The organism is Methanothrix sp. (assembly GCF_016706325.1).
Taxonomy (GTDB): Archaea; Halobacteriota; Methanosarcinia; order Methanotrichales; family Methanotrichaceae; genus Methanothrix.
On sequence record NZ_JADJJX010000003.1, the window covers coordinates 1 to 55,241 of the forward strand.

Sequence of the window (55,241 nt, forward strand, 5' to 3'; positions counted from 1 at the left end):
CACCTGCCAGCGGGGGACTCTTGACCTGGGGTCTATGCCGTCCTGATCCCTGATGGTGTGACTGTGTCTTTCATGGTCTCATAGTCCACAGTGACCTCGCAGGTGCCGATTCATCATTACGCCGGTGTAGCGGCGGCCTATGGAGCCAGAGGTATCGTAATCAGTGCGCATGCCACGGGAGCGCAACTCTGAATCTCTTCGCCGGGCCCATGTTGCTTCATCCATTAAAGGCAGCACCGCCACCGATCGGCAAGTATCTGGGGTTTGGAGCCTGAGAACTGCCCTCTTCTCGCCATCGATCTCATCTCATAATAGAGGAGTCCAGAATGGAGTAGAGTATCCTGTCGATGCCAAAGGAGGGCTTCAATCACATGGGGTACCCTCCTCTCCCCGCACCTCCTCCACCTCCTCAAAGGAGACCAAAGCCGGGTCGATATCCATCCTCTCCCCATCCACGGATACCTGATCTTCTCACCGGCCAGCTCCTCGGGCGCAGGGAGCGAAGGGTTTCGCCCACTTTTGCTTTGGCCCTTGACTTGAACATCGGCCCCAAGGCCTTGGGGTCCGGTTTGCCCACTTATCTTCTTCTTTGCGGCTGGTCATAATGGACAAAGACGGAGAGGTTCACCTTGCTGATGGCGGTATGGGCTTCCGAGGTCGTAGTCGGTCCTGTCCGCCACCCCCCACCAGCTCTATCCAGCCCAACCGATCCAGCAGGACCTCTGCATCCCAGCAGTCGGCAGCACACCGCCATCTCATCGGCCTTATGCTGGCGGAAGCGCAGCCTCTGCGGATCTGTGCCCACCTCCAGGAGTACCGATAGGTCCTGGCCACATAATAGCCAGGATCTGGGGGGCAACCACCCCTCTCTCCACTGCCTGGCCAAAGCTCCATCTCTCCTCCTCCTCACCCCTCTCCTGTGCCTCCTGAGAGTAGAACTTCATTCTGATATCCTGGATATCTGAGAACCGGGGGTGGCTCTTGTCGCGGGGGTCGATGAAGATCTCCGCCTCGGCCTGGGTGAACTCCCTCAACCTGATCACCCCCTGACGGGGAGAGATCTCTCATTTCGATAGGGACTTGCCGATCTGCACTGCTGCAAAGGGCAGGCCCCCGGAAGTAGCGCAGGAGACGGGGAAGTTGATGAACATGCCCTGGGCGGTCTCCGGCCTCAGATAGCCTGCCATCTTGTTCTCAGGCCGATCATGGTCTTGAACATGAGATTGAACTCATAGACAGTGGAGAGCTCGCCGCCGCACTCCGGGCAGACGATCTCGTTCTCCCGCATACACTGGAAGATCTCCTCATTGCTCCAGGGCATCGGGAACCTCCACGATATGCTTGATCAGGTGATCTGCTCGGTAGACCTCGCCTCCTTGTAGCCGGTGAGTGGATCGAGAAACCGCTCAGATGGCCTGAAGCCGGGAAAGATCCCCTCCACCCCGATGGTTGGGGCCTCGATCTCTGCGAAGTCCTCAGAGATGACGAAGTACTGCCGCCAGATATTTCAATTCTCCTCTTGAGGGTGCCCCAGAGGGCCGTAATCATAAAATCCCGCTGCTCCGCCGTAGAGCTCGGAAAGGGCTATAGAAAGCCCCGCCTACGGGCAAGCTCATTTACCAACTCATTCCTGTCCATTTCCCAATCCTCGGTATGGCTTCTGAGTATCGGAGGTGATTTAATCTTTGTTATGAAAAAGAGAGCTATGCAGATCTCAAGAGCAGATCTTCCTCCCCTCTGCCGCCCTTGATCTCAGCAGGCGGCAGAGAACGCCAAGAGCATGATGAAGGCAGCCATAACAGTGCACAGCAGGATCACATCCCCATATTTGCCCTGAATGAGCCGCCCCAGTCCTAGAATTATGCCTTCTGTCCACCCTCATAATCCGCCTCCGCTCCTGACGCCATATCTCACCCATCTGCTGCATGTGATCCACAATGCATGGGATGATTAAGTAACTGTTTTCATATCGGCTTTTATCAGATCATAATGGCTCGATTTCGATCATAGGAGTTTCCATGGCCTTTATCTAGGCAGAATATGCAAAAAATGCATGATCTTTCATCAGTTAAGGATACCATGCCCTCATGAAGCTACAACTGCATGAGGCATTGCCATACTGGATTGAGGATGAGCTGAGCTGAAGAGAATTTATCAATGAGCTATCAAGAAAAGCAGACCAGGTCCAGAGACAAACACCCTCCCCGGAGGCCTCTTACAGCCTCGTCCGATTTCTCATCTTCTGAATGTATCCTGATGTATAGTGGGGTGATGGTGGGGTGGATGGCGGAGTGGATGGCGGGGTGGATGGTGTGAGTGGATGGCGGGGTGGATGGTGGAGTGGACGGCGGGGGTGGATGGCGGAGTGGATGATAGGATGGATCCAGTTCCATCCTTCAATCGCCATTCGATCGTCACTCAGCCACCTTCGATCCATCCAGTCGATCTGCTTTAATCGAGCTCCTGGTCGATCCACCTAGTCGATCTGCACCTCCTTTCCTTTCTCTTCTGCTTCTTGTCCAGCTCCAATGTCAATATGCCGTTCTTATAGGATGCCTTGGCGCTGTCTGGATCGGCAGGAGTGTCCAGATATATCATCTTGTAAAACTCTCCTCATCATCGGTCTTGATCTGCACGCTATCATCTGTCACGTCCAGCTTCACCTTATCCTTTCACCTCCAGGAAGTCGACGAATATCTTGAACTTGTCCTCCTCGCTCATGACGTCGACCAATGGCTCCCTGCCCTGGCTAAACTCATTTCCCCCGATAAGAGGGCTTGATGTTGCCAAACTCCCGAACACGGGCTCTTTTCCGGCTCTGCAGTGTAGCTGAAGCCATAGACGAAAGGGCCATAGCAGTGGATACGCCGGAGGTCTTCTCCTCGAACGAGATCTTGAACTCAGAGGGCATTGATTCCTCAAACCTCTGGAACCATGTGCTCTCGAAGGGCTCTTTGAACCAATCATCCTGAATCTCTCCTTCCTCTCAAAGGGGAAGCCCCTGAAACTCTCGAATATATCAAACATGGATGGATATTTCTTGTCCCACATATCTATTCACTCACAATTACCTATGCATACTAACCTTAAGATAGTGATGGGATATAATTTTTTTCCTGCCGCGATAGAAGGGACTCTCAGAAGAACCGGCCTGGCAGTTGAGATCAAGGCTGATGAGCGCCGGCTCCAGAAGTGGAAGTGAGCTATAACCAATACAACTCCATCATCCTGCCCTCGACCAATTCCAGGCTAAAATCTCTTTGCTCGTATAAGTCCATATGATCCTCCAACCCCTCCCTGCCCGGAGAGGGGAACAATAAGCTTCAAGAGGAAGGAGATGCTAATTAACAATAGCTATTGGCACGCAGCCATGCCAGGCCGATCAGCAGCTGGGCCAATCAGCAGCCGGTAGCAGGGGACGGCTGATGGAACAGAGCATACAGCCAAACACAGCCAATGCAAAGGGATGTGAGATCTATTGAGAGATGGCTTGGTTCAGTTTGGAGGCAGAGATTCAGAGCCTGAATCAGATCCGATCAAGGGTGATCTGCGCAGAATCCAATAGCCCTGGATCGAGGGAGATTGGAAGACCTCATGGTCCACTTCACCTATGCCAGTTGATGGCATATAACCTTGGCTATATACTGTCGATAGCCCTCTCCAGCAAAGAGGAAGACATGGGCAGAGGGTATCGGAGATGATGACCAGAATGATCTCCTCGATGGGAGCAATCCAGCTAGCAGAGATCAGGCTAACCCTGAAGGACATGGAAGAGCTGAAGAGAGACCGCCTTGAGCCCTGAGACTCGAGCAGCCTTGAAGGAGATCCGAAGGGAGGTTGATGGCAGCCGGATCGACTGGCTGGATGTTTTCTCTTTTTCCCTTGACATCCCCTCCCTCGCCTGGCCGTTTCGCGGGCCGATTCCCTTCAGATCGAATCAAAAGGCAAAAGGAGAGAAATGAGGAAAAGAGAGAATGGAAGAAAGGGGGAATGGATAAAAAGGAAAAGCAGAAAAGTAGCCTGCCAGGATTCGAACCTGGGTAAGGAGGTCCAGAGCCTCCTGTGATTGACCGTTACACTACCGGGCTTCGCCACCAACCTTGCAACAGGTGGTTATTAATCTCATCGATCCCCGCCCCTGAATGCAGCACATGGCAGCAGCCGGAAGAGCCCGCTCTTGCTTAGGGCTATTCGATCCTGGCATCCACCACGGAGTGGAGAACTCCCGGCGAGTACTTCACCCGATGCATCTCAGGATCTGAGATCCTCTGCCCAAAGCTCGCTGCCTCCGCGATGTCGCGGACTGCCTGTTCCGGATAGGCTCGGGAGGCACTGTCTGATGATAATGAAGCACCCCACCGGGACGCAGGCCTGATCCCCCCTGAAGATATCGATCCGTTACCTGGACCATGCCCATCACCACTCTGTCTGCCACCCCCTCTGGAGTGGTCGCGCAGCCAAAAACCAGTATGGGCTTACTACACTCTCCACCCTGTTTTCTTTGATGTTCAAGCAGAGATAGTGGTAAGCATTGGGGTTCAGCTCAATGGCCAGGATCCTCCAAGGGGAGTGGACGGCCATGGGAAGGAAAAATAGCCAATACCGGCGAACATGTCCACCACATACTCCCCCGGCCCAGATTGCCCATGCATCCTCTCTCTCAGATTGCCCGCCGAGAACATCACCTTCCTGGCATCAAGATGAAAGATGACACCATTCTCTCTCGATGAACCGTCTCCGTCACTGTGCCTGCAATGATCTCCCGGACCGGCTCTCTGAAGGGCCCTCATGCCATAATCGCGCAGGACGCTCCGGCAGCGGGGATAGCAGTCCAGCAGCGCCCGTCCTATGCGGGCCTGGTGAGGCTCAAGGCGCGGATGGATCTTGACCACTATCACATTCCCAGGATATACCATCCCGAGGCAGAAGCTCTATCTCCTCTGGCAGCAGCTGGCCTCTTAGAGATCCGTCACCCCCGCCCCCCCCCCCCCCGCGCGCCAGACCCCTGCAGTGCCTTTCGATAGTAAAGAGAGCATCCTGAGATATAATCCCGAAAGCCAGGCGCTGGCTGTGACAGGTATCTCCTGTATAGACTCCCTCTCCACCACCTTGCGGCTGCGATCAGCAATCCCTGAGCAGTGATGCTCCTGAGAGCAGCAAATGTATCTCCTCTTAGCCCGCACCGCCAGAAAAGAGAGATCAAGATTTTTGGTAGCTCTGCTCAAACTTCACGCCATCCCCAGTCAGATTCAGATTTAAGATCCAGGGTATCGTTCTTGCGCGTGACATAGTAATCCTGGCCATGAACCTGCAGGCCGGTATCATGGTTCTCAATGCTCCTGCAAAGCTGAGGGTCAGGGAACCTCAGTCCAGTTATTGAGAAGATATATCTTCACGCTGGCATCGGTGCTGCTGTTCATCTTCTACAGGGTGTGGTCCCCATGGGTGATGGTCACTATTCCCCTGGGGCACTGATGCTCTGATCGATATTCGGAGGAAGCCTCATCTCAATCTCATTGGGCATTCCCGGGGATTGATTATGTCCGGAATAGCTCATTGCTGAAATTTTACTAAAGAGGCAGTGTAATCAACAAATATCAAGGGCTTACAGAACTACCCGGCGACCTGGCCATCTGTTGTGAAGCCGCTTAGAGAATAGATATGCCCCCACAGCAAAAAGAATCATCAATCCTGCCAGCCCGCAATCAACACTCTTCACCAGCCCTTCTCTCGCAGGGGGCACTGGTGGCTCTTTATCCGAGAATGGGTGTGGCTGGAGCGGGTTCGGCGATCCTGGACGGTGCCATCCCCCCTTCGCTATAGGCTGCTCGACGATGCCCGGCCTCATTCTCCGTCCGGGTTGCTCTCTCCTCCTCGGAAGAGATGGGGAAGGGGTTTTGGCTTGGCTCGCCCGCGGACTTCTCATCCGGCTCCGCTGCCAGTTCAGCATCATCCCTCCTGGCTCGAAGGTGACAGCTTCCTCTTCATCGGAGGGAGAGCAGCAGGCCCACCGAGGAGGGGGTCTTTCCTGCGTGTAGGCAAGACCAACGCCCCTTCATCGAAGTTCAGTATCAGATCAGTATATGCCCGTGGAATCCACAAATTTCAGGGCCGCGGAACCAGGTAGGAGACGCCGGATATCTTGACCTCCTCGAAGAACTCAGGTGTTCTTCATCAGTCGATCTTTGAATGCATAGACAGCGCCGCTCTCCATCTGCATCGATCTCGCTGAGGCTGGGAAACGGATCCTCCTGCGCAGCCAGTTTTGGTGGCGACGACATAAGCCTCTGAAGAAGACCCGGCTCCATTCGATTGAGGCCTGTTGGTGTATCGCGCCTATCGAAGAGAAGAGGAGAAGCTATCCCCTTGAGCTTTCGAAGCCTCTTCGCGCGAATGCCGTGAGCAGAGAAAGAGACGTCCATCAGATATGCATATATCTTCAAGTAAATAAGTATTTTATGTAGGGCAAGAGAAGCTCACCCTCTCTTATTCGATAGAATCATTATCGATATGGCAAGAGATCTCATATAAATCTCGTATGACAGCTATCTTTAAATCTCGCCGGGGAAAGGAAGCTCGATGGAAACATTTGGGATTGGTGTGGGTTCTTTTTGCTCCTCGGAGGTGCCTCATGTGGTCGGCCGTAGCAACAACTGACCGCCTATCAGAGCGTGCCTCCAGCGTTAAATGTAGGCGAGAATGCTGTGGTAACAGTTTCGCTGACCTATTACGGAAGCGACGCCACTCGAAGGCGATTATCACACCCGAACTCCCTCCGGGCGTACGAGACCAGCAATCCGGAAGGTCAGACAGCACAACTGTATCCCCGGCACAACGCGCCCGCATCAGATTATCCATAAGACAGGCCGCAAAGCGGCATTATACTTATGGCCTCTCAGGTAGAGCAAGCAGAAGAGATGGGGTCCTGGAGAAACTGGCCCTAAGGTCCACCTCATGGGTCATGGGCCAGACATGGCCACTATGCAGCCCGGTCAGACTTTATCCCGGGGCATCTCACCCCACAGTCAGAAGAGGGCCCCCAAGGGATAAACGGATCGAACCCCACCCGCCGGGCTATGCTCCCTGAATCAGAGCCAGTTGATGTGGAAACAGCACCATACCAAAGTCCAGATGGCTATAGAGCGCCTCCCACCCAAAGGATGCCCCGCACTCCAGATGGTCTGAATCCAGAACGAACAGACCGGCAACCGGTTGCAAAGGGGCTGGAAGAGGCTCCGGGTGGGAGGCCTGCCCAGATGGGAGTATGCGGAAGGTCAGCTCAAGCTAATTTGCTTTTTGGTCTATCCAATCCCAGATCTGCGAGATTATAGAGCGCCTGCAGGTGGAATCCGCGCTCCTCGATGGCCCCACCTCCTCGGCGGTCTAGTACTGGCGGCAGGGCGCCTGCACTCACCACTTAGGCCGGCAGCGGCAATCCTTCAATGGCCCTCAGCAGGCTGAGGCTCCGGAGGTGACAACATCCTCCACCACCGCCACTTTTGCCCCTCCTTCCAGCATCGGACCGTACACAGCTCAGGTGCGGCACCGGGCTCCTTTCCCGCTCCAACCCTGCCAGCCCCTGCCCTGCAGATGGCCCAGGACGATATGGCCGATACAATGGGGTCCGCCCCCCAAAGTCAGCCGCACATTGGCCGAGGCCCAGGGATGGACCCATCCTCCAGCATCAGCCTGGCAGTGAATAGGCCCCTTCCGGGCTCAATGTGACCCTCTTGCAGTCTGTGTAGTCGCTCTTCCCGCCGGAGGAGAGGAGTGACCGGCCTTATCTCCAGCGACCTCTCAATCAGCAGCCTCAGCAGTCGATCTTTATCATTCACATCAAATCCCTCTTATCCTGATGCATAGCTGAGGGAGAGCAGATAATCCCTTGCTCTGCCGTCAGATCGACCCCCTCCAGAGGCCTTTATCTCCGCCAAGAGGCCAGATCGGTGCCATCCAGCAGATAGAGGCGCGCGCGTTCCATAGCTGGCCATCGCCAGGACGGGACCACGCATATCCTCTGCCGGCTCATTGAGAGCCAGTCCCCAAAGAGGGGTTGAAGGCCAGGCATGATGATGATCTCCCCAGAAGAGACGAAACCGTAATGCTCCTCTACTACCTCCGGTTGTATGGGCGCTCTGGCCCAGACGGGATGGGTCTGGAAGTTGCCCAGGGATCTTGAGCCTTACTGCAGGATGAAGAAGGAGCCGCAACCAATAAGCCCGAACGCACCACCTCTCCTCCGGCCAGGTATGACCATGAAAGTAGCCCCTGCCCTCCCGCACATCCAGTGAGGGATGGACTCGACCCCAGGGGAGCCATGTCTGCCAGGTTGCTGTCATGGTTTCCCGAGACGATATCCACCTTTGTCACCCGGGCAGATAGCTGGTTGGAGGAAATCAGGATCTCCCTTCTCTCCTGCCAGCTCGTCTTGGGCACATTGTGCTTCAGGTCCCCCAAAATCAGCAGCCTATCAGGCATAATCATGTCCAGGTACCCTTTCAGGAGAGCGAGGATCTTTCTGGTCTGGCTGGGTATGGACACCCCTCCCAGCCAGAGCTCATGCCCAGGCCCAGGTGGAGGTCGGGCTGATGAGAAGCTTTCCTTTCCCTCTGCCAGAGGAGAGGGGCGCCAAGAGGGCTGGGGAAGCCGGGGGGCGAGTGAGGAAGAGGAGGGGAGGAGAGGTGCCAGGAGCCGGCAGTCAGCGGTCAATCCAGCAGCCCTCTAGCTCAGAATAGAGTTCCTGATGTTTGAGGATATGCTCAGGCAGAGAACTCGATCATCAAGTTGATCCGGGATGGTTCAGACCCCCTGCATTCCTGATATCCGTTTCTTATCCCCAGAACCCTCTTCTCCTGATGGAAGAATCGGCCGATCTCCAAGAGGGTGCCATCCACCTGGGGCCCGTCCAGGATGGCCACCATCAGATCGCAGCGGTCCAGAGCCCTCAGGTTCTCCCTGGAAGATCTCCTTCGGCCCAATTGGTTTGTTGAGAGCCCATAGGCCAAATGATCCGACCTGAACACCGGCCTCTGCAAGCCATTCGCGGAGGGAGGCAGTGAGCTCTCTTGCCCAGGCGATCTCCCCGCAGAGAGAAGATGGGGACCAGCGAGATAGATCCTATGAGGCAGCCCCATCCGACGCATCTCCCTCAGTCCGGGGATCCGGCTGCCTCTTCTAGCCTGGACCTGACAAAATCCCTGTCCAGGCTGGCCAGGAACCAGCCACTTAGGCCCCTTGCCTGGTCCCCAGGAATGTCAGGTATACCGCCTGGAAGAACTTCTTGAGTCCAGGTTCATCTCCTTGGCCACGACTAGACCCAGGTCGTGGATCTCGGCGGGCGGTCTTCTCATCTATTCTCTGAGCAAGAAGGCCCAGAGGGCCTGCCGTTCGGCGGGAGAGAGGTTGTTCACCTCAGCAGGGAGCTTCTCCTTGTAGCTGGAACTTGACATATAGGGAGCATACTTCTCCAGCCAGACCTGCACTTCCTGGCCCGGGCCAGGATCTCCTCCTCTTCTGGATATCACATCATAGCCGGACCTCTCAGGGCGACGAAGAGCTGCTCCTCATCTCCGCGAGCGATCTGGACAGCAGTGACCATATGTCTGAATGGTATCCCAAAGGTCCGCTCTTGCTGACGTTGGAGAGCTCTGATGGCCCTCTCATCCCCTTTTCCTCTGGTCATACTCGTCCACCAGGCTCAACAGGGGCAGGCCGGGGTCGAACTCGATGTGCTTTCCCGGCTTGTTCCGGATGATCAGGTAACGCAAGACCTCGGGCGGACGACATCCAGCATCTCCTGGATGGTGACACAATCCCGGTGGAGCTGTGCATGGCCCCCACTCCCTTGAGATGGATCCATTCGTAGACCATGGGAAAGGAGCGGGGTAACTGTAGATCTCTCGCTGATCCTCTTGCCGGTATCGTATGAGCCCCCTGCAGTAGCATGATCCTTGCCGAAGGGCTCAACTGTCACCTGGAATATGGGCCAGCGGGCCGGCCAGTCCACCCGCCAGACCAGCTTCCCCCCGCCAGCCATGGGAACTGTGCCCTGGCTGCCGCAGGAGCAGACATAGTCCACCGTCTCGGCATCCAGGTCGAATCCGGTAACGTGAGTGGTGTTCGTCCCGCCGCAGGCCTGGCAGATGGCATCAAACGGCTCCAGCCCTCGGGGACGGCGGGCCGAGACCTCTTTCAGTATACGGGCGATCTCGTCCTTTCGGGAGAAGGCAGTCTTGATGGCATCGTCCCGTATCTGCCTCCTTGTAGAGGACATCCGCCCGGTAGATCTCGGGCTTGATGCCCAGCCGCTCCATGTCTCTCCAGGAAGGAGTGATTGGAAATGGTCTGCATAGCTTATGCAGCAGCCTCAGGGGCAGGGATCTCCGAAGGGGCTTGCTGATGCTCCTGAAGCTCTCCGGCAGGAAGGGGGAGCCTGCGCAAGGGTCGAAGGTTATCGGCGATGTAGATCAGACGCGCTTCCACCCCTCTGTCCAGGAGAGCGATAGACCGCCTCTGCGGTCGTGACCTCGCGCATATTGCCGATGTGAACCGGTCCGGAGGTGATGCCTGTAGCGATGGTATGGGGCCAGAGCCTTCCAGCCTCTCGGCGATGACATCCGCCCAGTGAATAGACATGTTGCGCAATCGATGCAAAGAGGAGATATTAAGCTTCCGTTGTCACCCTGGGAGGGCCAGAAGTCTCCCAGAGAGCTTATTAAGTAAAGAGGGCAGCTATCCAGGATGATGCCTCGATTGAACGTCCCGGCCTGGATGAGTACTTTATGGAGATCGCCATAGTGGTGGCTGCGTTCCACCTGTCTTGCGCAACCAGGTGGGGGGCCTCCTTGTGAAGAACAAGAGGATCCTGACCACGGGTACAACGGCGCGCCTGCGGGTCTCGAGCACGGCGATGCAGTGGGCTGCGCCCGGAGAATGTTCAGAGCGGCACTCGCCACGAATTATGCCGGCGGTGCATGCCGAGCAGAACGCCATCATCCAGGCGGCGATGCCGGCATCTCCATCGAGGGAGCGACGCTGCACTGCACCCACCAGCCCTGCATCCTCTGCGCCAAGATGATGATCAAGTCCGGGTGGTGAGAAGGTGGTCTATCCTGCACTGCTATCCCGACCAGACGGCCTGATTTCCTAGGCAGGCGGAATTGAGGTGGTGAGGGTGAAAGGATGGCCTTGGAGGCCGGGCCTGCAAGCCAAGCACGATAGAAATTATGAGGATCTGCTCTATTCTCCAGAGCCTACATCTTTCCTGAAAATGGCGATATTTCTTGAATCCTGCAAGAGATTACCGTCGTGCAGATCCATCCACGGACGAACGAGCTGGTGCCGTCGCCAAGTCAAGAATTCTGAACCCTGCAGTTTAGTGATCTGCTTTAAACCCGGGCCTCGTGTAATCTAATATCAATGATCTTTGATTTGCAGTAGAGAGCAAGTCAACCAGTATTTGTGTTGCTACCCTTACTACTACTGCTTTTTTTGTCCATATGCAGGGGCCATCATCCATTGTGCGGCATATTAATGCCAATTGAAGTTTTTTTCATCCGAAAATCGTGGATTCTAGGATTATAGAGCCCCTTGTATCCTTTGCTTGCTCGCGGTCCTGGCAAGAGGGATATTTCCCTTCAGGTGCCTCTTCAGACTCGAGGATCGTCTAGATTTGTATATTTTGCTTTTGAAAGCGCTAAGGGAGGCCTCTATGCAATCTAAGTTTCCATTGTACAGCCAAGATAAGTAATCCCCTCTAGTTCTCTTTGTCCTGGATCAAAACAAAGAGTAACGGAAAGCTCTCTCTATCAACCCTTGTAGAATAATAATTATTTGGAAGAGGAATTTCATAAAATCCATAGAGAATCCAACTTATTGGTAGATTCATCGGTAAAGACATGGTTTAGATCCGATGAACCTGCCCGAATAATGGCCGTCCATCCAGATGGCGTTCAGCTTTTCCCCGCATCAAAATGCCAGCGATAGCATAGAGGCGAAGAGAACACTCAAAAGTAGTTTGTCCATCCCTAGGAGAGAATTTTCCAAGATGAGAACAAGAAGATATTATGAGTGCCCTGATAATTTGCAGACGTCAAGCGAAATTGATTCCGGAATTTGGCTATAGATCTGGCGCGTTAAAAGCTGTTTTTCTCTAGGGAGCTAAACTGGTGCTCTCCCCAATTGATGGTCTTCACTCCCGGATACTTTGTCACCGCCCTGCATATTCGGATCCCAAGATGTTCCCCAGTCCGTCCAGTTCGTGGAACGGTGACGGAAACCGGAGTCTTTGCTTGAAGCAGTACGACTCAATCGATTTCGGACACCCGGACTAGCCACGGTCAAATGCTAATGTTGAAGGATTGATCACTTCGATTCATCATTGAATAAACAATGAGGTATAGTCATTATATTCTGACCGAAAGGCCGGTCGTGAATCTACAATCGGCTGTTATTTATATAACCTATTCCTATATGCCATGGGGTGTAGCAAAATGGGCAAAAGAGGTCCAAAGCCTCGATTCTTGGATGTAGCATGCCCGAATGAGCAGTGCAATCTATTTGGAATTGCTGGGAAAGGAAACGTCACTGTGTACGGAACTTACAAGATAAGCTCCGGCAAGGTCAGGAAATATATTTGCCACACATGTGGTACCAGATTCTGTGATAGAACTAACACTGCATTCTATGACACAAGAACAAACGAAGAAAAGATCAAGCTGGCTCTAAAATGGCCATGCGTGGAATGAGTGTCTTAGGAATAGCTGAGATCCTTGAGTCAAAACCATCTACTGTAAGCACTTGGATCTCGAAAGCAGCAAAGCATAGTGAAAAGTCAATGAAGTTGTCTTGAAGGATGTAGAGACCCCAAAGGTAGAGATGGACGAGGCATGGACTTTTGTGGGGAAAAACACTACCCAGAGAAGGTGAATACGAAGATAAAGGAACTTGGATCTGGATAAGCATGGCTGCAAATTGCAGGTTGGTGCTTACATGTTATCGGTGAGCGATCTCAGGAAAATGCAGATCAGCTCATTTCAAATACTGCCAAAAGACTCAGATCAATGCCGCTCTTTGTGACAGATGGATTAAGACTATATGCAGCAGCTCTTCGAAAGCAATATGGAAAACTACAGCCGTTCGCACCAACAGGCAAGCGAGGGCGACCTCGAAGTCCTAAATTAATCGTAGATGAACTATTACAATATGCTCAAGTCATTAAAATGAGGGTCAACGGTAGACTAAAAAAAGTGGTCAAGAGAATCATATTTGGCAAAGATATAGACCACAAAATGATATCTACCAGCTACATTGAACGGCAAAACCTGACATGCAGACAAGATAATAACCGCATATCAAGGAAAACCATAGGTTTCTCTAAGGAGACTGCAGAATTGAATAACCAAATGACCCTATATTTCGCGCACTTCAACTACTGCCGAAAGCATCGTGCTCTAAAATATAGAAATGAGATGGGCATAACGAAGTTCAATAGTCCCGCGAAGCAAGCTGGCTTAATCGATCATGTCTGGAGCTTGCAGGAACTCTTGACTTTTCCATATTACAAAACTCAAACCCATTAGAGGCTCACGACCATAAATTCAAGCGATAGATAAATTCAAGCGATAGATAAATAAAAAAATATAAAGCTTTCAGTTCTACCTAGCAGTCAATACCCTCGCAGGGTGGATGTATGTCCCTTTCGGGCACAGGATTCTCATGGAACTTGATGAGCTTCTCGGCCTCGAATGTTCCTGTGAACATCTCGTGGGCCTTTATGTCCTTGTAGAATATCCTATGCCATGTGGCATCCGTTCCCCATGTACCATTGAAGCTGTTCTTGGTCTCAAGGCCGATCAGATGGGCTGGATCATAGATGCCGCTGGCAGAGGTCATGAGCTCTTCCACCTTATTTGTGTCTCTCCCAGCATCTTTGAGCTTGCTGATCAGATCCTCAGGGCTGGTGTTGCACTTGGGCTGGTATGGTGTGGTGGAGACGAAGAAAGCAGTCTCATCCTTCTCCATCTCATTCACTGAGAACATCTCCTGGACATCAGCACCGATGCCTCCGTAGAAGGCTTTGGAGTTCATATACTTGCCACCGGTCAAGGGGGTAGCACCCTGGTAAGTCATCTTTGTGGTCTCAAATAGATTGAAGGCCGACTTGTTGCCTCCATTGACCGAGGAGACATTCCTCTTAAGCTTCTCTGCATTCTGCGAGTAGGCATGCTCGGAGTCAAGCTCCAGATCACCGTCCCCGGCCATGGTGTTGTAATACTCCAGGGCTATCTTCTTATCGATTATAGATGTACTGACATCGATTATTCCCGATCCAGAGACCTTCTGACTCTCACAAAACTGCTCATACTGCACAGGTGGTATCAGTGGCGGATTGGCGAGCACTATGCTGCAACCAGCCATAAGGGCAATCGCCAATGCTACTATTACTACTCCCTTCATATCTTTTTTTCGCCCCCTATTCTTAAAGCTTTTAATTTGATTCTATTCAGCCAAATAAGTAATTTTGGCTCAAATGAGATATCTAACTTTTATATTATATAAATTTAACCTTCAAACACTAAGGCTTTTCCAGCAAGCACTTGGTCCAGGGTGGATTGAGGATGATGTGCTCCGATCTCGCGGCACAGAATGTAATTCCTGTAAAAAATTGAATAAAATCATATCTAATATTTATATGTAACATAATAATTAGCAATACAATAATATCTAATACAATGACATTGAATAAGGCTGCATATGTCCTCTTACCTGGAGCATCCGCTCATCAAGCCACAGACAGTGGAAAAGAGGCTCTTTCAACTGGATCTGGCCGCCAGTGCCCTCAAATCCTCTAGCTTGATTGTGGTCCCCACGGGCCTTGGCAAGACGGTGATTGCTCTTATGGTTCTTCTCGCCCGGCTTAATAGAGGCCGGATCCTGTTCCTGGCCCCCACTAAACCCCTGGTAGAGCAGCATGCTGCCTTCCTGCGCCGGGTGCTGAAAGAGAGCGGAATGGTGGTCATGATGACAGGGGAGATGCCACCAGAGAAGAGGAAGGTCGCCTGGGAGGATGCGCGAATAGTGGTCTGCACCCCCCAGGTGATAGAAAATGACCTGCTATCCCACAGAATCGGGCTTGAGGATGTCTCCCTGATAATATTCGATGAAGCTCACCGGGCAGTGGGAAACTATGCTTATGTCTATATTGCAGAGCGCTATCTCCGCGAGGCCAAAGATCCACTGGTTCTGGGAATCACCGCCAGTCCGGGAAGCGAAAAGGAGAAGATCGCCGAGATCTGCGCCAACCTCTCCATAGAGAATATTCAGACCCGAACCGAGAGGGACTCGGATGTAGCCCCGTTTATTCACTCAAGAGAGATAGAATGGGTGAAGCTGACCGTCCCCAAGGAGCTTCTCGATATCAGAACAGCAATTGAGGAGGTGCTGCGAGATCGGATAGATGATCTCAACCGGCTGGGCATAAGCCCAGCAAAGATCGACCCCAGGGCCACTAAAAAGGAGCTCCTTGGCCTTCAGGCCATGCTGGTCTCCTCTGCCAGGAGGCAGGCCAACCAGGCCACCTTCAAGGGCATCTCCATCCTGGCCGAGATCCTCAAGCTCTATCATGCTGTGGAGCTGGCTGAGACCCAGGGCACAGAGGCGCTTTTGAAATATTTCCATAGGCTGCAGGGCGAGGCCACCTCAAGAAGTGGCTCGAAGGCCTCCCGGAGGATAATGGAGGACCCGAAATTCCGCCAGGCCATCCAGGCCCTTGAGCAGTTGAAGGTGGAGCATCCCAAGCCGGCCATGGTCAGGAGGATATTGAGAGAGCAGATCGAGGCCAAGCCCGAGTCCCGGATCATGGTCTTCACCAATTACCGGGATACAGCATCGGCCCTCCTCCGATCACTGAAAGGCGATCCGGTGATCAGAGCGGTCCGGTTCGTCGGGCAGTCCAGCCGGGCAGATGATGAGGGGCTCAGCCAGAAAAAGCAGACCGAGATCTTGCAGAGGTTCAGGGCAGGAGAGTATAATGTCCTCATCGCCACCTCAGTAGGGGAGGAGGGGATCGATATTCCGGCCACAGATATGGTTCTATTCTATGAGCCGGTTCCATCTGAGATTCGCAGCATTCAACGCAAAGGGAGGACGGGCAGGGCGAGGAGCGGAAGGGTAGTGGTCCTTATAGCCAAAGGCACCAGGGATGAGGCCTACTACTGGATATCCGACCGCAAGGAGAAGAGCATGAACAGGGAGATCCGCAGCCTGAGCGGTCAGGTCTCAGAGTCTCTATCGCGAGAGTTCTCCTCCCGCCAGCTGGAGGTCGCAGAAAAGCGCCCTGAGGAGCGCCTGGATAGCTGGGCGGAGGGGAAGAATGAGAGGAGAGAGGGCGGCAGGATATATGTCGATCCCAGGGAGCGGGGAATGGCTAAGCTCCTGGAGAGCAGAGGGCTGGAGGTCATCTTGAAGAGTCTGGAGGTGGGTGATTATGTGATAAGCGATCGGGTGGCGATCGAGCGCAAGACCGCCCAGGATTTTGTGGCCTCGATCATCGATCCGAAGAGAAACCTCTTCCGCCAGATAGCAGATCTATCCCGGAGCTATGAGCGCCCGGTATTGATCCTGGAGGGAAGAGATCTGTACTCCCGCCAGGTGAGCCCAAGCTCCATTCAGGGTGCTCTGGCTTCAGTAGCAGTGGATTATGGTGTGCCCATCATCCCCACAGAGGACCAGGAGGATACGGCATCGCTCATCCGTTTGCTCGCCTCTAGAGAGGGGAGAGAGGGGCGCGAGCCCAAGCTGCACGGCCATAAGACCGCCCGAACACTGAAAGAGCAGCAGGAATATCTCATATCCGCCATCCCCAGCGTGGGTCCATCGGTGGCAAAGAACCTCCTCCGTCATTTTGGATCGATTGAGAGGGTGATTACTGCCAGCATGGAGGAGCTGCAAGAGGTGGATATGGTAGGGCCTAAGATCGCTGAGCGCATACGTGAGTTGGTTGGCGGAGAGTATAAAGGCTGAGATAGTATTAAGGATGAGATGGGATTTATCCTCCCTCCAATTAACCAACAAGTATATAAGCAAACTGGACCTCCCTACAGACGCTGCATAAGCGTCGCTTCAATTGAGTTTGATGGGATGTTTTGTAGTATGTAGGATCGATTCATCGAATCGATGCCAAAGGTAAGTGAGTATAAATGGAAAGATACGGAAGCGGAAGCAGAGGCGGCTACAGCAGCGGCCCGAGAGAGATGCACGATGCCACTTGCGCAGAGTGCGGAAAGGCATGTCAGGTTCCCTTCAAGCCCGATGGCTCCAGGCCAGTATATTGCAGCGACTGCTACCAGAAGCATAGGCCAGCTAGACCACCCAGAAGATACTGAACTGGGTAATCATCCCTTTTTGGGAATGTTATAGAAGCGGGGCTGTTTTTTTTTAGACCCTGCAAGGCAAATTTTTTTAGTATATTTATTGTTTCACATCTATCATTTCACATCTATCATTTCACATCTATCATTTCGCATCTATCATTTCGCATCTATCATTTCGCATCTAGCACGTTAAATCCATCATTTATATTCATCGATTTACATCTATCATTTCGCACTTTTATTACAACTGTTTCAGATATGCAGTATCAAACCGTCCTTCGCCACGATTATATCCTGATAATCAACCACCGACGCTATTGCATCCATGCGCTCCTGCATGCTCTGGTATCGGCTGGCATCGAAATGGGTCAAGGCCAGCCTTTTGGCTCCTGCCCGCCGGGCGATATCGACTGCATCCTGGGGATTGAGGTGGGGCCAGGCTGGACTCGACTCTCCTGGCTTATGGGAGCACTCAGTTATCAGGAGGTCAGCCCCCTCTGCCAGATGAACTACACTCTCGCAGACGCCTGTATCTAGGCAGTAGGCGATGATCTTTCCATCCAGATCGAGGCGATATCCCAGGGTGGGAGAAGAATGGAGCAGAAACTCGCACTCCAGGGCAAAGGGCAGTTTGTAGGGACCAGGGAGAAGCTCGTTCACCTCTACAGGATAGGGAAGCTTCTGCAGAGGAACTGTAAACGGCTCGTTTATGATTGTATCCAGGATCGCCCTCGTCCCCTTCTGCCCGAATATCTTCAGCCCCTGGGCGAATCTGAACTTATTCAACACATGCAGCCCTCCTATATGGTCCAGATGAAAATGGCTCAAGAAGAGGTACACGGGCAGATCATCATGGATATGCTGGTCGATCTTGCTTATACCATTTCCCGCATCGAGAATTATGTGATATCTGTCCGAGTTGATCAGAGTACATACAGTATTGCCGGTATCGCTATCATACCAGCCATTAGTGCCAAGAAATATTATCTCCATTGTATTTGCCTCAATTTGATAATGGATCGGAATTGCTTAATGCAGATATCTCTCCCCTTTGGAGACGGCCAACCATCCGGAGGTGGCTGATCATCCTGAGACAGCCAATCATCCTGAGACAGCCAATCATCCTGAGACTGCTAATCATCCGGCTATTCAACAGGAGCCCCCTTCCTCCAGAGAGCTTCCTCTTGATAAAAGATGCCTCTTAAGCGGTGAATGGGTATGAACTTCGTCTCAAGGTCAGAGCTTATCTCTACGAAGCCCTGCTCGATCTTGATGATCTCCTCCCCAGAGAATGCTGATCTGTCGCCGGGAGCCCCTCGGTCCAGGTACTCGACTCTGACTGCTGAGAGATCGTACTGGGGATCGTGGATGAGGCGGAGCAGGAGGGCATGGCTGGTTCTCATCATCGATCACAATCCGTTAGCGTTGCTCAATCCTGGCTCCAGATGCCTATACGCACTGCAATGCTCTTCTGTTAGCCCGTCCGCCAGGCACCATCCTTCAGATCGGGATGGGGCATCCTGCCCTCGAAGCCGCACATCTGGCAGCAGATCTTCACCGTCAATCCGTCTATGCTCTGGGCATTGGCCACATATCCGCACCTGGGGCAGTTGGTTAGAAAATGAGTTCCTGGCATTGCACCTCCTCTTCCATGCTGGCGTTCGAAGTTTTCATTCATCCTCCTCGCCACCGGCTTTGATGCCCGCCCCGGCAAGCTCCGCTGAAATCAGCTCGTTTAAGAGGCCGGCACGGGTCTGCTGAGCATAGTTCCACAGATCAGGCCCGCATTTGCCGCAGTCCTTGGAAGCCTCCTCCAGGATTCTGACCAGATCGAGCAGGGAGCGATACATCAAAGGAGCAGCATCCTGGAGCTTGTGCTCAAAGGGGCTCAGGATTCCAGATCTCAAGATCAGTCTGCAGTCCTCCTGTCTCCAGGCCATGCAGCCCTCTTGCAAGCATTGCCTGTCTACAAATGGGCAGGCTCTTTTATTGGCGGCCAATTGGAATCACCTCACCGGGGGATATTTTAATGGACTGAGATACGAATTCAGGGTGATGGCTCTATTTTGACTTTCAACAAGTTATCTCTTTCCCCGGCATCTCCAGCCGCCAGGCTGAGCAGGAAAGGTTAATAGCTCAGGAGCAGTGACTACCTCACATATGGACTCGTAGGGTAGTGGACATCCTAGCGGGCTTCGGTGACTCTTGTCGAGGATACCCGCTGACCTGGGTTCGAGTCCCAGCGAGTCCGTCATCTCTTTTTTCCCTGTTGATGCTGGCGGGAAATATAAATTCCCGTACAGAAATATGTATCTGGATGAGGCCTCTGTCCTCTTCGAGAAAGGCAGGAGGAAGGGTGAGAAGAGATGGGATGGGGTGAGAATTGGTCGACCTTTTCGGCAGGAAGAAGCTGGAAGAACGCATAAGCGAGCTGGAGGAGGCTTTAGCCGCACAGGCGAAGGAGACGGATGAGCTGCGGCGCACACTGGAGAAGAGGGAAGAGAGGATCAAAAGGCTTGCCAGTGCCAATCAGGAGGCAAACCTGGCTCTGAAGGCCATGGAACAGAGGGCAGCACTGAAATCTGTCCCGTCCGGTGATATAGAGAGGAAGGAACTGATAACAAGGCCTTCTGGAGCCTGGAAGCCGGGAAAGAGGGAGTTTGATATCCTCATTGAGAGGCTCAAAGCAGTTCGCTCCCCTCGGGAAGATCTGCTGGTGGCTGCCTTTACTGATTCCGTGCCCGAGGATGCTGCCCTTCCGCCGCAGATACGGGAATCGGCGATGGCAGTCAAATCCAGACGGGGCAGAATAATCATCTACTCCCCCCAGCTCTTCGCCCTGCAGCTAATTCCACCCTTTCCCATCAAGGAGAGGGCATCCTGGGAGGGAGGCGCCTTTCAGCTTGGACTCATTGAGGAGATGCTCTATACACCGGTGCTGGTTGTATCCGTCCATGCCGGCAGCAGCCTCCTGGGGATGGCCCTGGGCGCAGGAGCCTTTGAGATAAAGGAGCTGGTGGAAAGCCAGGTGAAAGAGAAGCACTCCAAGGGGGGGTGGAGCCAGAAGAGGTTCGAGAGGCTGCGCGAGGAGGACATCAAAAATCATATCGATGCTGTTGTTGACGGTCTGGCCCGAATGGAGGCCAGTTACGGGGGGATAGCCAATTATGCTGTTCTGGGCGGAGAGGAGAGCCTGGTCAGGCAGATCAAGAGCTCCATCCACCTGCCCTTGGTGGAGAGAAAGCTGGAGAAGCATGATGAGAAGGATATCGATTCCCTTCTGGAAGAGGTCTATGGATTCTTATGCTACCGGATTGAGATATAGGCAGTAAGGGATAAGAGTGCATTGATGGAAGAAAAAGTGCAGTTGATGGAAGAAAAAGTGCAGTTGATGGAAAAAGTGCATTGACAATGATATCTGAGAAGGCTGTGGACAGAAAGGAGGCAACTGAAGATCCAGAAGAGCTTGCCCGCTCCTGGGACTGGCATGTGAGACGAAAGCTGGCCTGGAATCCGGATACCCCGGAGGATATCCTGAGCTCTCTCGCCCGGGATGCAGTGCAATGGGTGAGAGAGGCAGTGGCCGGCAATGCCCGCACCCCGATCTCGACCCTGGCCCGGCTGGCCGAGGACAGCTCGGGGTTTGTGAGAGCGGCTGTGGCCCTGAACTGCAATGCCACAAGCGAGATGCTGGAGACTTTAGCCGGGGACGAGATGAGCGACTACGACTGCACCCTGGGAAAGAACCGCTATCTGGTGAAGGAAGCAGTGGCAAAAAGCCCCAATATCAATTCCCAGACCCTGGAATTTCTCGCCCGGGACTCAGATGAGCATGTCCGCGCCGCAGCCGCCAGCAATCCCCTGCTCACAATAGAGCTGATGAAAAAGATGGTCCGGGATGTGAGCTGGCTGGTGAGAAACAATATCGCCCGAAATCCATCCACTCCAGGGGAGCTCTTGGCCTATCTATCTGCTGACAGGATCATGGATGTCCGGGCTACGACAGCACAGAACCCCCGCACCCCGGCAGAGGCGCTGGACGCTTTAGCCAGGGATAGGAGCTGGGAGATAAGAGAGGCCGCAGCCCGCAATCCCAGGCTTGATGGAAGGATCCTGGATGGGCTGGCAGGCCATTGGTCCTGGGTGGTGAGGGAGGCGGTGGCAAAAAATCCCAATACGCCCTCAGAGACTCTGAAGAGGCTGGCCGCGGATCCCGATCAGAGCGTGCAGAAGGCGGCCCGGGCTCGAGCAAGGTGATCGTTTGCGGCTCTTCGGCATTTTCTGCAGATAGCCTGTGGTCACAATCTCTCATCCGTCTCTGTGCCCCTGCCTCTCTGTAGTGAAACCGGGATATTTAGGCCTCGCCACAATGGAATGAAAGCATAACGGAAAATCCTCTGCACACATCCTCACATAGCGTTGAGCCTCAGTCAAATCCTCTCATACAGCGTCGTCCTCTGCACCGCCTTCCGTCCGCAGCTCTCGATCAGCTCCTCCATCTCCTGCGCCGATATGCCCGGCTGCTCCTGAGAATTGCGGGCGATCTTCTCGTCCATGAGGGTTCCTCCCAGGTCGTTTGCCCCCCACATGATGGCCGCCCTTGCCGCCTCCCGCCCCAGCTTGGTCCAGCTCGCCTGGATATTGCTGATGGCGGGATAAAGGGCCACCCTGGCCAGGGCATGCATCTTCAGCCGGTCGAGCAGGTCCGCTCCCCGGACGGCCTTCCCCAGGGGATTGTTCTCCGGGATGAAGGGGAGGAGGACCATCTCTGTGAAGCCTCCGGTCTGCTCTTGAATCCCCTTCAGGATCTTCAGGTGCTCCAGCCGGTCTTCCATCCTCTCCACATGGCCGAAGAGGATGGTGGAGGTGGAGGGGATCTTGAGGTGATGAGCAGTGGTGATGATCTCCTTCCACTCTTCGGTCTTCAGCTTCTCCGGGCAGATCACCTGGCGGATGGAGTCGACCAGGATCTCCGCCGCTGTGCCGGGCATGGACCCAAGGCCGCTTCTCTTCAGCTCCTTAAGACAGTCTTCCACCGCCAGGTCGGAGTTGCGGGACATATGCAGCACCTCCATGGGGGAGTAGGCATGAAGATGCAGCCGGGGATGGCTGCGGTGGATGGTCTCCAGGATGCTGCAGTAGTCCTCCAGGAGCATTCCGGGCGCAAGTCCTCCCTGCAGACAGATCTCTGTCGCCCCCCGCTCCTCCGCCTCATCCGCCCGGCTGAGTATCTCCTGGTCTGAGAGGCGGAATTTTTTGCTGTGTTTAAAGGAGCAGAACCTGCAGCTTCCAATGCACTGGTTGGTGAAGTTGATGTTTCGATTTATCACAAAAGAGACCTCATCCTTGCCGCTCTTCTGGCGCAGCAGATTGGCCAGGCGGTGCAGCTTCACCGGCTCTGACCATAGACCCTTCAGCAGGTCATGATCATTGCCGGTGCTATCTGGAGAGGGGCATATCCCTTCCATCTCCAAGAGATCTGAGGCAATCAAAGATTCTCACACTTCCTAAGGGCAATATTTGCAGAGAACTGCAGGGCGATCTATATGGAATTGTCGCCTATCGAGCAGCATCTGGATGTAGCACACCGCTGGCCCAATTCAGCGAAGAGATCGATTCTCCCTGTGCTCTGCGCTCGCCAATCTCCGCTCTTTTGGAATCTGACTTGCCAGCACTCCGCGCGAGTACAGACCACATCCAAGCACCTCTCCTCCATAAAACACCACCACATAACCAGACTTTGCATCCGATTCAACTGCCAGGGTCCTGCCCTCCATGAAGGCCCTGGCATCAGTTGAATCCAGGTGGATGATGTTCTTTGTGGCATACTGGCCGAAGAGCTGCAGGGCGCTGGTGGTGGGCTTCCACGGCCGATCCTTCAGGTTCATAATGCGCATTCCAATTGCCTCGTAGCTCAGCCTTGGGAGGATGGACTTGTTGGCCGCCCAGACGCTATTTGCCTTCCTGAAGAAGACATATCCAGAGAAGGCTGACGGGGAAATGCCAAACCGCTCGCCCCAAAGGTCTGCCACGAAGGAGCAGTCCAAAGGCTCAAAGATGTTCCTGCTTCTTGACGAGTCTGGCGACATAGAATCCTCCTGTATCGTTTAGATGAGGGTAATAACGGGCCGTCTTGCACAGCTCACGGTTCAGGTCTTTGCCGCTCCACCCGGTTATCCCCGGACAGGCGGCTAAACCTGGAATCGATATCCTCTCCAGCCGGGCCAGGTCGAGGACTTTTTCGATCACCAGCTCGTTCTCCTCTGGAGCATAGGTGCAGGTGGAGTAAACCACTATCCCTCCGGGCTTGACCAGACGGATGGCACTCCTGAGCAGGTCGACCTGCAGCCTGTGCAGATCCATCGACCTCTTGCTGCTGCTCTTGCACAGCACTCCAGGCCCCCTCCTCTCCCGGCCCTCACAGGAGCAGGGAGCGTCCACCAGGACCCGGTCGAACTGGACGGGGCGGGAGGGGAACCTGCGCCCGTCATAGCGGGTGATGGCAACATTCATGACCCCCAAACGATCACAGTTCGAACGCAGTGGAGCCACCCTTCCCAGAGATGGCTCATTGGCGATCACCCTTCCCTGGTTCTTCATCATCTGAGATATCTGGCAGGTCTTGCTGCCCGGAGAGGCGCAAAGGTCCAATATCAGCTCGCCGGGCTGGGGGTCGAGCAGCAGGGGCGGGAGCATTGATAGCTCCTCTTGGATATGGATGTAGCCTAAGAGGTTCTCGACAAGCTTTCCCGCGCCTTCCAGGTTCAGCTTCAGGCCCAGGGGATACCAGGCGAAGCTCTGATAATCAATCCCGGACTCGCAAAATCGGTCTAGCAGGGAGCGCTTATCGATCTTCAGGGTGTTGATCCGGCAGGTGCTGGGGAGAGCCTGGCTCTGCACCTCCCGGAAGCCCTCGAAGTCCGGTATCATATCCCTGTACCTTTCCAGCCATTCCATATTTTTTAAGGAATGCATTATAACAGAGAATACATTATAGCAGAAAAAGATTGGCCTAATTGAGCAAAAGAATTTAATAGCGGGATGTCCAGGCCAAGACCAACGCAAAACAGTTTCCTTGTTTTCGCGAAGGATGATGATGCAATTGGCAGGTTATGATAGAGATCGGTCCTCTATGAGCCCTCCTGCTCCAGTAGAGGTGGATGGAGAGTATGATGTCAAGATCGAGGACATAGCTCGCGAAGGCGACGGCATTGCCAGAGTGGAGGGATTTGTGATCTTCGTGGCCGATACCAAAGTAGGCGACGCTGTCAAAATCCAGATCGACAAGGTGATGAGGCGTTTTGCCATAGGGCATAAGATTTAGATGAAATATATATATAAATAAAAATTAAAATTAGTTGAGCAGGATCCCACATCTCGCACTGTTTGCTCTTTCAAATGAGGATATACAGCCTTGATAGGGCTTAAATACGATCCGGGTTAATTGATAATAGATGCTGATGGATCCGATTTTAGCTCAGACCGGCACAGATGTCTTCAACTCCCTGCTCAGCAATGCCTGGTTCATAATATTCATACTGCTCTTTTTGGTTCCGATGCTGCAGAAAAACTATCTGCAGGCGGAAAGAAAGCGCGTCCTGGCCCGGCTGGGCAAATCCAGGGGCACCCAGGTTATAACCCTCATCCACCGCCAGGAGACGATCAGCTTCCTTGGCATTCCCCTTGCCCGGTATATCGATATCGAGGACAGCGAGAAGGTCCTGAGAGCCATCCGCCGGGCGCAGAAGGATGTGCCCATTGACATCATCCTTCATACCCCCGGGGGCCTGGCCCTGGCCGCCACCCAGATCGCCATGGCTCTGAAGTCCCACCCCGCCAGAAAAACGGTGATCGTGCCCCATTATGCCATGAGCGGGGGAACGCTGATCGCCTTTGCTGCCGATAAGATCGTCATGGACCCCCATGCCGCCCTCGGGCCGGTCGATCCTCAACTGGGCGATGCCCAGGGCAGCTACCCGGCCACATCCCTCCTGGCGGTGGCAGAGAAGAAGAAGATCGATGAGATGGATGATAAGACTCTGGTCTACGTCGAGGAGGCGAGAAAGGCCCTGGCCCAGATGAGAGAGCTCCTGCAAAAGATTCTGGACGGTAAATTCAATGATGCCGCCAGCCGGGACAGGATTATAGAGGAGTTTGTCTCAGGAAAGTATACCCATGACCACCCCTTCATGGCGGAGGATGCCCGAGATCTGCTGGGGGAGTGCGTAGAGATCAATGTACCAGAGGAGGTCTACTCCCTGATGGAGCTGTATCGTATGGAGATGGGCAGGAGCCGACCAGGGGTGGAGTATGTGCCGCTGATGAGAGACCGGCACTGAAAATGAGCGGCGATGGGCATAGATGGCCCATCATTTTTCTGATAATCCTCCAGTTCCTGGCGGCCCTCCAGCCCCTGATGCTCCTCCAGTCCCTGATAGTCCTCCGGTTCCCGATGGCCCTCAAGCTATCTGCTTTCCTGCAGCCGGCCCCCACATGGCATTATAGATCTCAGTGATCTTGACCATGACACAGGCCTTGGCCGGTAGCTTGTTGTTGACCCCGTGCACCCAGGCCCTCATGGCATCAAAGTCCGCCCCATCCTTGCAGACGGTGACATTGCCCTTGATCTGGAAGGACTTCTTGCTCTCGCTATTATAGCAGAGGATGGATATCTTGGGGTTCTCCTCCAGGTTCTGCGCTGTCTTGTAGAAGAAATTGTCCGCGATCATCAGTGTCTCATCATCTATGATCTTGAGCAGCCCTACAAATACTACATTCGGGATCCCCGACCTGCTGGCAGTGGCAATGGGCACGGGCTTTTGCTTCTCCAGGGTTTCTTTTACATCGGCTGGCATTTTCACCATGATAATTCACCTTGATGCTAATAGATGTCTGCATTAAATAAATACCTGAGCGTCAAGTGCACATCGGCCCGGCCTCAATCACATCTATCCGGCCTCATCAACTCCCGCAGGAGATCGCATCCGCTCAGCCTCATTTATTCCCGTAATGGGTCACTGCCGCAGGTCCCGGCAGGCACGGAGGAAGTGGGCTGGAAAGCCACGATATGATGCACTGTGAATATGAGAGTAGCTGGCCAGCAGATTTCCCGTTTGAATGCCATCCCAGCCATTGGTGATCCCCGTGCCCCTCTCCAGCCGGATGGCATACTGCACATCTGCCCCCTGGTCGATCTGCATCTCTGAATGGTGAAACTCATGGCCCATGATATACTCGCCCTCCTCCCCCAGGATCGAGTCTCTCGCCAGATGGCCGTGCACATAACTGACTATTCGCTTGCTTCCTCTTTTTGCCCTTCCAGGAATCAGGCCCGCCATCTGATTAGACTCGCCATCCCACTCGATCTCCTCACTCAGGTACAGCATCCCCCCGCACTCCCCAAAGATGGGAATATCCCTTTGGTGCGCCCTCTGCAATGAATGCAGGAAGCTTTTGTTCTCGGAGAGCTCGCGAGCATAGATCTCTGGATAGCCTCCACCGATGTAGATCCCATCCACATCGGGCAGAGAGCGGTCATGCACCGGGCTGAAGGGAACGACCCTTGCTCCTGCCAGCTCCATCAGCTCCAGGTTGTCCCGGTAATAGAAGTTGAAGGCCTCATCCTGGGCCACTCCTATGGAAAGGCCCTGTCCGGAATCGTTTTTCAGGTAGAGCTCCGGCTCGATCTCGGGAAGGGGCTCAGCCTCTCGAGCTATCTCCTGTATTCTATCCAGGGCCAGCCCCTCCTCTACAATCTGCCTGATCCTGTCCACCCTCTCCTTGAAGCCCTCATGGCGGGTCTTCCCCTCCAGCACCGGCACCAACCCCATATGGCGCATGGCCAGGTACATCTCCTCATTGCGCCGGATGGTGCCCACCACCTCCACCTTTGCATAGCGCTCGATCTCTTTTATCGCCTTATCAGCATGCCTGGCCGAGCCCACCTTGTTCAGTATCACCCCCCGGAGATTGACGGCAGGATCGTAGTCCATGTACCCCTTCACCAGAGCAGCACAACTGCGGGTTATGCTGCGTGCATCCACCACAAGGATGACCGGCATTTGCAGCATCTTGGCGATCTGGGCGGTCGAGCCCAGATCCCCATCATATCCCTCATAAAGCCCCCGCACTCCCTCGATCACAGCCACATCTGCCCCCTGAGCAGCATGGGCATAGATCTCGCGGACGGCAGCCTCCTTCATCAGATAGCCATCCAGGTTGCGGCAGCTTCTGCCGGTGATCCAGGTATGATAGCTGGGATCGATGTAGTCCATGGCCACCTTGAATGGCTGAACCTCCAGACCCCTGCCTCGCAGGGCAGAGAGAAGCCCCGCCACTATGGTCGTCTTGCCGCTGGAGCTTCTATCCCCTGCCAAGAGGATGCGCGGACAGTCTGCCCTCATTTCCATCCTCACCGAAAGCCCCTCTCCTTCCCCCTCACTCCTCTGACCCCAGATCTCTAGATAGCTCCATCAGCCTCTCATCGCTTAGCGGCTCTGGGATCTTGGCCTCTCCCCCGGACATGATCTCCCTTGCCAGGGCCCGGTAGACATCAGCCATCCTCGATTCGGGCGCTCCCTCGATCACAGTCACTGCCCTCCTCTCGCACTGCTGCACTATTGGATCCTTGGGAATGAAGGCCACCATCCGGCTGTTCAATTCGCGGGCGAACTGAGCCACTATCTCTCCCTCCCTCTCCCCCGTCGACTCGCGGGAGTTGCAGATCACTCCGGCCAGAGGGGTGTTCAATCTTCTGAGGCCTTTACTGATATTGTTCCCAGCATATAGGGGCATGTACTCGCCAGAGGTTATGATATAGGCCTGGCTCACCAGCCCTTTCCTGATGGGAGCAGAGAATCCCCCGCAGACGATGTCCCCTGGCACATCATAGAGCACCAGGTCCACCTGCTCCATCGCTTTTGATACCTTGCGCAGAAAATCGATGGCAACGATTATGCCCCGTCCTGCGCATCCCACGCCTGGCTCGGGGCCTCCTACCTCAATGCACTTGACCCCCTTGTAGCCTTCATGGAGCACATCCTCCTCTTTGATCTCCCCTCCTTTGAGGATGAGGTCCATCATCGTGGGGATTCTCCTGCCCACGAGGGTGATGCTCGAATCGCTCTTCGGATCACAGCCCACAATCAGGACTTTGTGGCCTTCCTCGGCACAGGCGGCGGCGATGTTCGAGGCCGTGCACGACTTGCCGATACCGCCTTTGCCATATATCGCAACGTGTTTAATAGATGACATCTAACTCCGCTACACTCATGGTCTGCCCTAGGATATACAGCTTATCCAGGTATCCAAGCATAGCCTGTCATGGTACAGTCGATCAAGGTATAGTCTATCGTGGGATATTCTATCATAGCATAACCTATCATAGCATACCCAGCTCATCTGGGCATTATTCGAGTATGCATATCCATCATGGATCAATAAAGAGGTGAATGTTGATAATCAGAATCGTTCTGGTGATGGCATTGACCATCACTGTTATGCATCTGGGGCTTCTCTCCGGGGCAATTGCACAGGATGCAATAGAGGTGGCCACAGTCCGGGGCCACCTCGCCGATGGCAACGCCATCTGGAGGGCGGATGACTTCGGCTGGTTCTACTACGATCTGGATGAGAACTCCGGGGGAGAAGAACTGCTGATAAAAGATCTGGAGGGAAGAAGGGCAAAGAAGGGCAGCATAATCTACTCCTCCCGTACATGGTCAAAGCAGTTTGAGTACGCCCCCTGGGGGAGCTACGGGGTGGTAGGCCTCATGGGAAAACCCTATCTGGCCAGCTATCCCGAGAGCTCTTTTACAGAAGAGGTCAGCTCATTGGCCAGAGGAGAGCTGCGAGAGATACTCAGAGATGAGGATGAAGAGTACACCCTGACCTCCAATGATACCCTTCCTCTCGCTCAGGGCTACTCTCTGCTCGCTGCCGGGGCCTCGAAGAAGAACGGAGTGGTGAACTTCATCCTCCTGAAGGATGGAAAGCCCGTCTACGGATCTGTGGTGAGCATCGGCGACACCTTCGTCTATAAGGTAAACGATGTCCCGGTGATTCTGGCGCATCTGGCCAACTCCATGAGAAGCGATGATGGGGGATTCGTCTCAGTGGACGGTGTCTTCCAGATAAGCGACAGCCCGATTGCCAAGCTCGTCGAGGGAGGAGTCCTGGGCATCATGAAGCTGGATGATCTCTCAGAGGATGGGATTGAGTTCAGAAATGACATCGAACTGAACCTCAAAAGAAACAGCAGTATCCACCTGATTCCCTCTCTCCCGCTGATTATCCTTGATCAACCAGAGCTGATCTACTATCCACTGGGCATAATCGACGATTATGGGGTTCATGAGATAAGAGGTCCAACATTCAGCGACACCTTTTTCCCTGTGGAGGTAGCGGGTTATGACTCAACTGCCCTGGCCAGATGGAATGCCGCGAACTACAGCGGTTTCTTCTTTAATCCAAAAGATATGCTGGGAAATGAGGCCCTGGTTTTATACTCTGTCGACGGTCGGACGGCCTCTCCTCCTGTTAATCCGGTCATCTTCGAGGAAAACAATACCTTTTTTCAAAAAGGTTTTCAATACACAACGATGTTGGAACCCAAGGAATTTGATTTCGAGCCCTGGGGAGAATACTATGTGATTAATTTCTTAGGTGTGCAGTGGTTTGCTGGATACGATAGCAGTGGAACCGGCACAAAGGCAAAGAAAAGCCTGCTGGAGCAGGAGTATCTGGGGAAGGTTCTCTGGGATACAAAGCTGCAAGGACGGACATTCGCCGGCAACTACACCCTCCAGGAGGGATATGAGATTCGCATTCATGATGTGAGCAATGACAGCATATTTCTTGAGCTTTCAAAGGACGGAAGGTTCATAGAGAGCTCAGTGGTCAAACCCAACTCCACATATATCTATAAGAAGGATCTGGGTGATGTGGATGATCTGCCGGTGTTGATGGTTCATGTCGAAAATGTATTCACCAATGAGACGAAGGGCTTTGCCACCATCGATGCCATCTTCCAGATATCTGATCAATATCTGATTCCAGTGGAAAGAGGCGATGTAATTGGCAAGATGCGGATTGCCAAGATCTATCCCTTTGGCATAATCATGGTCAATGATGAATACATCCATCTGAACCGTGGTTCCAAGACCCACATTGCCCCGATGATGAACATCCGGGTGGCGGACAACGATACACTGCGATACTATCTCTATAACGAGCAGTATGTTGTTCCAGCTCCAGGTGCTCCATTGATAAGCATCCCAGATAATATAACCTCGAACGCTCCCGTCAATATCTCCATGTTCGAGCAGGCGGCGGAGATAAGACGGGTTGATGTGGAGATTGTGGACTCCTCAAACCGAACGGTGTTTTCCAGGGATATCACAAATCTCGGCCGGGGGTCGGGTGAGTTCTGGCTCTTTGAGTGGACCTGGAATGCCACCGTCCTTCGTCTCAGTGATGACAACAGCCAGATCATGGATATGGGGGATAATCTGGTACCAGCATTGCTGCGTTTGAACCAATCCTCTCCCGAAGAGCAGGTGGGGGTGTACTTCAACTCGACAGGGAGGATCGGCAGGATACTGGACAGCAACTCCATCTATTATGTATCCAGGAGCGAGTATCAGAAGCTGAAGGTCGCCTCGGATTATGATACAATGATCGCCAATGATACCCTCAGGAGGCAGTTTATAAAGATTGAGCCAGGGGTCAGCACTCTGCGCTTCCAGGACATTGTAAATGGCAGATTGAACCCCAGCAACGAGAATCATACCTTGCAGGGGACGATTGCCTCTCTTGAGCCCCATGCAAGGGAAGTTGGAGCTGATCCCGGACGGTATGAGCTAAGGGCGAGGATAGAGAATGCTGTCAATGCCATGCTGGCGACGGGAGAGTACTTCAATGTCACTCCCGCTCCCATGCGCGACATATATCTGGGTTCGGCAGAGGCCCTGCCCGGCGAGACCGTCTCCATTCCAGTGGAGGTCCCATCTTCCGGAATGGAAAGAGCGATCGATTTGAGATATGATTCCACCATTGCTCAGGCTCTTGATATATCTGGCAATTGCAGCCCCACCTGGCAGCTTGATGGGGCACAGCTTGATGGGGTGCAGCTTGATCAAGGGCAGCTTGGGAGGGGCGAGGGAAGGATCAAGATCAACTTCCCTGCCAACTGCAGCAAGGCGGAATTGAGCTTCAGAACGATTGGAGCAAATTCGAGCGTCAACATCAATGCAACTGGATGGAGTGGCTTTGAGCCGGAGGATATCACCAATGGCACCATAACCGTACTTCCCCTAAAGAGCACTGCAGATGAGACAAAGAAGGGCAATGCCCCAGGTTATGCCGTATCTCTTATCACAGTGTCCCTTGCCCTTGTACTCCATCTGAGGCGGAGGGGCTAGGCAAGGGCAGTGGGGCAGGCCCTCTTGATTTCTGATTATTTCATTTGCTCTTTGGCCTTTTATTTTCCGGAGTCTTTCAGGGCCCTCTTAATCGCTCTGCCCAGAGCAATGCTCATGCCCTCGATCTTGCTGCTATCATCCCCGTCATCAGCTCTCACTATCAGAGTGAACCCACCACTGTAGGCCAGGGCACGGAGGAAGTGGCTGAGGTTCTCCAGGGCCATGCCCCCAAAGCTCTCGCTCTCAAGGCTGAACTCCCCCCGGTATCCGGGCTCTCCGAAGCGCACTGCTGCCGCCGCCAGGGCCTGGCCCGAGGGCACAGTTGAACTCCCAATACCGCTTTTTATCGTCTGGGCGATTGCCCTTCCCAGGGTTATCCCCGTATCCTCAATGGTGTGATGGTCTCCGGTCTCAAAATCTCCTCTGGCCCTGATCTTCAGATCGAAGGATGCCCCTTTTCCCATATTGGTCAAGATCATATCCAAGAGCTCAATCCCCGTCCTGATATCAATGCGACCCGAACCCTCAGTCTCCAAGGCTACATCGATGCAGGTCTCCTTTGTCTCTCTTCTGTTCAGCTGTAGCATGATATGCCATTACCTTCGTTGAAACTTTTAAGCTCATCGATCCGGAAAAGGGATATATATCTTTTTAATTTAAATGGATTTGATTCTGTGGCTCGCCCTCAATCTCTCTTTGTGCTCCAATCTTCATCCATCCCATCTTCATCCATCCTATCTTCATCCATCCTATCTTCATCCATCCTATCTGCGCACCTTGCTCTCTCCGAAGGGCTTATCTACCTTTGAGCCAACCCAATTATTTCAAAGATCATAATTCAAAGGGATATCATCATGATTTCTAAAGAGGAGATTTCGGAGATACTGAAGGGATACGATAAGAAAAATATCACTATAGCCACCATCTGCTCGCACAGCAGCCTGCAAATCTTTCATGGCGCCCGTCAGGAAGGATTCAAGACCCTGGGCATCTGCATCGGCCAGCCACCCCGATTCTATGATGCCTTCCCCTTAGCCAAGCCTGACAGGTTCGCCTGCATTGAGAGCTATAAGGCCCTGCTGGACTATGCTGATGATCTTGTCGCAGAGAACGCCATTGTAATCCCTCATGGATCACTGGTCGAATATCTGGGGATTGAACACTTCGAGTCCCTGGCAGTGCCCACATTCGGCAACCGTCGCGTCCTGGCCTGGGAGAGCGACAGGGAGATGGAAAGGGAGTGGATGCTGAGGGCGGGAGTCAATGTGCCCATGCGATTTGAGAAGGCAGATGATATCGACCGCCCGGTGATGGTCAAGTATCATGGAGCCAAAGGGGGGCGGGGGTTTTTCATAGCCAAGACCAAAGAAGAGCTGCAGAGCAAGATGAGCAGCCAGGATAAGTACACCATCCAGGAGTTCATCCTGGGCACCAGATACTATATCCATTTCTTCTACTCGCCCATTAAGCAGGAGGGATACAGGCTGAGCAAGGGGTCACTGGAGATGCTGGGCATAGACCGGAGGGTGGAGTCGAATGCCGATGAGATATTCCGCATCGGCAGCATGAAAGAGCTGGCCGAGGCGGGCATCTATCCCAGCTTTGTGGTCACCGGCAATCTGCCCTTAGTGCTTCGCGAGTCGCTTCTCCCCAGAGCCTTTGAGCTGGGGGAGCGGGTGGTGGAGACCAGCCTCGACCTCTTCGGGGGAATGATCGGCGCCTTCAGCCTGGAGACCATAGTGACCGATGAGCTGGAGTTCAAGGTCTTTGAGATATCAGCCAGGATAGTCGCTGGAACCAATCTCTATATCAACGGCTCTCCTTACTCCGATTTGGTTGAGCCGGAGCTCTCCAATGGCAGGCGCATTGCTCAGGAGATAAAACAGGCGAATGAGCTGGGTCTGCTGGATGAGATCGTGAGCTAGAAGGCCAAAGCGGCCTGCAGCCCCCCAGCGAATAGCACTGCAAAGAGAACTGTAAAAGAAATTATGAAGAGAACGTGAAGGAGCTGTGAAGGAGCTTTGAAGGAAATTATAAATGGAGCTGGGAGGAGAATTGCGAGGGCGTTATCCGACCCAGAAGGCTTATCTTTTCCCGGCTTCACAGAGGGCCGTTATGTCAGAACCGATAAAAACCTTCCACGAATCCACTGATCTGCAATGCAGCTTTCTGGAGAAGCTGCTGCATCTGGATATGCCCAGCGTGGCAGATTTCTCCGAGTCCATGGTGGACTTCCTCCAGCCTTCACCAGAGAACAAATTCGTCTACGGCCTTGCGGCGGGACGGTCAGCTCTTGCCCTTTACAGCTTCATGCAGCTCATCCAGAACCATTTTGAGAACGTTTTTCCCTTCACCCTGGAGGACCCTGTTCAGAGGCACTACCGCAGGGGGATGAACCTGGGCATTGCCATATCAGGCTCTGGGGAGACACAATCGGTTAACAAATATATAAGCGATTTTATCACTCGCGGCGGGGACATCAAGCTCATCACCGCCAATGAAAGAGGAACCGCCTACAAGATGGTGAGCGAATATGAGAGAGGGGAGGTCTTGGTGATCAAGGCCAGGACGAAGCATGCTACAGAGAAGGATACGCGTTCCAGGCTATCCCCTCTGGGCACGGAGTTCGAGCTGGAGGTTCTGGCCTTCTTGAATGCCCTTTTCGCAGATATTCAATGCCGGCTCAAGGGTATCTGCGATACAAGCTGCCCGGAGTATCAATCCATAATCATGGATCTGATAGAGAATGCCAGGCTCATCTCCGGCATGGACCCCCAGCATCTGGAGGAGTGGCTGATCAGGCTCCTGCCCCGCAGCGGAAGATATATCATCGGCGGAGTGGGCAGATCGGGGCTGGTGGCGAGGGCCTTTGAGATGAGGTTCACCCATCTCAATAAGATCAGCTATTGGGAGAGGGATTTCAATACCCCCAGCTTTCAGATAGGGGATGTCTACATACCAATTACCGGAACCGGCAACACCTATGAGACTCTGAAGGGGACGAATATGGCCCTGGCAAAGGGAGCTGATGTCATGCCTATAACTGCCAATCCCTCATCCCGCCTGGCCTCCATCCTGAACGATTGCAAAAGAGGCAGGGATATCGCTGTGGTGCCAGTGAAGGAGGAATACCAAAACCTCTTCAGCGGCGACTCCTCCTCTACCACCTGGCTTATGTCAGACTATACCAAGTTCAGGTATCCCATCTTTGAGATCAATGCCTCAATATTCACCAACAGCGTAGTGGCAGTGGGGGCGGAGTTCCTGGGCATAGTAGAGGCTGGCATGAGGCGGATGCACGTTTGAGCGGCAGGGGATAGCTCTCCCGATATACCTCCTCCAAGATGCTGTGATAGATAGCTGTGATTTGATGACCAGGATAATAGCTCTCTCTGATACCCACCTGATGAATGATGACCGCCTCCCTGTGGCGGTGGTGGCACTGGCAAGGAGGGCGGACATCATCCTTCATGCCGGAGACTTCGTCTCCCTTCAGGCCTACTCTGACCTGAAGAGTCTAGGCAGGCTGGTGGCAGTGAGGGGAGACTCAGACTCGCCCCAGCTCAAGAGCCTCCTGCTGGAGAGGGAGGTGCTGGATGTGGAGGGGGTGAGGATCGGCCTTGTTCACAGGGCCTCACACAGCTCCGATCTGCTTGGGGCGGAGATGATGGCCAGGGAGATGGATTGCGATGTCCTGGTATTCGGACATATCCACCGCCCCATCATAGAGAGGGGCAATAGGCTCCTCATCTCTCCTGGCAGCATCACTCTTCCCCGGATGTCTGCTCCCTCGCTGGCTGAGATTGAGATCGAAGAAGGCAGGGTGCAGGGCAGGATCATTCCCATCGGAAGCCCGGTCTGCAATTATCTGAGGTATGCTGAGGAGCTGGGAAAAAGGAGGGCTGAAGAATGAATATCTTCAGGCTTCTATGATTATAAAATCATCCAGACTGAGCACAAACCAGACGCCATCCTTTCCATGACCCTTGAGGTCTCCGGGGGCGGAATCCTCATGATAAAGGTACAGAGGCCATCCCTTGTAGGCGGTCTGATTCAACCCATCCTTCCTTATGGCAGGAGCGAAGTCTGAGGGGTTCAAAGATTCTGGCAGGGTGATATTTTCGGCATAGAAGACAGGCCAAAACTCAAGGCATTCATCATAACAGCTGCTGCTGCCATCTCCTGGATCGCCTATGAAGTAGTAAAGGGTAAATCCCGTCTGATTTACCATATACAATCCCAGGCTCTCGTTGCTGCTCAGATCTATTGTATACGCTCCTTTCTCTTCTGCTGCAGTTGCGAGGCTGGCCAGGATGGAAATGGCCAAAAGCAAGATGCTAATTCTTGATATCAAATGCAATAGAATCACCTTTGTGGTTTTTATCATGCTGATGCTTAAAACTTTCGATGGCATAAAGGTCAATTTCCTTCATCTGTTTACCTTTGCACTTGAATAAAATATTATGAAAATGTTTTTTAAAAATTGATCTATTCTGGTCAAAAAGTACTTAAACTTCTGGCTGCTTATCTTTATTTTGAAGGATGTAGAGTCAGATGCCCACCTGCGAACATAAGCTATCTGGCAGCAAAGAGAAGATCTGGCTGCCGTACTATTTCGAGGGAAGAGAACGGGGACTCAAGCCCCACTCCTACTGCACCAAATGCGGACTGATCAAAAATCTATCCTCTGAAAGGCCGCGAAGCATAGGATATTTTATGAACCTGATTGCAGATTTAGGCCAGCGCCATAAGATCGCTAAGACGCAGGTCAGGCTCATAGCTTTGGAGATGGAACGGCTCAATATGGATGACAGTTTTGGAATGGACCGGCAGCAGCAAGAGGACCTTTTTGTGGATATTACAGTGAAGATCCTCAATCTTCCACCCAGGGCAGTTTCGGAATTATTGATATAAATATACAATTTAGATAATCTATGCAGTGCATGGAAAAAAACATAATGTATAATCCTGACCGACATCCTTATAGCTTGAACTTGCTACATGCTATCACGTGCCACAAAAAGCCCTTGCCATTCTAAGGGCTGATTGGGCAACCAGAAGAACCAGACGGAGATATGATTCACTGCATTGATCTGCGGCGTGTAGAGATATGCTGCAGCAATGGGGTTGGTGTTAAGCATGCTCGGCATTGAGGATCCTTGGATCTGGGGCGTCTATATTCTCTGTATACTAAGCACACTCTTATGCGTGATTTACGGCATTGTCAACTGGAATCGAGGCAGTGAGCTTGAGGCACAGGAGATCTTAGAGGAGGCTGCCTGGGAATCGAGAGAGGAGGAGATGGAGGAGAAAGAGCTGGGGTTGTGATAAGGATGAATCTACTTCTATTCAATGTCATCATATTGATATACCTTCTGATCACTCTTTATCTCGGCTATCGGGGATGGAAGGGTACTAAAGACACAGAGGGCTACCTTGTAGCAGGCAGGAAGGCCCATCCTTATATCATGGCCATGAGCTATGGCGCGACATTTATCAGCACCTCGGCCATAGTGGGATTTGGCGGAAATGCAGGGCTTTTCGGTATGGGTCTGCTCTGGCTTACATTCTTCAATATCTTTGTGGGAATATTCATAGCCTTTGTCTTCTACGGCAAAAGAACCAGAAGGATGGGGCATAACCTCAATGCCATGACCTTCCCTGAGCTGCTCGGGAGGAGATTCGACAGCAAATTCATCCAGTACTTCAGCGGCCTGGTGATCTTTCTTGGAATGCCCCTTTATGCCTCAGTGGTCCTGATAGGGGCAGCAAGATTCATGGAGACCACTCTGGCCATAGACTTCGATGTGGCATTGCTGATATACTCAGTTATAATCGCTGCTTATGTTGTCTGGGGAGGGCTTCGGGGGGTCATGTACACCGATGCCTTTCAGGGCACCATCATGTTCATCGGCATGGCCTTCCTCCTGTTGATGACCTACTCCCATCTGGGAGGAATAGCCATCTCCCACCAGTCCCTCACAGACATGGCCCATCTCGTTCCCGGCAATCTCGCTCAGATGGGGCATAAAGGCTGGACAGAGATGCCCATCTCCGGCAGCAGTTGGTGGTGGACGCTGGTCTCCACCATAGTCTTAGGGGTGGGAATAGGAGTCCTGGCCATGCCACAGCTTGCTGTTCGGTTCATGACTGTCAAGTCCGGCCGGGAGCTTAACCGGGGGGTTCTGATTGGAGGGATATTCATCCTCTTTATGACCGGGGTCGCCTTCACAGTGGGGGCCCTCTCCAATGTCTTCTTCCTCCAGACCCAGGGCGATATAGCCATCAAGGTTGCCGGCGGGAATGCCGATAGCATAATACCCGTCTATATCAATGCGGCGATGCCGGAGTGGTTCGTCTATATCTTCATGCTCACCCTCCTGGCAGCAGCGATGTCCACCTCCAGCTCGCAGTTCCATACCCAGGGAAGTGCCATTGGCAGGGATGTATATGAGACGATAAGCCAGAAGAGAGGGGGCAGCTCCATCATGGTCACCAGGGCAGGCATAATTCTGGCCATGGTGATCGCTGTCACACTCGGTTATGTCCTTCCAGACAATATAATCGCCCGGGGCACTGCAATCTTTTTCGGCCTGTGCGCATCTGCATTCCTTCCCATGTATACCACTGCTCTGTACTGGAAGAGGGCCACTAAAGCAGGAGCTATCGCCGGCCTGTTGACAGGAACATTTGTAACCGTATTATGGTATCTGTTCATCCACAAAGCAGAGGCAGTGCCACTGGGAATAAGCAAAATGCTCCTGGGCCGGGACCTGCTGGTGGCGGATATGCCCTGGCCAGTGGTGGATCCGATTATGGTTGCCCTGCCACTGGCGGCACTTGTCACAGTTGTGGTGAGCCTGATCACAAAGAGAATGGACAGAGGACACCTGGAGGATTGTTTCCGGGGGCTGAAATAGGCAGGCTCTGGCCGTTCTCGCTCTCCACTCTTTCTCTTATTTTTCCTTTTTCGCCCGCCTAAACCAGGGCCTCTTCCAGCGGTCTTCTGGGGGTCGGCTCTCTGGTGCCATCCTTCAGGCAGAAGATATGGAGGATCAATCCATCTGCTGCTCTGTCCTCCCCGGTCTCCTCGCCCTCCCAGGCTTCCCCGGCCAGCAGGCCAGATGCCCTCGATTCTGTCTCCGTCCATTGCAGTGCCTGGCTCATCGGCTCCAGGCCAAGCCCATAGTGGCTGCTCAGTAAAGATATGCGTTCCAGGAGCCTGCCTGCTCTGACCTGGGATTCTCGATCATACCTTTTGCTGGCGATGATTCCCAGAAAGAGGGAGTTGTCAATGATCTCGGTGTCCGCCTCTATCCGGTCGGGAACGCTGTCCAAGAAGGCCATCTTTGCCTGAGCAATCTTGGCCTGAACTCCTGTCGGCCCCATGCCTCCCCGCGAGAGCCAGTGGCCCAGCTCGCTCTTGAAGGTGATATTGGAGTATAGCGCCCTGTCGGCAACCTCAGTCAGGCTCAAGAGCCTCTCCTTGGTCTTGAGGTCGTCCAGAAGGATGATGCTGATGTCCGGGTCGGTGTTGAGGGCTCTGATGGCAGCTGCAATCTCTTCAGTGCGTCTACTGATGCTTTCTTGCTCAATGGGGCTCTCAGTTCTCTTCTGGCTGGCGTTCATCCCGTCCGGGGTGATGGCAGAGAAGAGGCGGGGGTCTGCTGATGGCATGGCGCCGGGCTGCAATGAGACTCTGGCCACGATATCATTGGACTGAGAAGCATTCGATGCTGATGAGGCTGGTTTGGGGAAGTAGCTGATAGTGCTGCTGTAGCCGAAGTGGTCAGCAGCGATGATCAGATTCTCAATAGCTCCGCCAATGCTGGAATACATCTCCCTCTTATTGCTGTCAGCAGCCTTAAGCCACCTGGATTCATCAGCAAGAATCATGATCTCATCAGAGGAGATATCGAACCTCCAGGGCTGGGTGTTGTAGATGGACGGGGCCAGTATAGCATAATTGAGCAGGAAGGCCATCCTCTCCTCTGAGCTGCCGTTTTGAGGAAAATCGCTCTCCTTGACGCCCCAGGGGGCAAGGGATTCATTCGGCTGCCATATAATCCCTGGCACCAGCATTCCCACAACTAAAAATAGGCTTATCAATACAACTTTGCCAGCAGACGGTCCCATCTTCATGCCTCATCGAGCTTAATCTTAAAAAAGAGCATTTGGCGCCAGGGAAATATAACCTGCGGTAGGAGGGTATGCGATCGCAGACTACAATCGCATCGATATCTCATCGACATCCCATAGATATCTCATCGACATCCCATAGATATCTCATCGACATCCCATAGATATCTCATCGACATCCCTAGATATGTTCTCATAAGTTGCTTTCTGTGCCCCATATGGCCGATATTCCATCCTCATACTGTCTGGAGGGCATTGGGTATGCGCCGCTCGGCTGAAATCAGTTCTATGCTCTTATGCAGATCATATTCCAGCTCACAGCTCTCTATCACAGATATCTTTCGATCTATCTCCTCAGCCTCAGCCATGCACTGCTCCAGTTGCTTTAGCAGTGCTGATTTGCGTTTAAGCAGAGCAGCCTTTTGGCGCGAGAGATCTTCCAGCACAGGCATCTTAATCATCCTCCGTCTGACACATACATTCAAAATTTATCATTATTAATTATTATGTATAAGCATAAAAACATTTCGGTCCTGTACTGGATTTGCATAGTCCAGGGTCATGCAGTCTCGGGTCATACAGTTCAGTATCGTGCAGTCTATGGTTATACAGTTCAGTATCGTGCAGCCTATGGTCATACAGTTCAGTATCGTGCAGTCAAGGCTCACGCAGTCCAGGATCATGCAGTCAAGGCTCATACATTTCAGAATCGTGAATGTGTAGCCTCTTTGTCTCAGAATAAAGGCCAAACTATATCTGAATTGGAGGACTTATATCATATGAGGCTAAGGAGATGGAACATCCCGACAAGTATAGTGCAGTTAACCTGCTGCCCGATCTCAATCTCGATACAGAGAAATGGAACCGGATACCTGAGGAGCAGGCCATTGTATCAACTGTAAAGGCGATCGAGGGGCGAGGGATAGAGGTTATAAGATCGCAGGATGGCAGCCAGGCGCTGGCCAGGATCAAGGAGCTGATTCCTCCCGGATCGGAGGTCATGAATGGCTCTTCGACCACCCTCATCGAGATAGGCTTCCAGGATCTCATGGATAGTGGCAAGCATGAATGGAAAAATCTGAAGCAGGTGGTAACTTCAGAGAATGATGCTCACAAGAGGGCCAACCTCAGGCGCAAGACCGTCACCTCCGATTACTTCCTCTCGGGAGTGAATGCCATAGCCATGACCGGAGAGCTGGTAGCCTGTGATGCTAGCGGAAGCAGAGTTGGTGCCTGGCCTTATGGTGCAGGAAGGCTGCTGCTGGTGGCAGGGGTGAATAAGATCGTCCCCACCCTAGAGGATGCCCTGCGCCGCATAAAGGAGTTCACCTTTCCCCTGGAGGATGTTCGCTCTCACAATGTCTATGGGGTTGCCAGCATGATTGGAAAGTGCGTCATCCTTGCCAATGAGTCCCAGCCTGGCCGGGTGACGCTTCTCTTAATAGATGGAAGCTATGGATATTGATCCTCGAAAAAAAATGATGCCCAACCATCGGCCCTTCTTTAAATATAAAAGGCAAAAGCTGCTTCGCGGCACTCCGGCTCAGGATGAACAGGAACGGCATATTGCAGAAGCGGCATATTGCAGAAGCAGCATATCGCTACTGGCCAGGGGAATCATGCTGCTGCTGCTCTCACTTCGTCGAGACTATCTTTATCACATCCCCGTCCTTCAGCTCGTGCTTCTCCCCCAGGCGCATCTTGCTCCGGGCATCGATGGCGAACAGAAAGCTCTCCCCGATGTCCGAGTGCACCCGGTAGGCGAGATCGCGGGCGGTGCTCCCCCGCTTCATCAGGAAGGCATCGGGCAGTATCACCCCTTTCCTGTCGGTGAATTTATTCTCATCCTCCACAGGATAAAGAACGATATAATCCAATAGATCGAATACCGCCCGGTTGATGCACTCCTGCACCCCGGTTCCGCCGTACTCCTTCATCAGAGCCCTGATCTTATCCAGGCCCGCCTTCTGTGCGGGATTGAGCTCTCCTTTGACCTGGAAATCAGGATCTCCAGGCCGGTAACTGATCAGGCCCGCCTTCTCTGCCATCCGCAAAGCGATCTCCGCTGCCCCGCTGACCGGTATCACCATCTCATCCTTCAGCGCCAGCAGCCTCTTCACGTTCTCGGGTGGAGCGAGATCGATCTTATTAGCGGCCAGGATCATGGGCTTGCTGTACTTTCGCAGCAGTGTGGCGAAGGCCTTCACATCCTCAGCATTCCAGCTTCCCAGATCCTTTTTCATCTCCGCCAGGGCGCGGCGAATGTGGCTGTCTGATACCCCCGCCCCCGCCATCTGCTCGATCAGGACCTGATCCGGTTTTCCTCCCAGGGCGCGGAAGTTCCTCATCAATTTCTCCCAGTTTCTGTTGAGGATGCCATTGAGCCACATGCCGATCTCGTGCTCCAAAAATCTCACATCGGATACGGGATCGTAGTTCCCCGTCCCCACAGGGTTTCCTTCGGCATCGGTGCCGCCGGAGGCATCCAGGACATGAATCACCGCCTCCGCCACCCGCAGGGCATCAAGGAACTCATTGCCCAGCCCCTTGCCCAGGTGAGCATCAGGCACCAGGCCGGCAACATCGATCAGCTCAATGGCGATGAAGCGCACCCCGTCATTGCATCTACCGCAGCCCTTCTCAATGCCCAGGTCCCGGCAGGCACAGGGGACGCGAACATAGGAGACGCCGTGATTAGCATCGATGGTGGTGAACGGGTAGTTGGCGATATCCACCTCTACCAGGGTTGCAGCCTTGAAAAAGGTGGATTTGCCAGAGTTCGGCTTTCCAGCCAGCCCGACAGAGAGCATATCAGGTCAACTTTCCTTGCTCATCCGGCGTTCAGCGGCTGATGCCAGTGGCGTTCATCTCTGCTGACCTGCTCAGAAACCGGCTCTCCTTCTCCTTCGCCAGCCTGCTAGCCAGGGCCAGACCCTTCTCAGATACGCGCTTCTCCTGCAGAGCACCTGCCGCCAGGGCGCCGGTGTAGAGCCTCTCCCCCTTATCGGTGCGGAAAAGAACAGTCGACCAGCCTTCACTGGATCCCACGCTGCCCACGGATATGTCTGCCAGCTCGCTGGCAAAGTCAAAGCAGGGCCCGCATCCCTTGAAGGCATACTCCTCGGTCTCCTCCAGCTTCACCTCACTGATCTTGCCCTGCTTGTCGATCACCCGGAGCATGCCCTTCTTGATCTCAAACCGGGCCACATCCCTGGGATCAAGGCCGAACCTGCCCTTCACCAGGCCATCCATGAGCAGATCATAGTCGAAGTTCTCATAGCAGAAGAGGCCGATGAGCAGGGCTATCTTATCCTGACCGAACTGGTAAGGCTCGTCGAGGAGCTGAACCTTTCTCAATCCCTGGATCTGACAGGGGGTACCTACAAAGGCGATCTTCTCGCAGCCCATCTCCAGGGCCTCAGCCAGGGCATTGACGCTGTTGTTTATGGTATACTTGGTGCCAGCGGCGGACCTGATCTCCTCGGCGGTGGTGGCAACCCGGGCTGTTGTCCTCCATTCATCATCCTTGTCGGTCACAATGGCGCAGTCGATCATCCCCGACTCCAGCGCCCAGACGAGCAGGGCAGTGGCCACGCCACCGTCCTGTGCCAGACCCTCGCGGGAGATGGCCTGAGCAGAGACGGCTTTCCTGTATATGCCCAGCATCTCCTCCGGTCTCCTGGTCCTGCCGAATAACTTGGACTCCATGTAGCCCATATCCAGGAAGCTTCTGGGGCAGTAGGTGAAGCACAGGCCGCAATGGGGATCGTACATCACCAGCTCTGGCCTGTCCTCCACATGCTCAATCCTGGGACAGAGGGCCTCACAGGTGCCACAGCGACTGCATATATCCGATTTTATGACCTTATACTCCAGCTCCCCGAAACCATATTCCAGGTAAGTGGGCTCTGCAATCTTCTCCTTAGCAGCCATGATCATGATCTCCAAAAGTTAGGTGCGTGAATAACCTCCCGACCTAAAGCTTTTATGGTTCGAATGAGCTCTGCTCGCAGATGATCCTGGGACTGGATATCGGCGGAGCGAACACCAAGGCGGCGAGTGCTGACGGCAAATACGCCCAGAGCGTCTATCTTCCCCTCTGGAGGAGGTCGCCCCTGGAGAAGATTTTGAAGAGGATCAATGCAGAGCAGAAGCCGCAGGCTGTGGCGGTGGTCATCACCGGAGAGCTGGCGGACTGCTTCTCCTCCAAGAGGGAGGGGCTGGAGAGCATCATGGCCACAGTCCGCCGGGCCTTCTCCTCACCGGCATCCTCCTGCCCGGTCTATTTCTGGGGCTATAGCGGGTTTAGGGGAAGAGATATAGAAGAGCCGACCGATCAGGCCGATATCCTGGATGTCGCTGCCGCCAACTGGTCAGCATCGGCAGAGCTTCTGGCGCGCGAGCTGGGCGACTGCCTCTTTGTGGATATGGGCAGCACCACCACCGACCTGATCCCCATTGTAGCCAGGCCCCTGGCGGCAAAGACCGATTTTCTCCGCCTTTCCCGGGGAGAGCTGGTCTATATGGGGCTCTTGCGCACCAATCTCAATTCCATCCTCCCCCTGGCCAGGATCAGAGGGCAGCAGGTGCCTGTAGCCCCGGAGCTTTTCGCCATAATCGCCGATGCTCATCTCGCTTCAGGGCATATAGATCCGGATCGGTACACCTGCGACACCCCGGATGGGACGGATGTGAGCCGCATCTCATCCCTGCGCCGGCTGGCGCGCTCGGTCTGTGCCGATCTGGAGGAGATCGGAGAGAGGGGAGCCCTGGCCATAGCAGAGCAGGCCTGCATAGAGCAGAAGAACAGGCTCATAGCAGCCATTGAGAGGCAGGCAGAGCTGCACCGCCTGGAAAGGGTAGCAGCAGCGGGGATAGGTGAGGAGTTGATCGCCGAGGCGGCAACGAGACTGGGGCTGGACTGCATCCCCCTCTCAGAATTGTATGGCAGCAGGATCTCGGATCTCTTTCCCGCTTATGCTGCAGCGAGGCTGCTGGAGACGGATCCGGTCTATCTTCAATGATGTTCCGTTCCGCCTCGACCCCCCCCGACCATTAACTAGTTATAAAAATGCAGTGATCAGCCTTCAGGGATTGAAAATGCCGAAGATAGCGATAATCTATGCCAGCCAGTCTGGAAAGACAAAGAAGATGGCAGAGGCGATTGCCAGTGGGGCGAAGAGCGTTGCGGGCGTCGATGTAGTGGCAAAGCCCGTCTTCCAGGCAAAGGCCGATGATGTCCAGGATGCCGATGCTGTCATACTGGGCGGCTCGACCTATAACAGCAAGCTCATCAGGACCATGGATCCATTCCTGGCCCAACTGGAGAAGCTCGACCTGAAGGGCAAGGTGGGAGTGGCCTTCGGCTCGTATGGGTGGAGCGGAGAGGGGGTGCCCATCCTCATCGACCGGATGAAATCATTTGGCATGTCGGTGATCGAGCCTGGGACGACAGCAGTGCAGCTTCCCAGCAAAGAGGATCTGGAGAGGTGCACGGAGCTGGGAAAGACGGTAGCCAATGGCCTGCTGAACTGAATGGTTCCTCCATCCAGAGCAGCCCTTGGCGATGTCATTCCCATATCGTCTTTCCTGGCCATAACGGCCCCCCCTCCTCGCATGTCCGCACCACGGTTTTATCTTTTTTAGATGCACGCATGCGCCTTAAATACAGGTTGCCCCTCCAATCGAGATGAGAATACTTCGACGGCCAGGCTGCCACCAGAAGAGCCGGCATCCGTAAGGCCGGCGGGAACGGGACTGGCGGAATGAGGCTGATGGGAACAAGGCTGGAGAGAACGGGGCCGACGGGAACGGGACTGATGGGAACGAGGCTGATGGGAACTGGGCTGACGGGAACGAGGCTGACGGGAATGAGGCTCGCATTCAAGGGAGCCGCCCTCCTCTTTCTGCTGGTCAGCCTTACAGCTTGGGGCATGCCTGCCTCATTCTATCAGGCACTGGCCAGGATGGACACCTCATCTTACCTTTGCGTCAAGAACTATGATGCCGGGGCCAGTGTCACTGAATCGTACACGAACTTCGATCATCTGGAGAAGGAGACGGAGATCACCAGCCAGTCCTTTCATCCCTCAAATAGCAGTAATGATAGCAGCAGAGGTTATGCGACCCTCGATGCCTCGATAAGCTCCGCATTTACCGGCAGGGCTCACATTGCCTGGCAGTCCAGAGAGGTAAACCCCGGCCTCTACGGACGTCATGTGGCGTATGGATTGATGCAGGAGGATCTGATTGGCACCTGGAGCATGGAGAGGCTCATCCATCTGAGCAGCAACAATTCCCGTTTCACCCGGCAGGATTGGCTTGCTTGCAGCTAATTTCTGGTTCTCAGCCCTTTTCTGCGGATAAAACGGGGAATATTCAATTGAGCAATTGAGAAATGGAAATGGTGGCCTCAAGGGAGTTTGACCCTCTGCAGATTGATGTCCGCGCTCTCCCTCTTGATCCTGGCCAGCTTGACGATATCCTCTCGTTTTGCCTCTTTGCGGGCCAACTGCAGCCCATGCAGCAGCTCTTCGCCCTTTTTTGATCTGACTATCACTGTGGAGTATCCCTCCGGGCTTCCCACCGATCCTATGGAGATGTCGGCCAGCCTGGAGACCAGGTCGCCGCATAACCGGCAGCCTTCTCGAATATCATCCTCCAGCTCCCGGACGCTGCAGGAGTACTCCTCTTCACCTAAAGTGGCAATGAATCTTCCTTTTGCGATCTGAACTTTATTTGCATCTTCTATATCGATGCCTAAGAGCTCATTCATATGATCTTTCAATCTCCTGTAGTCAAAGCTCTCAAAGCAGAACAGGCCGAGGAGGAAAATCTCTGCATCCGGATATCTATCCTCAAGATAGCCTGATTGCTCCAGCCTCCTGACCACCCTGATCTGACAGGGGGTGCCGACCACGGCAATTCTCCTCTTCCCCTCCCCCAGAGCCTCAAGAAGGGGGGGCAGAACTGAGAGGCGCACATATTTCGTCCCCTTCGCCCTGACCACAGCATCGATATCATCTACTGCGACAGCCCTCCCTCCAAACCCCGCTCTCTCATATGCCACCACAGCCGAGTCTATCAGATCTTCTTTCAGGGCGCGGGAGAGAAGAGAGGTGGCAACCCCGCCATCCTGCCCCCTGATCTCCGCTCTGGCAGAGAAAATCTCGCTGCAGACCCCCAGGAGATCATCCCTCTCCCCTTTGAGATGCTCCTCCTCTATCCTCAGGCAATCATCAGCAGTGAGGGGGAAGATGTTTTTCTGCTCACTGATCGCACTGGTGGGGCAGACCATAGAGCAGGCACCGCAGGCGATGCAATCCTCGGACAGCTCCCCGTATGGGGCGTCCACATCCCTCTCAGTGCCCCGGTTCTGAAAGTTGATGGCGAATACACCCACCAGCTCTGCACAGACCCGACAGCACAGGCCGCAGAGAATGCATCTCTCAGCCTCTGGCAGGAATCTAGGTTCACGGATCCCGTATTCTCCTGCCAGCTTCTGGATCGATTCCTCTTTCGAGCATCTGGCAAAAAGAAGCTCCACTACCATCCGCCTGAGGTTCAGGACTGCAGGGGTGGCCGTCCTGACCACCAGCCCCTCTTCAACTGGATAGTTGCAGGCGGTGACGAATCTCTTTTTGCCCTCCTTTTCTATCTCCACAGTACAGAGCCTGCATGACCCAAAGGGCTCAAGCGCAGGGTGATGGCATAAGGTGGGAATATGGATTCCTGCCGATAGGGCCGCCTCGAGAATAGTGGCAGCGCCGTCCGTCTCTATCTGATGATCATCGATCCAGAGCCTCAACTTCCTCCACCTCAAAAGATCCTCGCCTGGGCTGATTCATGCCCGGCCCGGGGACTCTTTTACAATTGCTCTTACCTTCTTGGGGCAGATCTCAAAGCATATGCCGCATCGTATGCATTTGGACTGATCGATAACCTGGAACCCCTCCCCGGATTTATAGATCGCCCCCTGGGGGCAGTTCTCCTGGCATAGATCGCAGGCTATGCAGATCTCAGGGTCAATGGAATATTTGACAAGGGACTTGCAGGAGAGGGCAGGACATCTCCTCTCCTCGATGTGGGCATCATACTCCTCCCGGAAATGGCGAATGGTGCTGAGGACGGGATTGACTGCCGTTCGTCCCAGAGCGCAGAGGGATGCCTCTTTCATCAATTCTGCAATATCCTGCAGGGTCTGAATATCGCTCTTTTTCCCCTGGCCGGACTTGATGGCATCGAGTATCTCTCGCATCCTTTTCAGCCCCTCCCGGCAGGGCAGGCATTTGCCGCAGGACTCACTGCAGAGAAAGTCCACAAAGTAGCGGGCCAGGTCGACGGCACAGGTATCCTCATCGATGACTATGATGCTCCCCGAACCCATCATGGAGCCCAGGCGGGCCAGCTCATCGAAGTCCACGGGGGTATCCAGAGATTGAGCAGGGATGATGCCTCCAGACGGCCCACCGGTCTGCACCCCTTTGAGCCCCTTTTTGCCTGAAATTCCCCCGCCGATCTTGTATATGATATCGGCCAGGCTCATGCCCATGGGGACCTCGACCAGGCCGGTGTTATTTACCTTGCCCACCAAAGAGAATATCTTGGTCCCCTTGCTCCTCTCAGTTCCGATGGAGCGGAACCGTTCTGCCCCCTGATTGATTATCAAAGGCACATTGGCAAAGGTCTCAACATTGTTCAGGACAGTCGGCTGGCCCCAGAGCCCCTTCTCGGAGGTGTGCACATACTTTGGCCTGGGCTCGCCTACCCTTCCCTCCAGGGCATTCATCAGGGCAGTCGACTCCCCAGAGACAAAGGAGCCGGCCCCCCGGTGAATGGTCACATCAAAATCAAAGCCCGTGCCCAGGATATTCTCTCCCAGCAGGCCCCGCTCCCGTGCCTGGCAGAGGGCGAGGGCGGCATTCTCTACCGCCAGAGGGTATTCCATGCGCACATAGATAAAGCCGCTATGCGAACCAATGGCATAGGCGGCGATGATCAGCCCTTCCAGGACGCTGTGGGGGTTGCCCTCCATCAGCGCCCGGTCCATAAAGGCGCCCGGGTCTCCCTCATCACAGTTGACGATCACATATTTGAGCTCGCCCGGGGCCTTTCTAGCCGACTCCCATTTCCGGCCGGTGGGAAATCCGCCGCCGCCCCTGCCCCGGAGCTCTGATCTCTTCACCTCATCGATCACCTCATCCGGGCTCATCCCAAAGAGAACCCTGGCCAGGGCGCTGTAGCCGCCCAAAGCTAGGTAGTCATCAATATTTTTAGGATCTATTTTTATATTTTTGCCTATTAGATGTCTCATCTGATGCTTATAAAAAGGAATATCATTCTCAAGGACTGCCCTCTCTCCCGTCTCGGGGTCCCTGTAGAGCAGGCGATCGACCAGGTCCCCTTTGAGGATGGTCTTCTCTACTATCTCCGGAACATCTTCCTGATGAACCCCGATATAGTAGATGCCTTTGGGATAGATCACAACCAGGGTCCCCTTTTCACAAAAACCAGGACAGCCGGTCTCCTTGATCTCGACCTGATCTTCCAGATCCTTTTCCTGAATATAATCCTGAAAGGCCTTGACCACAGACCTGGCGCCCAGGGCCAAGCAGCCAGTTCCGGCACAGATCGCCACCAGGGGCTTTGCAGCGTCTCTCTTGGACTGGATTTCAGATCTGAGCTCTTGCAGCTGTTCGATTGATCTGAGCCTCACCATGCTTCTGCCCGCCCTGGTCCTCTCTGCATGCCGCCATCCTCGTTCAGTGCTGTATAGCTGCTGAATCTGTCAAGCCGATCCTCAATCGTACTTGCTCAGGATCCCTTCAACGTTATTCGATGTCACCCGGCCGTGGTAGTCCTCGTCCACCACCATCACCGGGCCTATGGCGCAGCAACCGAGGCAATTGACTCGCTTCAGGGTGAATTTCATATCCCTGGTCGTCCCGCCCTGTCCCACATTCAGCTTGAATTCCGTTCTGTCCAGTATCTTTTGAGAGCCCCTGACCTGACAGGCAGTGCCCATGCATACGCTTATTTTGTGCTTTCCAACTGGCTTCAGGCTTATGGCCTCATAGAAGCTTGCTATCCTGTATATCCGGCTGGATGGGATCCTCATCCTCTCTGATATCTCTCTGAGAGCATCTTTTGAGATCCAATTGAACTCGCTTTGCAGATCTAAGAGAAGCTGAATGAGAGATTCCTCTCTGCCTTCGTGCTGCTCTATCATCTCCACCAGCCTCTTATGTTCCATGTTCTGCATGTTCTGCATGTTCTGCATGTCCTGCATGTCCTGCATGTCCCGCATGTTCTGCATGTCCTGCATGTCCCGCATGTTCTGCATGTCCTGCATGTTCTGCATGTTCTGCACGTTCTGCATGTCCTGCATGTCCTGCATGTCCTGCATGTCCTGCATTTCCATATCTTTCGGGCTTTTCGGATCTATTGAATCCTCGGCTTATCTCCTCTTCATCTGGCCCTTTCCTCTCTTATTCCTCTTATTCCGGCAAAATCCCTCTAATTCCGGCACAGGGGAGGGGAATCCATCTGCTTCGCCTTCTTTCACCAATATGTCATGACTAAACATGAATATATACGTTTGCTTGGCAGTTGCATTTATCTATTCTGATATAACATCAAAAAATGAAATAATTATTCAGTGTGGATCTTCAGCCCTCCGCTGTCTCCTGTGGATTCGGCACCCGTCTACTTTTGCTACCTGTATCCTTATGTTTTTATGGTGAAATCAGGATGCTCGGGCCCCATCACCAGAGGCGCAGGGGGAGGCTCCCGGCAGCACACAGCCCGCACAATCCAGCGAAGAGCTGGATCTTTTCTTTTGAGGAGGGGGCGCCGGGCAAATGCCCGGTCAAGAGGATTGCATCATTGATCAGCTCTCTTATTCTCTGCTGATCATTTTGGACTCGATGTACTCCTTCAAAGCTACTGCATTATTGTGCTCCTCATCCTTGGCTGCATATAATAAAAGCAGATCAGACTCCCCTGCCTTTGAAATGAGCTGATTTACAATCTCAGGCTTCTGATCAAGCTCGCCATAGAATCTCTCTTTGAACTCCTCCCATTTGGCTGGATCGTGGCCAAACCACTTTCTCAGCTCATTGCTGGGGGCTATATCCCTCATCCAGAGGTCTACCTTTGCCTCATCCTTTTTGATGCCTCTGGGCCACAGCCTGTCCACCAGTATTCTGAAGCCTGTGCCTGCAGAGGCATCATAGATTCTCTCTATCTTTATCATTCGGCTCACCCTTCACCCTTTATCATATATCATCCAGAAACCTGGCATTCACAGCCACGATCACAGTGCTGGCGCTCATCAGAATGGCACCGAGGGCGGAGCTGAGCAGAATCCCCTGGCTGTACAGGATGCCTGCCGCCAGGGGAATGGCCAGGGCATTGTAGCCCGTCGCCCAGATCAGGTTCTGAGTCATCTTTCTGTAGGTCTTCTTCGAGAGGCGGATTATGTTCGCAACATCCCTTGGATCGTTCCTGACCAGGATTATATCCGCTGACTCAACAGCGACATCTGTGCCCGCGCCGATGGCAATGCCCACATCAGCGCTCACCAGTGCAGGAGCATCATTCACTCCATCTCCCACCATGGCGACAACATAATCCTTCTGGACACCCCTCACCGTCCGGGCCTTCTCGTGGGGCAGAACCTCTGCGAAATAGTCGTCCAGACCCAGATCTTCCGCCACCCACCTGGCGACGAATCGATTGTCTCCAGTGAGCATCATGCATCTGATATTCATTCCTTTTAGCCTCTCGATGGCCTCTCTTGACTCCCTCCTTATCACGTCCGCCAGGGCTATGGCCCCGACGGGCCGCTCCTCTGAGAGCAGGAAGACGACGGTCTTATCCTGCCCGGCATATTTATCCAGGCTATCATCCTTGATATCGATTCCACTCTCCTTCAGGTAGCCTGGGCTCACAACCTTCCATCTCTCTTCTCCGATCCGGCCCTCTATCCCTTTGCCGGGGATTGCCTTGAAGTCATCGATACGGACCGGCTCAAGGCCAGCATCCCGTGAACCTCTCACAATCCCTCTGGCGATGGGGTGCTCTGAGCTCTCCTCCAGGGATGCAGCTATCCTCAGCACCTCATCCTTATCCAGCTCAGAGAAGGTGATGACATCAGTGACCCCGAATTTGCCCTCGGTCAGGGTGCCGGTCTTGTCAAATATCACTGCCTCCAGCCCCCTGGCCGTTTCAAAGGCGGATCTGTCCCTGATCAGCAGACCTGACTTTGCCGCCAGAGAGGTGGAGACTGCCACCACTAAAGGGACTGCCAGGCCCAGAGCATGGGGGCAGGATATGACCATCACCGTCACCGCCCTCTCCACAGCGAATGCTGAATCCCGGCTGAAGTAGAGCCAGACCAGAAGGGTGATGGCGCTCACACTCAATGATATGATTGTGAGCAGGCGAGCAGCTCTATCCGCCAGGTCCTGGGTTCTTGATTTGCTCTCCTGGGCTTCTCTGACCAGCTTGATGACCTGGCTTAGGTAGCTCTCCTCTCCCACCTTTTCCGTCTCTACCAGCAATGAGCCCTCGCCGTTGATGGACCCGCCAATGACCTTATCTCCCTTTTTCTTGGCCAGGGGCCTGGACTCGCCGGTGAGCATTGACTCATTGACGCTGCTTTTCCCTTCGGATACCACTCCGTCCACCGGTATCTTCTCCCCCGGCTTGACCTGGATCCTGTCTCCCGGCCTCAGCTCCTCAATCCTCACCTCCACAGTGCGGCCATCTTGGATCAGGTGGGCGGCGGATGGCATGATCCTGGCCAGCTCCTCCAGAGCGCGGGAGGCTCCCAGCACAGAGCGCATCTCAATCCAGTGGCCGAGAAGCATGATGACTATCAGTGTAGCCAGCTCCCAAAAGAAGATCTCTCCCGGGAGGCCGAATACCACTGCCGAGCTGTAAAAATAGGCTGCGCTGATGGCTATGGCGATCAGGGTCATCATGCCAGGATTATGCTCTTTGATTTCCCTGACAAACCCCTTGAGGAAGGGATATCCCCCATAAAAATACACAAAGGTAGACAATAAGAAGAGCAGGATGATGGAGCCGGGAAACTCCAGCTTGAAGCCCAGCAAATGCTGCACCATGGGGGAGAGGGCGAGGATGGGGACTGTGACCATCAAAGAGATCATAAACCTTCTCTTGAAATCCTCTGCAAAATGGCCAATATGCCCGCCCTGGTGTTCCTTATGGGGCATTGCCTGATGGCTGCCAGTGCTCTTGTCTTTCATCTCATGGCCAGGGCCATCCCTGCCTGCATCAGCCGTCTCCTCCCCTGAGGTCCGGTCATGCATCCCGGCCATGTTATGCATGCTATGCATCCTATTTTTGCTATTTTCTATTTGCTTGTCTGCTGACTTGGATGTACCATTATCTCCGGCCATCGCCATCCGCTCCTCTAATCAGCTCCTCAATAGCTACAACCGCCTGCGACAAGATCTATCGATCTATCAGTATTAATCGTCTCAGCTCCGATTTGATATATAAATTGCGTTGACACGAAAATTCATGAGACCCTTCTTTTTAAATGAATACCTCACAGCTTGAAACTTGGAACAAAATACCGGTAATCAATATTTGCTAATCCTCATTTCAACATAATCTATTAAAGATCTTATCATTCTTCAGAATTAAATGAATGAAGTATCCGATAAAAAGCTTTATCTATAAGCAAATATATTGCCTGTTGGGGAGAATGAATTGAGCTTTCTGAAGTCTGTCGGCGAATTCAATTCCGATTGTATCTCAAAAGGAGAGCACGAAACCATCTTCTCACCAGCTTTTGTATTGCTGCTTTTCGATGGAGCGAGGAGACTGCCTTGAAGCTTACTGTGGCGCGCTACGCCTTAACAGGCCAGAGTCCGCCGCGACTTACAGAAACCATTATCTTTGCGGAGACAGCTCACCGGGCTCTGGCAGAACTCTCCAATGGCTCCCCGGTCTTCACGGGCTGCGATAGATCGCACAAGCCGTTGCAGGGACATGGTCACGCTCACATCTTCTGCCAGTCGAATCGAGGCCAGGGGCAGGATGGCCAGGGAGAGATCACACATATTACAGTTTACGCTCCTGTGGGATTTCGTTTTCCGGAACAGTGGGCCCTGCACAGGTTGAAAGAGATTTATGATGAGAAGGAGTCCGGCGTTCAATTGGCTCTGCTGGGCTTGGGCAGGCCTGAGGACTTTGGAGGGACTGATCAGGAAAAAAACGAGTGCCCTCTCCTGGCTAAATCAAGATCGTGGATCTCGCGCATGCCCTTTCTGCCCACGCGCCATCCCAAGGTCACTCGGGCGGGCGTGCCCAAGCGCGACGCGCGGGGACTGCAGATCGGCAGCCCGGAGCACGATCTACGGCGACTCCTCCGGCTGGCAGGATTTCCCGATCCAGCGGATGTGGAGCCCGTGCCCTGCACCTCCTCGGGCGGGCGGGACGTCCCCTGGCATGCCTTCATCAGGCGGAGGGAGAAGGGGCAGGGAAAGCCGGCGGCGGACGGGGCAGGATATGGCTTTCGCATCCGCTTCGCGGAGCAGGTGCAGGGGCCGGTGGCGGTGGGGTACGGGGGGCATTTTGGGATGGGGGGATTTTATTCGATAAACTGATGTCAAATATTTAGCTCTATTTTGACCTTTCCTCCACCCAAACTTTTTTGTCCACCAAGGATTTTAATATTATTTAAAGAGGGAATTACTATCTCGTTCAGCAACACTAGCTGACGCTCAACTTCGTTTGGTTCCGCCCAATTTGCCAGCCATAGATCAACTTTAACACCACCGATCTCACGACATTGTCCAAAGGTTGCACTTTGCCTTTGCTCCATAATGGTTATATTTCCCGTAAATACTGAACCTGGTTTCACCAGCTCACCAGTTACGATAGCTCCGGGTGCAGCCGTCTTAGACTGACGATCAATACGTATTCTGGTTTGATCTATACGCAATTCACCTGGTACAGAGAAGAAGTTATCAATTCGCAGGAAACCCTCTAATCCCGTTGCACCAAAGAAGTAAGATACCGGGCACAAACCAATAAGTCCCCGATTATTTTTTGGAATAATGATCCTATCATCTTCTACTTTAATTTCTGAATTTTCTCTGCGATATCCCTTTGAAAATAGATCCTGTTCTGCTTTTGAGGGTCTCGGAGAAGGAATAGATGGCTTTAGCAGGTCCATCGCATCATTGGCTAAATTAAGTTTTTTTGCTAAGGAATCCTTTTTCTCTATTAAATGCCATTCGACCTGCTGCCTGAAGGCCCCTTTAAAAGATGA

Annotated in this window: 59 protein-coding genes, 2 tRNA genes and 4 pseudogenes (1 of these 65 running past the window's edge); 25 read left to right on the forward strand and 40 right to left on the reverse strand. The window is 53.5% G+C overall.

The window, feature by feature from the left end:
- Nucleotides 1-624 precede the first annotated feature (624 nt).
- Genes IPI63_RS12010 through IPI63_RS12025 form a run of 4 tightly spaced genes read right to left on the reverse strand, consistent with a single transcriptional unit; the run spans nt 625 to nt 1,321 of the window.
- Complete coding sequence (locus tag IPI63_RS12010) at nt 625-759, reverse strand: hypothetical protein (RefSeq protein WP_292478668.1); 135 nt, start codon at nt 757-759, stop codon at nt 625-627.
- A 5-nt stretch (nt 760-764) separates the two neighbouring features.
- The gene (locus IPI63_RS12015; protein WP_292478669.1) at nt 765-1,043 is read right to left on the reverse strand and encodes a hypothetical protein; all 279 of its coding nucleotides are present in this window, start codon (nt 1,041-1,043) and stop codon (nt 765-767) included.
- A 21-nt stretch (nt 1,044-1,064) separates the two neighbouring features.
- Nucleotides 1,065-1,187 carry a hypothetical protein gene (locus tag IPI63_RS12020; protein ID WP_292478670.1) on the reverse strand — a complete coding sequence of 41 codons (123 nt, stop codon included), beginning with the start codon at nt 1,185-1,187 and terminating at the stop codon, nt 1,065-1,067.
- Complete coding sequence (locus IPI63_RS12025; RefSeq protein ID WP_292478671.1) at nt 1,172-1,321, reverse strand: hypothetical protein; 150 nt, start codon at nt 1,319-1,321, stop codon at nt 1,172-1,174. The genes IPI63_RS12020 and IPI63_RS12025 overlap by 16 nt, the downstream gene beginning before the upstream one ends.
- Nucleotides 1,322-2,320: 999 nt before the next feature.
- On the opposite strand from IPI63_RS12025, the gene IPI63_RS12030 reads away from it, so the two are divergent.
- Complete coding sequence (locus tag IPI63_RS12030; protein WP_292478673.1) at nt 2,321-2,455, forward strand: hypothetical protein; 135 nt, start codon at nt 2,321-2,323, stop codon at nt 2,453-2,455.
- On the opposite strand, the gene IPI63_RS12035 is transcribed toward IPI63_RS12030, so the two are convergent.
- Together IPI63_RS12035 and IPI63_RS12040 are read right to left on the reverse strand one after the other, a co-directional pair.
- Nucleotides 2,452-2,598, reverse strand: a complete 147-nt coding sequence (locus IPI63_RS12035) for an Hsp20/alpha crystallin family protein (RefSeq protein ID WP_292478674.1) — start codon at nt 2,596-2,598, stop codon at nt 2,452-2,454. The two genes, IPI63_RS12030 and IPI63_RS12035, sit on opposite strands and share 4 nt — an antisense overlap.
- Nucleotides 2,599-2,664: 66 nt before the next feature.
- The gene (locus IPI63_RS12040; protein WP_292478675.1) at nt 2,665-2,790 is read right to left on the reverse strand and encodes a hypothetical protein; all 126 of its coding nucleotides are present in this window, start codon (nt 2,788-2,790) and stop codon (nt 2,665-2,667) included.
- Between IPI63_RS12040 and IPI63_RS12045 the strand changes: the two genes are divergently transcribed.
- The gene (locus IPI63_RS12045; protein ID WP_292478676.1) at nt 2,781-2,972 is read left to right on the forward strand and encodes a hypothetical protein; all 192 of its coding nucleotides are present in this window, start codon (nt 2,781-2,783) and stop codon (nt 2,970-2,972) included. The two genes, IPI63_RS12040 and IPI63_RS12045, sit on opposite strands and share 10 nt — an antisense overlap.
- 1,044 nt (nt 2,973-4,016) lie before the next feature.
- Here the strand turns inward: IPI63_RS12045 and IPI63_RS12050 are convergent.
- The 6 genes and pseudogenes from IPI63_RS12050 to IPI63_RS12080 all read right to left on the reverse strand — a co-directional run bounded on the left by IPI63_RS12050 (nt 4,017) and on the right by IPI63_RS12080 (nt 8,339).
- Nucleotides 4,017-4,088: transfer RNA gene (locus tag IPI63_RS12050), tRNA-Gln, on the reverse strand.
- Between the two features lie 328 nt (nt 4,089-4,416).
- A pseudogene (locus tag IPI63_RS12060) lies at nt 4,417-4,916 on the reverse strand (hypothetical protein).
- A gap of 42 nt (nt 4,917-4,958) precedes the next feature.
- Nucleotides 4,959-5,225 (reverse strand): hypothetical protein, encoded by a 267-nt coding sequence (locus tag IPI63_RS12065; protein WP_292478679.1) that lies wholly within the window; start codon nt 5,223-5,225, stop codon nt 4,959-4,961.
- A gap of 846 nt (nt 5,226-6,071) precedes the next feature.
- Nucleotides 6,072-6,422 carry a hypothetical protein gene (locus tag IPI63_RS12070; RefSeq protein WP_292478680.1) on the reverse strand — a complete coding sequence of 117 codons (351 nt, stop codon included), beginning with the start codon at nt 6,420-6,422 and terminating at the stop codon, nt 6,072-6,074.
- 1,215 nt (nt 6,423-7,637) lie between these two features.
- Nucleotides 7,638-7,835, reverse strand: a complete 198-nt coding sequence (locus IPI63_RS12075; RefSeq protein WP_292478681.1) for a hypothetical protein — start codon at nt 7,833-7,835, stop codon at nt 7,638-7,640.
- A 12-nt stretch (nt 7,836-7,847) separates the two neighbouring features.
- Nucleotides 7,848-8,339: a hypothetical protein gene (locus IPI63_RS12080; protein ID WP_292478682.1), complete on the reverse strand. Its 492-nt coding sequence runs from the start codon at nt 8,337-8,339 to the stop codon at nt 7,848-7,850.
- On the opposite strand from IPI63_RS12080, the gene IPI63_RS12085 reads away from it, so the two are divergent.
- Complete coding sequence (locus tag IPI63_RS12085) at nt 8,318-8,725, forward strand: hypothetical protein (RefSeq protein WP_292478683.1); 408 nt, start codon at nt 8,318-8,320, stop codon at nt 8,723-8,725. The two genes, IPI63_RS12080 and IPI63_RS12085, sit on opposite strands and share 22 nt — an antisense overlap.
- A 34-nt stretch (nt 8,726-8,759) precedes the next feature.
- On the opposite strand, the gene IPI63_RS13055 is transcribed toward IPI63_RS12085, so the two are convergent.
- From IPI63_RS13055 to IPI63_RS12110, 4 genes and pseudogenes are all read right to left on the reverse strand, one after another.
- Nucleotides 8,760-9,143: a nucleoside 2-deoxyribosyltransferase gene (locus IPI63_RS13055; protein ID WP_366851077.1), complete on the reverse strand. Its 384-nt coding sequence runs from the start codon at nt 9,141-9,143 to the stop codon at nt 8,760-8,762.
- 207 nt (nt 9,144-9,350) lie between these two features.
- Complete coding sequence (locus tag IPI63_RS12095; RefSeq protein WP_292478685.1) at nt 9,351-9,524, reverse strand: hypothetical protein; 174 nt, start codon at nt 9,522-9,524, stop codon at nt 9,351-9,353.
- Nucleotides 9,521-9,682, reverse strand: a complete 162-nt coding sequence (locus IPI63_RS12100) for a hypothetical protein (RefSeq protein ID WP_292478686.1) — start codon at nt 9,680-9,682, stop codon at nt 9,521-9,523. Before IPI63_RS12100 ends, IPI63_RS12095 begins: the two co-directional genes overlap by 4 nt.
- A 72-nt stretch (nt 9,683-9,754) precedes the next feature.
- Nucleotides 9,755-10,534: pseudogene (locus IPI63_RS12110) on the reverse strand (hypothetical protein).
- Between the two features lie 247 nt (nt 10,535-10,781).
- Here IPI63_RS12110 and IPI63_RS13060 point away from each other — a divergent pair.
- Nucleotides 10,782-11,088 (forward strand): annotated as a pseudogene (locus IPI63_RS13060) (deoxycytidylate deaminase); the annotation flags it as partial.
- A gap of 1,403 nt (nt 11,089-12,491) precedes the next feature.
- A pseudogene (locus IPI63_RS12120) lies at nt 12,492-13,580 on the forward strand (IS1 family transposase).
- A 79-nt stretch (nt 13,581-13,659) separates the two neighbouring features.
- Here IPI63_RS12120 and IPI63_RS12125 read toward each other — a convergent pair.
- On the reverse strand, nt 13,660-14,457 hold the full coding sequence (locus tag IPI63_RS12125) for a hypothetical protein (RefSeq protein ID WP_214066437.1): 798 nt from the start codon (nt 14,455-14,457) through the stop codon (nt 13,660-13,662).
- 297 nt (nt 14,458-14,754) lie between these two features.
- Between IPI63_RS12125 and IPI63_RS12130 the strand changes: the two genes are divergently transcribed.
- Both IPI63_RS12130 and IPI63_RS12135 read left to right on the forward strand, forming a co-directional pair.
- Nucleotides 14,755-17,022: a DEAD/DEAH box helicase gene (locus IPI63_RS12130; RefSeq protein WP_292478690.1), complete on the forward strand. Its 2,268-nt coding sequence runs from the start codon at nt 14,755-14,757 to the stop codon at nt 17,020-17,022.
- A 230-nt stretch (nt 17,023-17,252) separates the two neighbouring features.
- The gene (locus IPI63_RS12135; protein ID WP_273272316.1) at nt 17,253-17,384 is read left to right on the forward strand and encodes a CxxC-x17-CxxC domain-containing protein; all 132 of its coding nucleotides are present in this window, start codon (nt 17,253-17,255) and stop codon (nt 17,382-17,384) included.
- A 240-nt stretch (nt 17,385-17,624) separates the two neighbouring features.
- Here IPI63_RS12135 and IPI63_RS12140 read toward each other — a convergent pair whose 3' ends face one another.
- From IPI63_RS12140 to IPI63_RS12155, 4 genes are all read right to left on the reverse strand, one after another.
- Nucleotides 17,625-18,365 carry an MBL fold metallo-hydrolase gene (locus tag IPI63_RS12140; RefSeq protein WP_214066439.1) on the reverse strand — a complete coding sequence of 247 codons (741 nt, stop codon included), beginning with the start codon at nt 18,363-18,365 and terminating at the stop codon, nt 17,625-17,627.
- A gap of 152 nt (nt 18,366-18,517) precedes the next feature.
- Entirely contained in the window at nt 18,518-18,778 is a 261-nt protein-coding gene (locus IPI63_RS12145) for a DUF504 domain-containing protein (RefSeq protein WP_292478691.1), read from the reverse strand.
- Nucleotides 18,779-18,846: 68 nt separating this feature from the next.
- Nucleotides 18,847-19,050, reverse strand: a complete 204-nt coding sequence (locus IPI63_RS12150) for a hypothetical protein (protein ID WP_292478692.1) — start codon at nt 19,048-19,050, stop codon at nt 18,847-18,849.
- Entirely contained in the window at nt 19,043-19,279 is a 237-nt protein-coding gene (locus IPI63_RS12155) for a hypothetical protein (RefSeq protein ID WP_292478693.1), read from the reverse strand. The genes IPI63_RS12150 and IPI63_RS12155 overlap by 8 nt, the downstream gene beginning before the upstream one ends.
- Nucleotides 19,280-19,534: 255 nt before the next feature.
- Between IPI63_RS12155 and IPI63_RS12160 the strand changes: the two genes are divergently transcribed.
- The 3 genes from IPI63_RS12160 (at nt 19,535) to IPI63_RS12170 (ending at nt 21,629) form a co-directional block, all read left to right on the forward strand.
- Nucleotides 19,535-19,623 (forward strand) — tRNA-Arg (locus IPI63_RS12160).
- Nucleotides 19,624-19,755: 132 nt separating this feature from the next.
- On the forward strand, nt 19,756-20,697 hold the full coding sequence (locus IPI63_RS12165; protein ID WP_292478694.1) for a Vms1/Ankzf1 family peptidyl-tRNA hydrolase: 942 nt from the start codon (nt 19,756-19,758) through the stop codon (nt 20,695-20,697).
- A gap of 86 nt (nt 20,698-20,783) precedes the next feature.
- Nucleotides 20,784-21,629: a hypothetical protein gene (locus IPI63_RS12170; RefSeq protein WP_292478807.1), complete on the forward strand. Its 846-nt coding sequence runs from the start codon at nt 20,784-20,786 to the stop codon at nt 21,627-21,629.
- A gap of 173 nt (nt 21,630-21,802) precedes the next feature.
- Here IPI63_RS12170 and cofH read toward each other — a convergent pair whose 3' ends face one another.
- The 3 genes from cofH to IPI63_RS12185 all read right to left on the reverse strand — a co-directional run bounded on the left by cofH (nt 21,803) and on the right by IPI63_RS12185 (nt 24,347).
- Entirely contained in the window at nt 21,803-22,864 is a 1,062-nt protein-coding gene (cofH, locus tag IPI63_RS12175) for a 5-amino-6-(D-ribitylamino)uracil--L-tyrosine 4-hydroxyphenyl transferase CofH (RefSeq protein WP_292478695.1), read from the reverse strand.
- A gap of 108 nt (nt 22,865-22,972) precedes the next feature.
- Nucleotides 22,973-23,461 carry a hypothetical protein gene (locus IPI63_RS12180; RefSeq protein ID WP_214066444.1) on the reverse strand — a complete coding sequence of 163 codons (489 nt, stop codon included), beginning with the start codon at nt 23,459-23,461 and terminating at the stop codon, nt 22,973-22,975.
- Complete coding sequence (locus IPI63_RS12185; protein WP_292478696.1) at nt 23,424-24,347, reverse strand: RsmB/NOP family class I SAM-dependent RNA methyltransferase; 924 nt, start codon at nt 24,345-24,347, stop codon at nt 23,424-23,426. The genes IPI63_RS12180 and IPI63_RS12185 overlap by 38 nt, the downstream gene beginning before the upstream one ends.
- 121 nt (nt 24,348-24,468) lie before the next feature.
- Between IPI63_RS12185 and IPI63_RS12190 the strand changes: the two genes are divergently transcribed.
- Nucleotides 24,469-24,696, forward strand: a complete 228-nt coding sequence (locus IPI63_RS12190) for a TRAM domain-containing protein (protein ID WP_292478808.1) — start codon at nt 24,469-24,471, stop codon at nt 24,694-24,696.
- Nucleotides 24,697-24,832: 136 nt separating this feature from the next.
- Nucleotides 24,833-25,711, forward strand: a complete 879-nt coding sequence (locus IPI63_RS12195) for a hypothetical protein (RefSeq protein ID WP_342673398.1) — start codon at nt 24,833-24,835, stop codon at nt 25,709-25,711.
- A gap of 120 nt (nt 25,712-25,831) precedes the next feature.
- Here IPI63_RS12195 and IPI63_RS12200 read toward each other — a convergent pair whose 3' ends face one another.
- The 3 genes from IPI63_RS12200 to cfbC form a co-directional block, all read right to left on the reverse strand.
- Nucleotides 25,832-26,236, reverse strand: coding sequence for a pyridoxamine 5'-phosphate oxidase family protein (locus IPI63_RS12200; RefSeq protein WP_214066445.1), 405 nt, complete (start codon nt 26,234-26,236; stop codon nt 25,832-25,834).
- Nucleotides 26,237-26,386: 150 nt separating this feature from the next.
- Entirely contained in the window at nt 26,387-27,781 is a 1,395-nt protein-coding gene (gene cfbB, locus IPI63_RS12205) for a Ni-sirohydrochlorin a,c-diamide synthase (RefSeq protein ID WP_292478810.1), read from the reverse strand.
- 28 nt (nt 27,782-27,809) lie between these two features.
- Nucleotides 27,810-28,625 carry a Ni-sirohydrochlorin a,c-diamide reductive cyclase ATP-dependent reductase subunit gene (cfbC, locus tag IPI63_RS12210; RefSeq protein ID WP_292478699.1) on the reverse strand — a complete coding sequence of 272 codons (816 nt, stop codon included), beginning with the start codon at nt 28,623-28,625 and terminating at the stop codon, nt 27,810-27,812.
- Between the two features lie 197 nt (nt 28,626-28,822).
- Here cfbC and IPI63_RS12215 point away from each other — a divergent pair, with 197 nt between their 5' ends.
- Nucleotides 28,823-31,792, forward strand: a complete 2,970-nt coding sequence (locus IPI63_RS12215) for an S-layer protein domain-containing protein (protein ID WP_292478700.1) — start codon at nt 28,823-28,825, stop codon at nt 31,790-31,792.
- A gap of 59 nt (nt 31,793-31,851) precedes the next feature.
- On the opposite strand, the gene IPI63_RS12220 is transcribed toward IPI63_RS12215, so the two are convergent.
- On the reverse strand, nt 31,852-32,379 hold the full coding sequence (locus tag IPI63_RS12220) for an imidazoleglycerol-phosphate dehydratase (RefSeq protein WP_292478701.1): 528 nt from the start codon (nt 32,377-32,379) through the stop codon (nt 31,852-31,854).
- Nucleotides 32,380-32,646: 267 nt separating this feature from the next.
- Here IPI63_RS12220 and IPI63_RS12225 point away from each other — a divergent pair, with 267 nt between their 5' ends.
- On the forward strand, nt 32,647-33,717 hold the full coding sequence (locus IPI63_RS12225) for a formate--phosphoribosylaminoimidazolecarboxamide ligase (protein ID WP_214066449.1): 1,071 nt from the start codon (nt 32,647-32,649) through the stop codon (nt 33,715-33,717).
- On the opposite strand, the gene IPI63_RS12230 is transcribed toward IPI63_RS12225, so the two are convergent.
- Nucleotides 33,714-33,896 (reverse strand): hypothetical protein, encoded by a 183-nt coding sequence (locus tag IPI63_RS12230; RefSeq protein WP_214066450.1) that lies wholly within the window; start codon nt 33,894-33,896, stop codon nt 33,714-33,716. The genes IPI63_RS12225 and IPI63_RS12230 overlap by 4 nt on opposite strands.
- Nucleotides 33,897-33,907: 11 nt before the next feature.
- On the opposite strand from IPI63_RS12230, the gene IPI63_RS12235 reads away from it, so the two are divergent.
- A complete protein-coding gene (locus IPI63_RS12235) occupies nt 33,908-35,098 on the forward strand; it encodes a sugar phosphate isomerase (protein WP_292478702.1) in 1,191 nt (396 codons plus the stop codon).
- 64 nt (nt 35,099-35,162) lie between these two features.
- Nucleotides 35,163-35,705, forward strand: a complete 543-nt coding sequence (locus IPI63_RS12240) for a metallophosphoesterase (RefSeq protein WP_292478703.1) — start codon at nt 35,163-35,165, stop codon at nt 35,703-35,705.
- Nucleotides 35,706-35,711: 6 nt separating this feature from the next.
- Here the strand turns inward: IPI63_RS12240 and IPI63_RS12245 are convergent, their stop codons facing one another.
- Nucleotides 35,712-36,125, reverse strand: a complete 414-nt coding sequence (locus IPI63_RS12245) for a hypothetical protein (protein WP_292478704.1) — start codon at nt 36,123-36,125, stop codon at nt 35,712-35,714.
- Nucleotides 36,126-36,346: 221 nt separating this feature from the next.
- Between IPI63_RS12245 and IPI63_RS12250 the strand changes: the two genes are divergently transcribed.
- From IPI63_RS12250 to IPI63_RS12260, 3 genes are all read left to right on the forward strand, one after another.
- Complete coding sequence (locus tag IPI63_RS12250; RefSeq protein WP_292478705.1) at nt 36,347-36,706, forward strand: hypothetical protein; 360 nt, start codon at nt 36,347-36,349, stop codon at nt 36,704-36,706.
- A 225-nt stretch (nt 36,707-36,931) separates the two neighbouring features.
- The gene (locus tag IPI63_RS12255; protein ID WP_214065115.1) at nt 36,932-37,120 is read left to right on the forward strand and encodes a symporter small accessory protein; all 189 of its coding nucleotides are present in this window, start codon (nt 36,932-36,934) and stop codon (nt 37,118-37,120) included.
- 5 nt (nt 37,121-37,125) lie between these two features.
- Entirely contained in the window at nt 37,126-38,712 is a 1,587-nt protein-coding gene (locus IPI63_RS12260) for a sodium:solute symporter (protein ID WP_292478707.1), read from the forward strand.
- Nucleotides 38,713-38,770: 58 nt separating this feature from the next.
- Here the strand turns inward: IPI63_RS12260 and IPI63_RS12265 are convergent, their stop codons facing one another.
- On the reverse strand, nt 38,771-39,928 hold the full coding sequence (locus IPI63_RS12265) for a hypothetical protein (protein ID WP_292478708.1): 1,158 nt from the start codon (nt 39,926-39,928) through the stop codon (nt 38,771-38,773).
- Between the two features lie 239 nt (nt 39,929-40,167).
- Entirely contained in the window at nt 40,168-40,392 is a 225-nt protein-coding gene (locus IPI63_RS12270; protein ID WP_292478709.1) for a hypothetical protein, read from the reverse strand.
- Between the two features lie 332 nt (nt 40,393-40,724).
- Here IPI63_RS12270 and IPI63_RS12275 point away from each other — a divergent pair, with 332 nt between their 5' ends.
- Nucleotides 40,725-41,396, forward strand: a complete 672-nt coding sequence (locus IPI63_RS12275; RefSeq protein ID WP_292478710.1) for a lactate utilization protein — start codon at nt 40,725-40,727, stop codon at nt 41,394-41,396.
- Between the two features lie 169 nt (nt 41,397-41,565).
- On the opposite strand, the gene IPI63_RS12280 is transcribed toward IPI63_RS12275, so the two are convergent.
- Both IPI63_RS12280 and IPI63_RS12285 read right to left on the reverse strand, forming a co-directional pair.
- On the reverse strand, nt 41,566-42,741 hold the full coding sequence (locus tag IPI63_RS12280) for a redox-regulated ATPase YchF (protein ID WP_292478711.1): 1,176 nt from the start codon (nt 42,739-42,741) through the stop codon (nt 41,566-41,568).
- 31 nt (nt 42,742-42,772) lie between these two features.
- On the reverse strand, nt 42,773-43,864 hold the full coding sequence (locus tag IPI63_RS12285) for a Coenzyme F420 hydrogenase/dehydrogenase, beta subunit C-terminal domain (protein ID WP_292478712.1): 1,092 nt from the start codon (nt 43,862-43,864) through the stop codon (nt 42,773-42,775).
- A gap of 80 nt (nt 43,865-43,944) precedes the next feature.
- Here IPI63_RS12285 and IPI63_RS12290 point away from each other — a divergent pair, with 80 nt between their 5' ends.
- The 3 genes from IPI63_RS12290 (at nt 43,945) to IPI63_RS12300 (ending at nt 46,266) form a co-directional block, all read left to right on the forward strand.
- Nucleotides 43,945-44,955: a hydantoinase/oxoprolinase family protein gene (locus IPI63_RS12290; protein WP_214065828.1), complete on the forward strand. Its 1,011-nt coding sequence runs from the start codon at nt 43,945-43,947 to the stop codon at nt 44,953-44,955.
- A gap of 76 nt (nt 44,956-45,031) precedes the next feature.
- Nucleotides 45,032-45,466 carry a flavodoxin domain-containing protein gene (locus IPI63_RS12295; protein WP_214065832.1) on the forward strand — a complete coding sequence of 145 codons (435 nt, stop codon included), beginning with the start codon at nt 45,032-45,034 and terminating at the stop codon, nt 45,464-45,466.
- Nucleotides 45,467-45,705: 239 nt separating this feature from the next.
- Nucleotides 45,706-46,266 carry a hypothetical protein gene (locus IPI63_RS12300; RefSeq protein ID WP_292478714.1) on the forward strand — a complete coding sequence of 187 codons (561 nt, stop codon included), beginning with the start codon at nt 45,706-45,708 and terminating at the stop codon, nt 46,264-46,266.
- Nucleotides 46,267-46,343: 77 nt separating this feature from the next.
- On the opposite strand, the gene IPI63_RS12305 is transcribed toward IPI63_RS12300, so the two are convergent.
- The 3 genes from IPI63_RS12305 to nuoE form a co-directional block, all read right to left on the reverse strand.
- Nucleotides 46,344-47,738 carry a Coenzyme F420 hydrogenase/dehydrogenase, beta subunit C-terminal domain gene (locus IPI63_RS12305; RefSeq protein ID WP_292478715.1) on the reverse strand — a complete coding sequence of 465 codons (1,395 nt, stop codon included), beginning with the start codon at nt 47,736-47,738 and terminating at the stop codon, nt 46,344-46,346.
- Between the two features lie 36 nt (nt 47,739-47,774).
- The gene (locus IPI63_RS12310; protein ID WP_292478716.1) at nt 47,775-49,649 is read right to left on the reverse strand and encodes an NADH-ubiquinone oxidoreductase-F iron-sulfur binding region domain-containing protein; all 1,875 of its coding nucleotides are present in this window, start codon (nt 49,647-49,649) and stop codon (nt 47,775-47,777) included.
- 81 nt (nt 49,650-49,730) lie between these two features.
- Nucleotides 49,731-50,351 (reverse strand): NADH-quinone oxidoreductase subunit NuoE, encoded by a 621-nt coding sequence (nuoE, locus tag IPI63_RS12315; protein ID WP_292478718.1) that lies wholly within the window; start codon nt 50,349-50,351, stop codon nt 49,731-49,733.
- 329 nt (nt 50,352-50,680) lie between these two features.
- Between nuoE and IPI63_RS12320 the strand changes: the two genes are divergently transcribed.
- Entirely contained in the window at nt 50,681-50,842 is a 162-nt protein-coding gene (locus IPI63_RS12320; RefSeq protein WP_292478719.1) for a hypothetical protein, read from the forward strand.
- On the opposite strand, the gene IPI63_RS12325 is transcribed toward IPI63_RS12320, so the two are convergent.
- Both IPI63_RS12325 and IPI63_RS12330 read right to left on the reverse strand, forming a co-directional pair.
- On the reverse strand, nt 50,829-51,185 hold the full coding sequence (locus IPI63_RS12325) for a DUF488 domain-containing protein (protein WP_292478720.1): 357 nt from the start codon (nt 51,183-51,185) through the stop codon (nt 50,829-50,831). The two genes, IPI63_RS12320 and IPI63_RS12325, sit on opposite strands and share 14 nt — an antisense overlap.
- Before the next feature lie 22 nt (nt 51,186-51,207).
- Nucleotides 51,208-53,295, reverse strand: a complete 2,088-nt coding sequence (locus IPI63_RS12330; protein ID WP_394357591.1) for a heavy metal translocating P-type ATPase — start codon at nt 53,293-53,295, stop codon at nt 51,208-51,210.
- Between the two features lie 510 nt (nt 53,296-53,805).
- Here IPI63_RS12330 and csb2 point away from each other — a divergent pair.
- Nucleotides 53,806-54,573, forward strand: coding sequence for a type I-U CRISPR-associated protein Csb2 (gene csb2, locus IPI63_RS12335; RefSeq protein WP_292478812.1), 768 nt, complete (start codon nt 53,806-53,808; stop codon nt 54,571-54,573).
- Nucleotides 54,574-54,575: 2 nt separating this feature from the next.
- Here the strand turns inward: csb2 and IPI63_RS12340 are convergent, their stop codons facing one another.
- On the reverse strand, nt 54,576-55,241 hold the 3' portion of the coding sequence (locus IPI63_RS12340; protein ID WP_292478722.1) for an RAMP superfamily CRISPR-associated protein. It continues 192 nt past the right edge of the window; the window shows 666 of its 858 coding nt (coding positions 193-858); the start codon falls outside the window, past its right edge; the stop codon is at nt 54,576-54,578.

Coding starts and splice junctions, on each gene's coding strand:
- IPI63_RS12250 (WP_292478705.1), top strand. CDS start 36,347: ATGCCCACCTGCGAACATAAGCTATCTGGCAGCAAAGAGAAGATCTGG.
- IPI63_RS12240 (WP_292478703.1), top strand. CDS start 35,163: ATGACCAGGATAATAGCTCTCTCTGATACCCACCTGATGAATGATGAC.
- cfbB (WP_292478810.1), bottom strand. CDS start 27,781: ATGGAAATGAGGGCAGACTGTCCGCGCATCCTCTTGGCAGGGGATAGA.
- IPI63_RS12180 (WP_214066444.1), bottom strand. CDS start 23,461: ATGTCGCCAGACTCGTCAAGAAGCAGGAACATCTTTGAGCCTTTGGAC.
- IPI63_RS12045 (WP_292478676.1), top strand. CDS start 2,781: ATGTTGCCAAACTCCCGAACACGGGCTCTTTTCCGGCTCTGCAGTGTA.
- IPI63_RS12260 (WP_292478707.1), top strand. CDS start 37,126: ATGAATCTACTTCTATTCAATGTCATCATATTGATATACCTTCTGATC.
- IPI63_RS12330 (WP_394357591.1), bottom strand. CDS start 53,295: ATGCATAGCATGCATAACATGGCCGGGATGCATGACCGGACCTCAGGG.
- IPI63_RS12215 (WP_292478700.1), top strand. CDS start 28,823: ATGTTGATAATCAGAATCGTTCTGGTGATGGCATTGACCATCACTGTT.
- IPI63_RS12025 (WP_292478671.1), bottom strand. CDS start 1,321: ATGCCCTGGAGCAATGAGGAGATCTTCCAGTGTATGCGGGAGAACGAG.
- IPI63_RS12135 (WP_273272316.1), top strand. CDS start 17,253: ATGCACGATGCCACTTGCGCAGAGTGCGGAAAGGCATGTCAGGTTCCC.
- IPI63_RS12280 (WP_292478711.1), bottom strand. CDS start 42,741: ATGCTCTCTGTCGGGCTGGCTGGAAAGCCGAACTCTGGCAAATCCACC.
- IPI63_RS12125 (WP_214066437.1), bottom strand. CDS start 14,457: ATGAAGGGAGTAGTAATAGTAGCATTGGCGATTGCCCTTATGGCTGGT.
- IPI63_RS12085 (WP_292478683.1), top strand. CDS start 8,318: ATGTCTGCCAGGTTGCTGTCATGGTTTCCCGAGACGATATCCACCTTT.
- IPI63_RS12145 (WP_292478691.1), bottom strand. CDS start 18,778: ATGATGAGAACCAGCCATGCCCTCCTGCTCCGCCTCATCCACGATCCC.
- IPI63_RS12030 (WP_292478673.1), top strand. CDS start 2,321: ATGGCGGGGTGGATGGTGGAGTGGACGGCGGGGGTGGATGGCGGAGTG.
- IPI63_RS12140 (WP_214066439.1), bottom strand. CDS start 18,365: ATGGAGATAATATTTCTTGGCACTAATGGCTGGTATGATAGCGATACC.
- IPI63_RS12300 (WP_292478714.1), top strand. CDS start 45,706: ATGGGAACAAGGCTGGAGAGAACGGGGCCGACGGGAACGGGACTGATG.
- IPI63_RS12285 (WP_292478712.1), bottom strand. CDS start 43,864: ATGGCTGCTAAGGAGAAGATTGCAGAGCCCACTTACCTGGAATATGGT.
- IPI63_RS12080 (WP_292478682.1), bottom strand. CDS start 8,339: ATGACAGCAACCTGGCAGACATGGCTCCCCTGGGGTCGAGTCCATCCC.
- IPI63_RS12255 (WP_214065115.1), top strand. CDS start 36,932: ATGCTCGGCATTGAGGATCCTTGGATCTGGGGCGTCTATATTCTCTGT.
- IPI63_RS12130 (WP_292478690.1), top strand. CDS start 14,755: ATGTCCTCTTACCTGGAGCATCCGCTCATCAAGCCACAGACAGTGGAA.
- IPI63_RS12265 (WP_292478708.1), bottom strand. CDS start 39,928: ATGGGACCGTCTGCTGGCAAAGTTGTATTGATAAGCCTATTTTTAGTT.
- IPI63_RS12275 (WP_292478710.1), top strand. CDS start 40,725: ATGGAACATCCCGACAAGTATAGTGCAGTTAACCTGCTGCCCGATCTC.
- IPI63_RS12310 (WP_292478716.1), bottom strand. CDS start 49,649: ATGGTGAGGCTCAGATCAATCGAACAGCTGCAAGAGCTCAGATCTGAA.
- IPI63_RS12185 (WP_292478696.1), bottom strand. CDS start 24,347: ATGCATTCCTTAAAAAATATGGAATGGCTGGAAAGGTACAGGGATATG.
- cfbC (WP_292478699.1), bottom strand. CDS start 28,625: ATGTCATCTATTAAACACGTTGCGATATATGGCAAAGGCGGTATCGGC.
- IPI63_RS12070 (WP_292478680.1), bottom strand. CDS start 6,422: ATGGACGTCTCTTTCTCTGCTCACGGCATTCGCGCGAAGAGGCTTCGA.
- IPI63_RS12225 (WP_214066449.1), top strand. CDS start 32,647: ATGATTTCTAAAGAGGAGATTTCGGAGATACTGAAGGGATACGATAAG.
- IPI63_RS12320 (WP_292478719.1), top strand. CDS start 50,681: ATGCTCGGGCCCCATCACCAGAGGCGCAGGGGGAGGCTCCCGGCAGCA.
- IPI63_RS12190 (WP_292478808.1), top strand. CDS start 24,469: ATGCAATTGGCAGGTTATGATAGAGATCGGTCCTCTATGAGCCCTCCT.
- IPI63_RS12220 (WP_292478701.1), bottom strand. CDS start 32,379: ATGCTACAGCTGAACAGAAGAGAGACAAAGGAGACCTGCATCGATGTA.
- IPI63_RS13055 (WP_366851077.1), bottom strand. CDS start 9,143: ATGCGTCGGATGGGGCTGCCTCATAGGATCTATCTCGCTGGTCCCCAT.
- IPI63_RS12270 (WP_292478709.1), bottom strand. CDS start 40,392: ATGATTAAGATGCCTGTGCTGGAAGATCTCTCGCGCCAAAAGGCTGCT.
- IPI63_RS12200 (WP_214066445.1), bottom strand. CDS start 26,236: ATGGTGAAAATGCCAGCCGATGTAAAAGAAACCCTGGAGAAGCAAAAG.
- IPI63_RS12290 (WP_214065828.1), top strand. CDS start 43,945: ATGATCCTGGGACTGGATATCGGCGGAGCGAACACCAAGGCGGCGAGT.
- IPI63_RS12010 (WP_292478668.1), bottom strand. CDS start 759: ATGAGATGGCGGTGTGCTGCCGACTGCTGGGATGCAGAGGTCCTGCTG.
- IPI63_RS12235 (WP_292478702.1), top strand. CDS start 33,908: ATGTCAGAACCGATAAAAACCTTCCACGAATCCACTGATCTGCAATGC.
- IPI63_RS12325 (WP_292478720.1), bottom strand. CDS start 51,185: ATGATAAAGATAGAGAGAATCTATGATGCCTCTGCAGGCACAGGCTTC.
- IPI63_RS12195 (WP_342673398.1), top strand. CDS start 24,833: ATGGATCCGATTTTAGCTCAGACCGGCACAGATGTCTTCAACTCCCTG.
- IPI63_RS12295 (WP_214065832.1), top strand. CDS start 45,032: ATGCCGAAGATAGCGATAATCTATGCCAGCCAGTCTGGAAAGACAAAG.
- nuoE (WP_292478718.1), bottom strand. CDS start 50,351: ATGGAAATGCAGGACATGCAGGACATGCAGGACATGCAGGACATGCAG.
- IPI63_RS12020 (WP_292478670.1), bottom strand. CDS start 1,187: ATGGCAGGCTATCTGAGGCCGGAGACCGCCCAGGGCATGTTCATCAAC.
- IPI63_RS12170 (WP_292478807.1), top strand. CDS start 20,784: ATGATATCTGAGAAGGCTGTGGACAGAAAGGAGGCAACTGAAGATCCA.
- IPI63_RS12035 (WP_292478674.1), bottom strand. CDS start 2,598: ATGATATATCTGGACACTCCTGCCGATCCAGACAGCGCCAAGGCATCC.
- IPI63_RS12150 (WP_292478692.1), bottom strand. CDS start 19,050: ATGAATGAAAACTTCGAACGCCAGCATGGAAGAGGAGGTGCAATGCCA.
- IPI63_RS12100 (WP_292478686.1), bottom strand. CDS start 9,682: ATGACCAGAGGAAAAGGGGATGAGAGGGCCATCAGAGCTCTCCAACGT.